The organism is Halobaculum rarum, from assembly GCF_040025155.1.
GTDB classification, from domain to species: domain Archaea; phylum Halobacteriota; class Halobacteria; order Halobacteriales; family Haloferacaceae; genus Halobaculum; species Halobaculum rarum.
Genome location: NZ_CP157275.1, coordinates 945,341 through 998,861 on the forward strand (window position 1 = coordinate 945,341; position 53,521 = coordinate 998,861).

Here is a 53,521-nt window from a genome sequence, read left to right on the forward strand (position 1 = left end):
ATGTGGTGACCGGGGACTGGACCAGATGCTGATCAGATGACCTAGAGATCCTGAATATGATGCGAAAACGTCGCGTCGCGGGCGTTACTTGCCGCCGCGGTCGCCGCGCGACACCGACGGGCGGGTCTTCTCGGTGCCCTTGCCGCGCTGGCTCAGGCCGCGGTTACGCTTGCCGGCGTTGGTGAGGCCGCGGAACGCGCGGCCCTTCTGGGAGTCGTCGCAGATCCAGTTGAGCTCGTCGTCGTTCCGGATCGCGGGGTGCTCGGGGTCGACGAGGATCACTTCGGTCCACTTCTGGGAGCCGTCCTGGCCCACCGGGTAGGAGGCGAGCACGCGGAGGTTCGGGAACTTCCGCGAGACCCGTTCCTCGCCGATGCGCTGGATCGACTTCCGGCGACCGATGCGGTTGACGCCCTGGCGCTTCGAGCGGCGGCCCGCCTTGTGGCGCTGCTTGCGTGCGCCGCCCTTGCGGACGGAGACGCGCGCCATCACGATGCCCTGTTTGGCCTTGTAGCCGAGTTCGCGCGCCTTGTCGAGGCGGGTCGGTCGGTCGATGCGGACGATGGCGCCCTCGTTGCGCCAGTCCTGTTTGCGCTGCCACTGCAGTTCCGCGAGCTTGCCCTCGTCCTGGTTCCGCCAGGCTTCCTTGATGTGGGAGTAGAAGCTTCGTGCCATTGGTGGTCTCCGCGGGCGCTTGCGATTCAACCGCGCCGGGGAACCCCCGAGCGGTCACATTTCGTCCCGGCGTACCGGGTGCCCACTGGCGGCCCACCTGCCAGCGAGTTGCCGATCGTTTCCCGCAAGCGCTGTTAAGGGCTGCGTTTCGAGTCGTCGGTCCCGTCCGCTCCACCGAAGTCGTCCCGACGGAGCCTCCGTCCGACCCCGAGCGCGGGGACGATGGCGACCCAACCGGCGATCACGAGCACGAAGCCCGCGAACCCGTAGTACAGGTGCGAGCAGCAGTAGTAGCCGCCGCCCATGCCGCGGAGGAACTCCCGGCCACCGTAGGCGACCGCGAGGGTGCCGATAGCCGCGACGAACGGCCGGGAGAGCGGTTCGGGGTATCGGTGGAGGAGGAGCGGGGACCAGACGGCGCCGACGAAAAGCGCCGCCATGACGAGTTCGTTCACGGCCCAGTGCTCACGACGATCCGTGAAAAATCCGCCGCAGGCGCCGCGAGTTCGGCGCCTACGCCTCGGAGCCCGCGAACGCCCGCACCGACTCGAACTCGCCGTCGGCGATCGCGTCGGCGACCGCGTCGGCGTCGACGTCGGGCGTCTCGCTCGGGTACTTCCGGACGAAGTAGCTCACGATGTTGTCAACGTCGCGCGCGAGCAGTTCGTCGGCGTTCTCGTGGTCCGTCTCGACCGACTGGGGCCAGTCGAAGATCACGATCCCGTCGTCGCTGACGGCGACGTTGTACTCGGAGATGTCCGCGTGGACGTAGCCCGCGCGGTAGGCCAGATCCATCTCGCGGAGGATCAGGTCGAGCACGCCCACCGCCTGCTCCGACCGGAGCTTCGCGTTCGCCAGCTCCGGGCCGGGGAGCTTCTCCATCACGATCGCGTGGCGGTTGTGGTCGATCGGCCGCGGCACCGACACCTGCGGGTACAGGTCCTCCAGCGCGCCGTACTCGCGCTCGGCGGCCTTGCGCGCGGTGTACTGCCAGGAGACGTGGTGGTTGTCGCTGGTGTAGTCGCGCTCCTTGTTCACCTCGCGGAAGTTGGTGTACCCCTCGCGGTGGAACTTCAGCGCCATCGGCCGGTACGTCTCCACCTCGTACACGTCGCTTTCCTTCCCGACGCCCAGCGACGACCCCATCCCGGTGACCGTCTCGCGCTCGGCGAACGTGTGCAGCGCCAGCGCGTCGTATCCCATGAAGGTGAGCTGATACCCCACGTACTGGATCGTCTTGCGCCGGATCAGGTCGCGGTCGGCGCACCGATCGATCCGGTACTCGGCGTTCTCCTCGGAGAGCCCGGCGTACCCCGGGATCTTCTCGACGTTCACCCACTCGGAGAAGCGCATGCCCTGCTCGACGCCCGAGAGGAGATAGAAGTCCTCGGGCTCGAGCTCGGCCATCGTTTCGGCGACGTTTCCGACCATTACCCGTGTTTCGTCGCCGCGAGGTGAAAAGGGGTTCGCGGCGATGATCGGGCTCGTAGCGCCGATCGAACTCGCGGCGCCGACCGAGCTCGCGGCGTCGATCGGCGACGCTCGAACGCCGACGCGTCGGCCCGCGACCGGCGGCTCTTTGGCCCGCGACGCCGGACACCCGGTATGAGCGATTCGGATGCCGAAGGCGACGCGGTCGGGCCGGGCGGCGGCTCCGCGGGCCCGCTGGCCGACCGCGAGTGGCGGCTGATCCGCGAGGAGTCCAGACCAGGCCCGCTGAACATGGCGCTCGACGAGGTCGCCGCCGAGACCGCCGCCGACGGCGGCCCCCGCACGGTCCGCGTGTACCGCTGGGAGCCCTCGTGTCTCTCGATGGGCTACGCGCAAGATCCCGAGACGGTCGACTGGGACCACTGCGCCGACGCCGGAGTCGACGTGACGCGCCGGCAGACCGGCGGCGGCGGCATCTATCACGACCACGACGGCGACATCTCCTACTCCATCACCGCGCCCGCGGAGGAGCTGCCGGGAAAGCTCCTCGACGCGTACCACCTGCTGTGCGAGCCAGTCCTCGACGCCTTCCGCTCGCTCGGCGTCGACGCCGACTACGCCGCCGAGGAGCGCCCGGCGATCTACCACCCCGCGTGCTATCTCCGCGCCCTCCATCCGGCCCACGACGTGTGCGCCGACGGGGGTGCGGGGCGGAAGCTCTCGGGCAACGCCCAGTACCGCCGCGATGAAAGCGTCATCCAGCATGGCTCTGTCACGTTCGACGCGAAGCCCGGCGACCACCTCGCGGTCTTCCGCGACCACGGCGTGAGCGAGGAGCGATTCGCCGAACGCGTCGGCGGGATCACCGACTACGCGGACGCGACCCGCGAGGAGGCCGTCGTCGCGTTCGAGGACGCGCTGGCGACCTGGGCCGACGCCGAGGAGGGCGACTGGACCGACGCGGAACTCGACCGCGCCGAGGAGATCGCCGACGAGAAGTACCGCAGCGACGGCTGGGTTCGCGAGCGGCCGGGTCCGCGATAGTCGCTTCGGGCCGTCAGAACCCGAACGTCTCCGGCTCATCGCCGATCTCGGCTCGGACCGCCTCGTGGAGTTCGTCGACCGGCGGCGTGTCGCGCGTCGGGTCGAGCCAGTGCTCGCCGAGCCAGCGGTAGCGGATCACGCCGTCCTCGTCGATCAGGAAACACGACCGCCGCGAGCGGCGAAAGACGCCGAACGTCCGATACGCGACGCCGAACGACTCCGAGATCGACAGGTCCGTGTCGGCGAACAGCGGGAAGCCCAGACCGAGCCGGTCGATGAACTGGCGGTGCAGACGGGGGCCGGACTTCGAGACGCCGACGACGTTCACCTCGTCGCCGGAAGCGAACCAGTCGAAGTCGCGGAAGGCGCACCACTCCTCGATGCAGTCGGGGCTGAAGTCGACCGTGTAGAAGCTGAGAAGGACCGGCTTGTCGAGCAGTTCCGAGAGCGACGCCTCGCGTGTGTCTCCCTCCGGCGTGACGAGCGTCGCGGCGAACTCGGGGGCGGGATCGCCCACATCGAGGGGGTCGCCCGGGGGGCGCGACGGATCGGACGATGGCATTCGACCGATCTGTGTGCGCTCGGGGAATAAGCGTGCGCATCCGCCCCTCCTGGTTGAGAACGGCCGTGACCGCCGAGGCGTCGACGAACTCCCGCGAGCGGCCGGTTCCGAAGGCGCTTTGGCCCCCGACTCGTCACCGGAGGGTATGAGCGCAGACAGCGACGCGACGCTCCGGATCGGAGCCCACGAGTCCATCGCCGGCGGCACGTACAACGCCGTCGACGCGCTGGTCGACGACGGCGGCAACTGCGGCCAGATCTTCACCCACTCCCCGCAGGTGTGGCAGAACCCGAACATCGACGACGAGGAGGCCGAACGCTTCCGCGACACCAGCAACGAGCACGGCGTCGGCCCGTGGGTCATCCACTCGTCCTACCTCGTGAACCTCTGTACGCCGAAGGACGACCTCCGCGAGAAGTCGGTCGACTCCATGCAGGAGGAAGTCGACGCCGCCGCGAAGCTCGATATCCCGTACGTGAACGTCCACTTGGGCGCCCACACCGGCGCCGGCGTCGAGCAGGGCCTCGACAACGCCGCCAGCGCGCTCGACGAGCTCGACATCCCCGACGGCGTGACCGTCCTCGTCGAGTCGGACGCCGGCTCCGGCACCAAGCTCGGCGGCGACTTCGAGCACCTCGCGGCCGTGCTGGAGCGCTCCGAGCAGGACCTGGACATCTGTCTCGACACCGCCCACGCGTTCGCCGCGGGCTACGACCTCTCCACGGCGGCGGGCGTCGAGGAGACGGTCGCCGAACTCGACGAGGTCGTCGGGCTGGAGCATCTGGAGTGCGTCCATCTCAACGACTCGAAACACGGGTGCGGGACGAACAAGGACGAGCACGCCCACGTCGGCGAGGGCCTCATCGGCGAGGAGGGCATGCGCGCGTTCATCAACCACGAGGACCTGCGCGACGTGCCGCTCGTGCTCGAAACGCCCACCGAGAACGGCAAGTCCTTCGCGTGGAACATCCAGCGCGTTCGCGAACTCCGCGAGTAACCGAACACCACAGAAGCGAACACCCGCGCTCGCGTACACGGTCTGTCGGGCCGTCGACGGCGTGTTCCGCCGGGGCGTCGTCGTCGAGGACGGCGCGGCGACGTTCGTCGGGGACCGGTAGCCGCCCGCGGCGCGGAAATCGGCCATCCGGGCGGGCCACCCGGAGCTTGATACCGCGGGACATGTACCCACCGCCATGGCAGCACCCGCCAGCGATCTGGAGTCGACAGTGACGGAGGACGCCCCCGAGGCGTATCGAGAGTTGATGGGGCAGTACGAACGGATCGCCAACCTCGAGAGCGGCAGCGGCGTCCTCTACTGGGATCAGCAGGTGATGATGCCGACCGGCGGCACGGCCGCCCGCGGGAAACAGCTCGCGGCGCTGTCGGCGACGACCCACGAGAAGCTGACGAGCGACGCGATGGCCGACGCCCTCGACGCCGCCGAGGCCGCGGACCTCGACGACGAGCGCGCGGCGAACGTCCGCGAGGTCCGGCGGCGCCACGAACGGAACCGCTCGGTCCCGGAATCGCTCGTCGAGGAGCTGACCGAGCACCGCTCACACAGCCAGCAGGTGTGGAAGGAGGCGAAGGCCGCCGACGACTTCGCGCAGTTCGCGCCGGCGCTGGAGACGCTGCGCGATCTTCAGGTGGAGCGCGCGGAAGCGATCGCATCCGACCGCCCCGCCTACGAGGTCATGTACGAGGACGGCGAGCCGTACCTTCCCCTGGAGCGGCTGGAGGAGATCTTCGAGGAGCTGAAGGCGGGGCTCGTCCCGCTCATCGAGGAGATCGAGGCCTCCGACGCCGACCTCGCATCCCCGTTCGTCGCGGCGGGTCCGTACGACGACGAGACCCAGCGCGGGCTCTCGGAGGCCGTACTGGATCTGCTGAACTACCCGGAGGACCGCGGCCGCCTCGACGTGTCCGCCCACCCGTTCACCTCCGGCAACCAGTTCGACGCGCGGATCACGACGCGCTTCAAGCCCGAGGACCCGATGGACGCGTTCACCGCGACCGTCCACGAGTTCGGCCACGCCAGCTACGAACTCGGTCTGCCGGACGGTCGCTTCGGCGAGCCGCTGGGCGCGTCGCTGTCGTCGGGCGTCCACGAGTCGCAGTCGCGGTTCTGGGAGAATCACGTGGCCCGCACCGAGCCGTTCTGGGAGGGGTTCGTCGACGAGGCCAACGACCACCTCGGCACCGACGCGACCGCGCGGGAGGCGTACGAGGCGGTGAACCAGATCTACCCGGACAACCTCATTCGGGTCGAGGCGGACGAACTCACCTACCACCTCCACATCATCCTCCGGTGTGAGATCGACCGCGCGATCGTCGAGGGCGACGTCTCGATCGAGGAGGTTCCGCGGGTCTGGAACGAGAAGATGGACGACTACCTCGGTGTCGTCCCTGGCACCGACGCCGAGGGCTGCCTGCAGGATATCCACTGGAGCAGCCGCTTCGCCGCGTTCCAGGGATACACCATCGGCTCGGTGCTGGCGGCGCAGTTGGACCACGCGATGCGCGAGGACCTCGGCGACGTGGACGCGCTGATCCGCGAGGGCGACCTCGGCCCCCTGTGGGAGTGGATGACCGAGCACGTCCACCGGCACGGCCGGCGGTACCCGACCGACGAGTTGGTCGAGGAGGCGACCGGCGAGCCGCTGACGGCCGAGTACTTCCTCGACTACGTCGAGGAGAAGTTCGGCGAGTTGTACGGGCTCTGATCGGCGGACGACGCCCGCGTCCGCCGCGCGGCTCGACGCCGCGCACAACGGGGTCCGTTCGCTCACGGTGAACCGCGATCCGACCGTCCCGCGCACCGTTTCGGGCGTTTCAGCCCCCCTTCCGGTGATTTCACGAACGAGAGACTCGCCAGAAGGTATATGCGTAGTCATGACATACCATAGCATGTATGGCGTCGGCACCGAGCCCGGATGGCGACCTGTTCGACGAGTTCCTGACCAGCCGCGGCCACGACGTGGAGACGGCCCGATGGGAGGAGTCCTATAACAAGAAGCAGTGCCCCGACTGCGGCGGGCTTCACGACGGCGACGCCGCGGAGTGCTCGGTGTGCGGCTGGCGACCCGAGACACCTCGCTGACCGCGCCGTGAACTAACGACACAGCACAGCAACGGAGCGACCGACAGACCCGCGCCCCGGCCGCCGACCCGGCGGCTCGAGGGCGTCGGGACCACTGTTGGGAGGCGTCGATTCCACGTTTCTGCGTTCCGCACACGTGCGTTCGCGAGCGTGAGCCACGGCGCTTATGAGTCGTGGACGAGAGGACATGGTAATGAGCGACCCGACGGTTACCCGCCTGTTCGGTGGTCCGGGCAGCGGGAAGACGACTGCGCTCCTCGACCGCGTCGAGGGGCTCATCGACGAGGGGACGGACGTCCGCGATATCCTCGTCGTTTCGTACACGCGCGCGGCGGCCGCCGAGGTCCGCGAGCGCCTCGCCGAACGCCTCGACACGACTCCGCGCCACCTGCAGGGGAACGTCTGCACTATGCACGCGAAGGCGTACGAACTGTTGAACCTCTCCCGGGGCGACGTGGTCGGCGAGGACGACAAAGAAGAGTTCTGTGACGACTACGGCGTCGACTACGAGGACGAGTACTCCGGCGGCGGCCGCCGCACCGCGCGGTCGACGACCCTCGGGAACAAGGTGATCGCCACCTCGCAGTGGCTCCAGCGCACCAAACGCGACGTGTCCGACTGGTACGACGTGCCGTTCCAGTGGGACGTGGAGGAGGTCCGGCTGCCCCCCGAAATCGACCCGAACGCCCAGGAGGGGAACAAGTACACCCCGACGTGGCCCGGCGACGACGACCGCCTCGACGTGCCCGAGGCGATCCGGGCGTGGCGCGCGTACAAGGGCGACGAGGGGCTGGTCGGCTTCGCCGACATGCTCGAACGGGTGGCGCAGCGCTCGCTGCTGCCCAGCGTCGACCACCTCGTGATCGACGAGTTCCAGGACATCACGACGCTGCAGTACGACGTGTATCAGGAGTGGAAGCCGCACATGGAGTCGTGCCTCATCGCCGGCGACGACGACCAGGTCGTGTACGCCTGGCAGGGCGCCGACCCGGCGCTCCTGTTGGACACCGAGGTCGACAACGACGAGGTACTGCCGAACTCCTACCGGCTGCCCTCGAACATCCTCAACGTCGTCAACACGGAGATCCGCCACATCGACAAGCGCCAGGAGAAGGATCTCAAACCCCGCAAGGAGGGCGGCGCAGTCGAGGCCATCGACTCCCCGTCGATGCTCGATCTCGTGCGGAACGTCCGCCACACCGTCCGCAGCGGGGACGACGAGACGGTGATGGTGCTGTTCCGCGCGCGCTATCAGATGTTCGACTTCATCGACGAGTTCATCACCGAGGGGATCCCGTTCTCGTGTCTCACCGACCAGCGGATGTGGACCGACCGCCTCACCGACTACGTGCGCGCGGTCGAGGCCGTCGAGCGCGACGAGGTGCTGACCGCGCTTCAGGCGCGCCGCCTCGCCGACATCCTGCAGGACTCGGCGTTCGGCAGCAACGAGCGCGACGAACTGTACGACTTCCTCGACGACGTGGAGGAGACCGCCGACGAGGACGACCTCGCCGAGATCCCGCTGTCGCCGGAGGACGTGAGCGAGTTCGTCCCGTTCATGCCCGACGGGCCGTCGGCCGCCGACATGGCCCGCAAGATCACCAGCTTCCAGCGGAAGTCGGTGAAGGCGTACTTCGCGGGCAACTACGAGGGCGAGGACCCCAGCCGGGTCCGCCTCGGAACGATCCACTCCGCGAAGGGTCGCGAGGCCGACCACGTGTTCGTCAACACCGATCTCACCGAGAAGGTCGTCGAGCAGATGGCCGCCCAGGCGGAGCAGCAGGGCCTCGACGTGACCGGCGTCGACGGCGAGGAGTTCACCAAGTCCACCAACCCGGTACCGGTGCTCACGAACAACGAGCGCCGGGTGTTCTACGTCGGCATGTCGCGGGCCCGTGAACGGCTCGTCCTCATGCAGAACCTCGTCAACGGCGCACCGACGCTGCCGATCTCGGTCGTGCTCCACAACGAGATCCGCGAGGAGGACCCCCAGGCGATCGTCGACGAGATCGTCGAGGAGGTCGAGGCGCCCGACCCCGAAGTCGAAGCGTAGATGCCCGCACAGCGAGACGATTCCGCGCCAGCGACGGACGACGACGCGCTCGACACCGACTACGCGCCGCTCGCGACTGAACTCGCCGACCGCGACGCCGTCGGATTCGTCGCCGTCGGCGATCGCTTCGACGACGATCTCCGGTGGCTGACCCGGTTTTCCGGTCCGGACCGCGACTACGCGTTCGTGGCGATTCCCGCGAGCCACGGCGACGCCGGCGGCGACCGCTCCGACGACAGCGACGAGCCCGACGGCAACACGGACGCCGGTGCGAACGGCGTCCACACCGCCCTGTGTGCGCCCGCGCTGTTCGACGAGCAGGCACGCCGGGAGTTCCCCGGCGACGCGGTTCGAGTCGACGACCAGGGCGATCCGGCGGGCGTCCGCGCCGCCGCCGCGCTCGCCGAACGCGGCGCGGAGTCGGGAACCGTGCTCGTCCCACAGGGGATCCCTCACGACGCCGCCGTCTACCTCGAACGGGCGGGCTATGAGGTCGCCTCGACCGACGCCGTCGCACGCGCCCGCGAGACGAAGGCCGATGCAGAGATCGACCGACTGCGGCGCGTCCAGCGCGCGGCGATCCGCGGAATCGACCGCGCCGAGGCGATCCTCGCCGAGGCGACCGTCGACCCCGACGCGGACGACGGCGCCGGCGCGGTGCGCTGGAACGGCGGCGTGCTCTCGACCGAGCGCCTCCGACGGCAGGTGAACGAGGTGCTCGCGGCCCACGGGGTCCGCGACGCCGGAAACACGGTGATCGGCGCGGGCGCGACCGCGGCGGACCTCCACTACACCGGCACGGACGTGATCCGCCCGGGCGAGACGGTGTTGCTCGACGTGTCGCCGCGCGGCCCGGACGGCTACTACGGCGACGTGACGCGGACGTTCGCGGTCGACCCCGACGGCGGCTGGGAGCGCCGAGCGTACCTCGCCGTCGAGGCGGCTCGGAAGGCCGCACTGGAGGAGGTCGCCGCGGGCGTCCCGGCCTCGACCGTCCACGGGGAGGCCGCCGCCGAACTCGCGGCTCACGGTTTCCGCGTCGACTCCCCCGAAGTGGGGTTCACCCACTCGACGGGCCACGGCGTCGGCGTCTCGCTCCACGAGGGGCCGTCGATGGGGGGCGACGAGGAACTGAACGCGGGCAACGTGGTCACGATCGAGCCGGGCGTGTACGACCCGGAGGAGGGGGGCGTACGTCTCGAAGACCTGATCGTCGTCACCGACGACGGCTTCGAGTTCCTCGGCGAGTACCCGCTCTCGCTGGTGCCGAATCGGCGCGAGTAGCCGGGTTATCGGCTCTATCGCTCGTCGGCGTCGTCGGGCTCGTCGACCACGGCGCCGACGGCCGTCTCGGCCGCCTTCGCCGGCACGTCGTCGGGACTCGTGAGTCGACGAGGCAACACCACCATCAGGACCGCGATCACCAGCGCCAGCGTGCCGAACACGGTGCCGCCGTTGAGGATAGTCTGGATCCCGTAGACGGCGACCGGGAGCGCGAAGATCAGCGTCGCCGCGAGTCCGACCTGTTCGAGGATACCGAGCGCCACGCGAGTCGGTACAGCGGCGGGCGTTGAAACCCTGTCGCCCGGGTACGGATGCCGGATGTCCCCGCTGGGATCACTCCCCCGAGGAGACCGCCGCGGGGAACCGGTTCGGATCGTCGACCGACAGTCCCGTCGTGACGAGCAGCCGGAGGCCGCGCGAGACGCTCATGTCGATCTCCGCGTAGTCGTCGGGGTGTATCATCACGAGCTTCCCCGCGGTCGGGTTGGGGCTGTGCGGGAAGAAGACGGTCATCAGCTCCTCGCCGGCCGCCCGGCGGACACTCCGCGGGGCGGGGTTCGTGACGAACCCGATCGACCACGTGCCGTCCCGGGGGAACTCCGCGATGACGACCCGGTCGAAGCCGTCGCCGGGAGTCGCCAACGACTCGCTTACCTGCCGGACGCCGAAGTACACCGCCCGGACCACCGGAAGGAGTCGAACGCCCCGCTCGAACCCGCCGAACAGCCGTCGCCCCGCCTCGTGGGAGGCGACGAAGCCGACGAGGGTGATCCCCAGCGCGATGAGAGCGATCGCCAGCGCCGTCGCGAGCACCTCGTTGCCCGCCACCTCGGCGAGGCCCGTGCCGCTCACGACCGGCGCGAGCGTGACGGTAAGCCGGTCGACCGCCCAGTCGAGAACGAACAGCGTCACCGTCAACGGGAGCACGACGAACAGCCCCGCGATGAAGCTCGAACGCAGCCGCGCGATCGTGTCCATATCCATCGACGCGGGCGGACCCCAGATAAGTTCACACGCCGCCGCTGCCGTCTCAGTATCGGAACGCTTTCCGCTCGCGAGATACTCCGGTCGGGCATGTTCACCGGAATCGTGGAAACCGCCGGCGAGGTCATCGGGCGCGAGGAAACGCCCGACGGGCTCCGCCTGCGCGTCGCCGCCGACGGGCTCGACGACCTCCACCACGGCCAGTCGATCGCCGTCAGCGGCGTCTGTCTCACCGTCGAGGAGTTCGGCGCGATCGACGCGAGCAGCGCGGAGAGCGCGGACGACGCGGACGCCGGCGACGATCGCTCGTGGTTCTCCGTGTTCCTCGCCGCCGAAACGGTCGCGAAGACGTATCTCGACGACCTCCGCGAGGGTGACGCGGTCAACATCGAGCGCGCGCTCGCCGCGGACGGCCGCTTCGACGGCCACGTCGTGCAGGGCCACGTCGACACGACCGCCGAGATCGCCGGGATCGAGCGCGTGGGCGAGGACTGGCGCTTCACGTTCTCGATCCCCGAAGGCTTCGGCCGCTACGTCGTCGACAAGGGGTCGGTCGCGCTCGACGGGATCTCGCTCACGGTCGCCGAGAAGCGCGACGACGGGTTCGACGTGGCGATCATCCCGACGACGTACGAGTTGACGAACCTCTCAGGGAAGGCGGTCGGCGATTCGGTACACGTCGAGGTGGACGTGGTCGCGAAGTACGTCGAGGAGATGCTGGAGGGGTACGCGGAGTCGCTGCTGGACGCGCCGGAGTCGGCGCCCTCGGCGGACGACTAGTTCTCCGCGGTCGTTCACGAGAGCACAGCTCTCGTGAGCTCACGAGACGCGTTGCGTCTCGTGAACGACGCGTGCCGGCCGACCTCCGGTCACGCGAGCGCGGCGAGTGTGAGCACAGCAGTGCAAACGCTGCTGCAGGGATGGTGAGTCGTGAGCGACGAGCGAATCGGCCGGGGAGGGAGAGGCGGCGGTCAGGTGGGACTTTCGCAGCCATCTCGTCGATGTCAGTCCTTCCGTCCGAATTACCGCGAGCGTCGTCGGAATCGGTCAGCCGGCTCCGTTCGATCCTCGGCCGGCGATAGATTTGGGGCCCTCGGTAGGTACAGTGAACACACCACGGTCTCGATCTTGGTGTGGATTACAGCCAGCCGTCGGGAAGTTCGTCCTCGTGGGCAGCGAACATCTCGGGCAGCGGGCGGATCTCCTCGAAGTTCGGGCCCTTCGATACCTCGTCGGTGTCCCGGTTCCACGTGATGAACCCGTACTCCTCCAGTTTCGGGAGGTGGACGTGCTTCATTCCGGTGAGCCGCTCAAATTCTTCCTCGTTCCATTCGTCCGAATCGATCTTCACCGAATCATCGTCCTGCGGGTTGTGGACCAATAACGCACGTAGCAACTTCCGGCGCTGAATGTGCCCGAGGGCATCGAGACACTCATTGAGGGTCCGCTTTGTTTGCGCACCTTCCATACCGTCAGGACACGCTACAAGCGGAAGTAATCGCCCAGTATTCACTCAAAACTGTTTTTTGAGGAAGTGGGTAACACCGGACCGAGTTCGCTGAACAACGGTACCGGTTCCGAACGATCGGGGGAATGAACATCCCAACAAAGGCTCTTGTGACAGCGGTTGTTGATAGCCTCAAGACCGTTGTGGGAGTTGTTTGGAGTCGATGTGTGGCTCCTGAGACCGAGTACCCCCGGGAGTTGAGAGTCTGATGTGGCGGTCTGCGCATATGTACGCGGCGGGGTTCGCGAGACGCGCCGTCAGGACTCGCGCCACTTGTGGCCGCACTCGACGCAGGTGAACAGCCGAACCTCGTAGGAGCCACCCGGCTTCGGTATCATCTCGTAGTGGGCCCGGTCGCCCTCGCAGTCGTCCGCCTGACAAGGCTCCTGCATCGTCTCGGTGGAGCCCTGGGTCGCGTCGGCCACAGCGGGTGCTCCGTCGTCCTGCTGTTCATCCTGGGTCGCCATCGCCGATTCTGCGTGCGAGTCCCGCGGCTCCTCGTTCTCACAGGAGCGACACACCCACGTGTCGCCCTCCGTGTGCATCATCGAACCACACTCGCCACAGAATTGCATATAAAGAAGGAATGCACGGTTGTCGGATATCTGTGTTAACTTCCGATCCGTCGTGGATCTCAGGCAACTGCTCATGCTGACTGTCCGAGTTATCGAAGGCAAATGGTGTCTGATACAGGAGAGTTCAACAGAGCCGATCAGTCGGGTGGGAAGACGTCGGGACAGGGATTCACGGAGCCACAGCTCGCTCCGCTCGTTCGCGTTGTCGACCCGAGAAGTACGCCAGGACAGGGATTTGAACCCTGGATCCCATAGGGGAACACGCTTTCCAGGCGTGCGCCTTACCACTCGGCCATCCTGGCTCGCATCGATCCTACCCCGCTGTGAGTTTTAAGCCTGTCCCTTCCGCGTCAGCCGATACTCGAACCGATAGGCGGCGACGGCCACCATCACACCTACGACCGCCGCGAGCGCGAACAGCGCGGCGAACCCGAACGGGAGCCCCGGCCCGACCAGCACCAGCGCCTGTCCGCTGACGAGTACGACCAACAGCCCGATCGCGCCCCACAGCAGCGCCGACTTCTCGCGGGACACCGCCTACGACACGTCGACGACCGCCTCGATCTCGACGCCGACGCCCTTCGGGAGCGCGCCCGCCTGCACCGCCGAGCGCGCCGGCGGCTCCTCCGCGAAGTAGGTGGCGTACGTCTCGTTCATCTCCTCGAAGTCGTCGATGTCCGCGAGGAACACCGTCGTCTTGAGCACGTCCGAGGCGTCGCCCCCGGCCTCGTCGACGATCGCGAGGAGGTTGTCCAGCGCGAGTTCGGTCTGCTCGGCGATCGGGGCGTCGTCCCGCAACTCGCCGTCGGGCGTGAGGGGGATCTGCCCCGCCGTGAACAGGAGGTCGCCGTTCGTCGTCGCCTGGCTGTACGCGCCGACCGCGGCCGGCGCCTCGTCGGTGGAGACCACGCGCTTCATACGCGGGAGTGCGACCGGCCGGCGCATAAATCGCGGGGGAGTCGGTCGGCCGGGTATGGCGTCCGCTCGTCGCCGCAACGACGGCGTCGCGTCACGCCTCGACGTCCACCTCGTAGCCCGCCTCCTCCAGCGCGGCGACGACCTCCGCGGCGTGATCGTGGCCGTGGGTCTCCAACTCGATCTCCAGGTCGGCGGCGTCGACGGCGATGTCGCGGGAGGTGCGGTCGTGAGTCAGTGCGTACACGTTCGCGTCCTCACGGGCGATGATGCTCGCGACGCGCTCCAACTCGCCGGGGCGGTCCTTCAACTCCAGCGAGACCTTGAGGTACCGGCCCATCCGCACGAGCCCGCGGAGGATCACCGTGATCAACGTGTTCATGTCGATGTTCCCGCCACACAGCGCCGGGACGATCACCTCCCCGTCCTCGTAGTCGAACCGCTCCTCCAGTACCGCCGCCAGCGCCACCGCGCCCGCACCCTCGACGACGGTCTTCGAGCGCTCCAGAAGGAGGGTGAGCGCCTCGGCGATCGCCTCGTCGTCGACGGTGACGACCTCGTCGACGCGCTCGCGGATGTACGGGAACGTGTGCTCGCCGACCTCCCGCACCGCGATGCCGTCGGCGACGGTGTCGACGCCGCCCAACTCGACGCGGTGGCCCTCCCGAACCGATCGAGCGGCCGAGTCGGCACCGGCCGCCTGCACGCCGACGACGCGCACGTCGTCGAGCGCGCCCTTCAGCGCCGTCGCGACGCCCGAAATCAGGCCGCCGCCGCCGATCGGAACGACCACCGTGTCCACCTCGGGGCACTGCTCGGCGATCTCCAAGCCGATCGTTCCCTGGCCGGCCATCACACGCTCGTCCTCGAACGCGTGGACGTACACCTTGTCCTTCTCGCGCTCGATCTCGTGGGCGTGCGCCTGTGCCTCGTCGTAGTCGATGCCGTGAAGGACGACGTCGCCGCCGTAGCGTTTGGTCGCTTCGACCTTCGAGACCGGCGCGTACTTCGGCATCACGATGGTCGAATCCACGCCCGCCCGCGTCGCCGCCAGCGCGACCCCCTGCGCGTGGTTGCCGGCGCTGGCGGTGACGACGCCCCGCTCGCGTTCCGCCTCGGAGAGGGCCGCGATGCGGTTCATCGCGCCGCGGATCTTGAACGCGCCGGTTCGCTGGGTGTTCTCCAGTTTCAGGTTGATCTCCGCCCCCGTCAGCTCCGAGAAACTGTGTGAGTAGTTCAGAGGCGTCTTTACCGCGGCTTGTTCGACGTGCTCGCGGGCGGCGAGCACGTCCTCGTAGTCGAGCATACTCCGGCTTCGCCGGTCGCCGGTGTATCGGTTGTGGTCACCGCAGCCGTTCGATCGGGGATCGAACTGAGTCGGTGCCCGCAGCCGAACGGCCCAATGAGCGAGCCGACGGCTCGGGGGCGTGAAGTGGGGAAAGAGGGGGAATGCACGCGTGTGACGTGCGATCGCAGACAGACGCCCCGAGTATATAAAAGTAATTCACGCGGAGTGAAAGTAAAACCGCAAGACGGCGAGACTCTTTCGACGGCGTCAGACGCTTGTCCGCCCACCGTCGCGCGCTTCAACCTTGTGGCTGCACCCGCACGGTAACGCCGTAGTCACGGACCGCGCGCACGACCCGCGACTCGAAGGAGCCGTCCCCCGGCCACGCCGCCGGTGCGTCGAGCCGCCCGGGGTCGCCCACGTACACCGCGACCTCGCCCCGTGGCTCGCCGTCGGGACCGACCAGCGGCACCGACACCCGCACGTACAGGCCGTCGTCGACCCGCTCGTACGCGTCGAGCGCCGCGATCTCGTCGGTGCGCAGCAGCCGACCGCCGACCGCCGCGTCGTCGCCGATGCCGTCGTCACCGATGCCGTCGGCGGCGCCGGATTCGACCGGCGGTGCGAGCGTCGGGTAGCGACCCTCGACGACGCGCAGCCCCTCCAGCCTCGCGGCGCCGACGAACGCGAACGAGTCGAGCACCTCGCGCACTCGGTCAGGCTCCGTCAGCGTGCCGTACACGAACACGTCCATGGGAGCCACAGCCCGCCCGCAGGCTTGGCTGTTGGGGCGTGCCGCACCCGCGCCCGCGACCTCGGTCGGTCCGGGACGTGCCGCTTTCGGAACCACCAAACCACGACCGTCCGACGGGCCGATATGAATCGCGAGCGACTGCTCGGCGTCTGGCGGCGCGTGCTCTCGCTCGCGTGGCCGGTGATGGCCGAGCAGACGTTCCGCACGGCGATGCGGACGACCGACATCATCGTCACCGCGCAGTTCTCCCCCGCCGCGGTCGTCGCCATCGGCCTCGCGGACCTGTACGCCCGGTTCCCGCTCCGCATCGGCCTCGGCCTCGGGGGCGGCGCGATCGCGCTCTCCAGCCAGGACACCGGCGCCGCCGCGGACGCCAACCGCGACGAGGCCGTGACGCAGGCGCTCGTGATGGGCCTGCTCGCGGGCGTGCCGTTCGTGTTCGTCGGGCTGTTCCTCGGCGAGCCGATCATCGCGCTCCTCGGGGCGGACGCCGACACCGCGGCGCTGGGGGGAACGTACCTCGCCATCGTCTTCGCGACTGCGCCCGCCCGCCACGTCGCGCTCATCGGCGCACGGTCACTACAGGGCACCGGCGACACCCGCACGCCGATGTACGTGAACGTGGTCGCGAACGCGCTCAACATCGCGGGGTCGGTCGTCCTCGGGCTCGGCCTGCTTGGCGCACCACGCCTCGACATCGTCGGCGTCGGTATCGCGACCGCCGCCGCGAACGTGCTCACCGCCGTACTCCTGCTCGCGGCGATGGCGACCTCATGGGCCGACGCGAGCCTCGTCCGCCCGCGCGACTCGGTGATCGCGAAACAGCTCCTTCGGGTGTCGACGCCGCGGGTGCTGGAGGGCTTCTCCGCGACGATCGCGGAGTTCCCGTTCAACGCGCTGCTGCTCGGGTTCGGCACGGAGGTCAACGCCGGCTTCCAGATCGGTCGCCGGATGTACCAGCAGGTGACCGGGCCGCTCTCGCGCGGCTACAACGTCGCCGCCAGCGTCGTCGTCGGGCAGGCGCTGGGCGACGGCGACGCGGCGGGCGCCCGCTACAACGGCTACGCGGTGACGGCGCTCGGGCTCGCGACCGTCGGCGTCATCGGCGTCATCCTCGTCGCGCTCGCGCCGGCGTTCGTCTCGGTGTTCACCGACGACGCCGGAACCGTCCCGCACGCGGTCGCGTTCGCCCGCGTGTACGGCGCGACCGCCGCGTTCCTCGTCGCCTTCACCGTGCTCTCGGGGGCGCTCCAGGGCGCGAGCGAGACGCGCGTTCCCCTCGTGGGCCGACTCGTCGGGACCTTCGGCTTCCTGCTGGGGACGACGTATCTCGTCGGCGAGGTGCTCGACTTCGGTGCGCAGGGCGCGTATCTCGCGGTCGGACTCCAGTACGTCTGCATGGCCGCGATCGTCCTCTGGGGGTTCCGCTACACGAACTGGGCGTCGCGGGCGGCCGAGATGATGGCCGAACGCGGGAGCGCCGAGGCCGGCGACGGAGGCGACGACGACGGCGGCGACGTGGAGGGCACGAAAGACGTGGACGGCGCGTGACGGCCGCGTTGCTCGGGAAGCGAGCGTAGAGCGTACGAAAAGACGGGCCGTCCGCGAACGAACCGGCCCGGGAGCGGTGTTGCCGGGGAGCAGTGTGTCGTCGCCTCAGCGGCGCGCGTAGCGGACGAGTTCGCGTCCGAGGAAGCCGAGCACGAGGCCGGCGCCGAACGCGCGGCCGAGTTCGCTGCGGCGGCGGGCCGCGTACTCCTCGGGGAAGTAGTCGGTCATGAGATCGAACATGCGCTCGCCGACCTCGTGGCGGACGAGCTGTCCGCTCTCGCCGGCTCGATCTCGCGCCTCGCTGCGGACCTTCTCGGCGTACTCGCTATAGTCGTCGCTTCGGGGGCTTTTGATCTTTAGATCCATACACATGATACTCTCTCTGTAGGGATAACTGTTTCTCGGACGTATGTGAGCACTAGTCTCGAACCAATCTGCGGCAAAAACCGAACGAACGTGAACCACCTCCGATCTACCGCTCGTCGATCGGCACCCACTCGGCATCCTTCTCGCCCACGTAACGGGCGAGCGGGCGGATCAGCCGATCACACACCCCCCTTTTGCGCTGTGCTCGTTCCCTTCGGTCACTCGCTCGGCAAAACGTGGATCAAAAGCACTCCTCCCTCGCTGTGGGGCGGCTCCGCCGCCCGCCGCTCGGTCGTCGGCCGGCCGCTCGCTCCGCTCGCGGCCGACGGTGTCCCGCTCGCGTTACCGCTCGTCGATCGGGATCCACTCTGCGTCCTTTTCGCCGACGTAGCGGGCCCGCGGGCGGATCAGCCGGTTGTCCTCGAACTGCTCCATCACGTGCGCGGCCCAGCCGCCGGCGCGCGAGACGGCGAAGATGGGCGTGTAGATGTCGATCGGGATACCCATCTGGTAGTACGTCGTCGCCGAGTAGAAGTCGACGTTCGGCGCGAGGCCCTTCTCCTCGGCCATGTACTCCTCGATGGCGACGCTCATCTCGTACCACTTCCGGTCGCCCGACGCCTCGCCGAGTTCCTCCGAGCGGTCGCCGAGGATCGTCGCGCGCGGGTCCTTCACGTTGTACACGCGGTGCCCGAAGCCGGCGACGCGGCGGCCGTCCTCGAGCGCTCGCTTCACCCACTCGACGGGGTCCTCGTCGGCCTCGTCGACCTCCTGGAGCATCCGCATCACGTTGGCGTTGGCGCCGCCGTGGAGGCTCCCCGAGAGCGTGCCGACCGCGGAGGTGATCGCCGAGTGCATGTCCGCGAGCGTGGACGCCGTCACCGTCGCCGAGAAGGTGGAGGCGTTGAGTCCGTGGTCCGCGTGGAGCACGAGCGCCTGATCGAACACGTCGGCGGTGACCTCGTCGGGCACCTCGTCGTTGAGCATGTACAGGAAGTTCTCGGCGTGGCCCAGATCCTCTCGCGGGTCGACGGGCTCCTCGCCGTCGCGGACGCGCGCGAACGCCGCCAGCGCCGTCGGCAGTTTCGCCGTGATCCGGCGCGCCTTGCGGACGTTCGCCTCGGGGTCGGTCGGGTCGGCGTCGGTGTCGGGGTCGGCCGCCGACAGCGCCGAGGCCGCGGTGCGAAGCGCCGCCATCGGCTCCTCGTCGGCCTCCGCGAGGCGCGTGACCGTCTCAAGCGTGTCGTCGTCGAGGTCGCGCTCGGCGCTCATCGCGTCCGTGAACGCGGACAGCTCCGACTCCGTCGGGAGTTCGCCGTTCCACAGGAGATACAGCGTCTCCTCGTAGGAGGCGTGCTCGGCGAGGTCCTCGATAGTGTAGCCGCGGTAGACGAGTTTCCCCTCGTCACCGTCGATGAAGCTGAGGTCGGACTCGGCGACGAGGACACCCTCTAGTCCCCGCTTGAGTTCGTCGGACATACCTCGGAGTTCCGAGGGGCGGCCGAAAAGCGTTATCTTTCGGGAAGAACCCACACACCCCGCCAGGCCCGACGCCGATGCGTCAGCTCGGGTCGCGACGCCGTCGCGCCGATCCGGCCGCAACGCGGCTCCATCGATCCGGCCGCGCCAGGCTACTCCACCAGCGAATCGTCGCCGGGGGTGACGCCCCACGCGCCGCCGTCGCCGCCGCCGCCCGTCTTGAACGTACCCCGCGCGTCGGCGACGTGCGTGCCGTCGACGTCCTCGATCGTCACCTCCGCGCTCGCGACGCTGGCGCCGTCGCGCACGACAGTCGCCTCCGCCCGGAGGTCGGTTGTCGCCGGCGCGAGGTAGTCCATCCGCATGTCGACGGTCGGCGTCGGCTTGTGGTGCAGCGAGATGACCGCCGCCCCTGCGGCCGTGTCCGCCAGCGCGTACGTGACGCCGCCGTGGGCGATCTGTCGCCCCGGCACCGACGACAGCTCCTCGTGCATGGGGAGTTCGACGACCGCGCGCCCGTCCGCGGCCTCCACCACCTCCATCCCGAGGTGGTCGGCGAACGGCATCCCGTTGAGCAGGTCGGCGACGCTCATCGCTCCCCCCGCTCGGCGTGCGCTGCGAAGTCGTGCATACGCTCGCGGTCGACACCGGGGAGGAAAAACGGACCGAACCGACGCCGCGCGGGTCGACTCTCGATGCTCGCCGCTTCCGCCATCCCTGACCGCTCCCGGCGCCCCTCGCTCAGTCGGCAGTGACGCCGCAGCCGTGCTCGTAGTCTATCCCCTCGATGGAGTCGATGGCGTCGTCGCCGCACACCGGGCAGTCCGGGTTGCGCCGGTAGGGCACCGTCTCGAAGGTCATGTCCATCGCGTCGTAAAAGAGGAGCCGGCCGTCCAGCACCTCGCCCGCATCGAGCAGGAGCTTCACGGCCTCGGTCGCCTGAACGCAGCCGACGGTCCCGGGGAGCACGCCCAGCACGCCCGTGCTCGCGCAGTCGGGGATCTCGCCCGGTTCGGGCGCCTCAGGGAACAGACAGCGGTAGCAGGGACCCTCGGGTACCAGCGTGGTCGCCTGCCCCTCGAACTTGTAGATGGAGCCGTGGGCGACCGGCGTCTCGGTCAACCGCGCCACGTCGTTGACGAGATAGCGCGTGCCGAAGTTGTCCGAGGCGTCGACGACGACGTCGTAGTCGGCGATCAGCTCCTCGGCGTTGCCGGCGTCCAGCCACGTCTCGTGGGGCTCCACATCCACGTCGGGATTGAGCCGGCGGACGTACTCCGCAGCCGACTCGGCCTTCGGCCTGCCCACGTCGGCGTCCGCGTGGACGATCTGTCGCTGGAGGTTCGACCGCTCCACCTCGTCGTCGTCGACGATCCCGACGCGACCGACCCCGGCGGCCGCGAGATACTGGATGACCGGCGAGCCGAGCCCGCCGGCGCCGACGACGAGCGCCGAGCCCTCGAGCAGCGCCTGCTGGCCCGCCGGGCCGACCTCGTCGAGGATGATGTGCCGCGAGTAGCGGTCGATCTGGGTGGAGTCGAGCGCGAGTCCGGTCATACGCGACCGTCGTGTCCGTGAGGCCATAAGCACCCTGCCGACGACGGCGCGACAGCCCGTCGATGGCCCCGGCTCGTGCCATCGGTTCGAGTCCGACCGGAAACCGCCGGCGCGTCGTCTCCCGTTCCCGAAAGGTTACGCGCCGGGGGCCCGTCACACTGTCCATGTCCGACAACAGACGCTTCCACCTCGCGAAGCGACCCGAGGGCGTGCCGAGCACCGACACCTTCGACCTCCGCGAGGTCGAGCGACCCGAACCGGCCCCGGGAGAGGCGCTCGTGCGCGTGCTGTTCCTCTCGGTCGACCCGTACATGCGCGACCGGATGCGCGCCGGCGAGTCGTACGCCGAGCCGTGGGGAGTCGGCGATCCGCTCCGCGGCGGCGCCGTCTGCGAGGTCGTCGAGTCCAACGGCGCCGGGGTCGAGCCGGGGCAGACCGTCATCGGCGAGCTTCCGTGGGCCGAGTACGCGACCGCGAGCGGGGCGGATCTCACGCCCGTCGACACCGGCGGCCTCCCCGTCTCCACCGCCCTCGGAGTGCTCGGGATGCCCGGCCGCACCGCCTACTTCGGCACTCGCGAAGTCGCCGAGCCGAAGGCCGACGACTGGCTGGTCGTCTCCGGCGCCGCGGGCGCGGTCGGCTCCGTCGTCGGCCAACTCGGCGAGTTGCAGGGCGCGAACGTCGTCGGTATCGCCGGCTCCGACGAGAAGTGTGACTGGCTCACCGACGAACTGGGCTTCACCGCCGCGATCAACTACGAGGAGGAGAACGTTGGCGACCGCCTGGACGAGGTCGCCGACGGCGTCGACGTGTACTACGACAACGTCGGCGGGCCGGTCACGGACGCCGTCTGGGGTCGGCTGAACGTCGACGCGCGCGTCGCGATCTGCGGGCAGATCGCCCTGTACAACGACGAGGAACTCCCCACCGGGCCGCGGAAGCTCGGCAAACTCATCGAGACGCGCGCCCGCGTCGAGGGGCTGCTCGTGGGCGACTTCGCCCCGCGCTTCCGCGAGGCGACCGAGCACCTCGCCGAACTCGTCGCCGCCGGTGACCTGCAGTACCGCGAGACCGTAACCGAGGGGCTGGAGAACGCTCCTGACGCGTTCCTCGGGCTGTTCGAGGGCGAGAACGTCGGCAAGCAGGTGGTGAAGGTCGCGGACGCGGACGGCGAGTAGCTCGGGAGCGAGCGCTCGGCCCGAAGCGATTTCGATCCCGCGCCCGAATGTGCCGATAATGGTCTCCCGCGAGAACGTCGTCATCCTCGTGTTCATCGCCGCAGCGGTGGTGCTCCTGTACGCGACGACTCTGCTGGGCGAACAGCCGGTGTGGGTCGGCGGAGCGGTTGTGATCGGCGTCGGCGTCGTCGCCCCGTTGCTCGTCAACAGCTATCTCGACCGGCGAGCCGAGTAGCTGAGTCGGACGACCACCGAGCGCGTGCTCGGCGGAGGGAGCGCGACAGCCGCCGCGGAGCGTCAGTCGAACCGGACGCCCAGGTCGTGCAGGTCGTCGTTGTTCGTCGCGACGTTGATGAGCAGCGGCGTCAGCGACTCCACCTCCGCGGCGTTCGAGAGCCCGCCGGCCGACAGCGCGCGCAGCCCCTCGATCTCCTCGGCCAGCCGCGAGACGGTGTCGGCGGCCTCGTCGTCGTCCGCGAGGACGAGCGTGTCGATGCCGAGGTCCTGCGACAGATCCGAGAGCCGCCCGGCCGCGAGGTTGTGGAACGCGCCGACGACCGGCACCGCATCGGGGACGGCGTCGCGCACGAGCGCGGTCACGCTGCCCGCGCTCGGCGGGTGATAGTGGAAGCCGTCGTCCTCCCGTTTCATTCCCGCGGCGGGCGTGACGACCACGTCGTCGGCGTCCAGGTTGTCCGCGACCGCATCGACCGTGTCGGCGACGTGGTACGGCGGCACCGCGAGCACGACCACGTCGGCGCGGTCGGCCGCCATCGCGTTGTCGAAGCCCTTGACCGTCGCGTCGCCGCCGGCGTCGGCGACCGTCTCGACGTAGTCGTCGGCGGCGGCGCGGGCCTTCTCGGGGTCCCGGGAGCCGACGAGCAGTTCGTGGTCCGTGTCGCGGCCCCAGCGCACGGCGAGCCCCTCGCCGATGTCGCCGGTGCCGCCGAGTAGCGCGATTCGCATGGACGAACGTGGGTGCGGGCCCGCGGTAAGCGTTGCGTGACCGGACAGCGCTGACGGTACCGCGCGAGCCGATCCGATCGCCGCGCCCGCTACACTTCGTCTGCTCCGCCTGCCCCATCCGCTCCCCGTGCCACCCGCGCGACCGACTCGGTCGCGGCGACGCGTTGATACGACCGGACCCGAATCCGAACGCATGCCCGGTCTCGACGCCGTCGACGTCCTCCTCCGTCCGACCCCCGACGAGCGCGCTCACCCGGGGCGCGCGTTCCTCGGCGACGACGAACTCCTGCTGGCGCCGACGCGCCACGGCCGCCTCACACGGCTGCTTGCCGGCGCGGCGAACGGCCTCCTCGGCGACCTCCCGGAGTCGCTGGGGTGGTATGATCCGCACGCGGTCTCGCGAACCGAGGCGATCCACGACCCGGAGGCGGTCCGGATCCGCTACGGCGACCTCACGGGGCTCGCGCCGTTCGCGCGACCGACCGGCTTCTCGCTGCATCTCCGCGTCGACGGCCGGAACGAGGACGTCCGGCTGGCGTTCCGTTCCGACGACGAGCGCGCCGAGGCCGTGTCGCTCGCGCGGGCACTCCGCGACCGGGCGCGCGCCGCCGGGGGCGACCCGTCGGTGTTCGACCCGGGCGGTCGGACGCGGGTGCTGTCGCTCGATGAGTGATCGTGGACGGCCCCGAGACCTCGGCGGCGGTCGCGGCCGGCGGCTGTCACTCGGCCCCGCCGCTGCGCTCGTACACGAACCAGTACGCGAGTACGGGGGACACCACCAGCATCGGCCCGACCGTGAGCGCCAGCGTCAGGCGGTCCGGCGGGACGAACTGCGTCGAAAGCGCCAACGCCAACAGATCGAGCATCGCCACGAAGGTGAGAAACTGAACGAGCCGCGCGATCCGCGTCCGCCGGTCGTCCCCCCGCCCGTCGTCCCCTCGCCCGTCGACGTCCCCTCCGTCGTCGCCGCGCTCGCTCACGGGGCGGTCACTCCAGCAGGTCCGGCAGGTCGTTCACGCTCTCGATGACGGCGCTGGCGCCGGCGTCGGCATACTTCGCGCGGCCGTCGTCGCCGGTGAGCCCGCCCGTGAGGACGCCGATGCCGTAGTAGGCGGTCGAGCCGTCCTCGCGGTCGGCGTTGACCGCGGTGCGCACGTCGTCGAGGGTGTCGCCGACGAACGCGACGGTGCCGGCGTCCGTTCGCTCGGCCAACGTCACGAGCGCTCGGGGGTGCGGCTTGCCCTCCTCCCAGTCGTCCATCGTGAAGCGGCGGTCCTCGGCCACGTCGAGGCCGACGCGGTCGAGGGCGATGGCCGCCTCCGCCGCCGGACGGCCCGTGAGGACGCACACCGGATAGCGTTCGGTGAGCGCTTCGACGGTCGCCTCCGTCAGGATCACCGGTTCGTCGTGGATGAACCCCGGCGCCTCGAACGGCGGCTCGCCGCCCTCGATATCGCGGTACAGTTCGCCCCCGAGATACAGCGCCTGGAACGTCTCGCGCAGCGCATCGGGGTCCCACTCGGATTCGATCTCGTCGGCGGCGGCGTCGCCGAGGGCCTCGCGGATCGTCGCTCGGGCGCCCGCGAGACCGGTGCCGTTCGCGGCGATCGCGTCGGTGAACGCCTCGATATCGGCGTCGAGCCCACGCTCGCGGGCGAGCACGTACAGCGCGACGGCGTCGCTCAACTCCCAGTCGTTGTTGAAGCCGCCGGCGTCTTTGAACGCCTGGAGGTCCTCGCGGGCGAGCGTGTCGCCGTACAGCCGCTCGACGCTCTCGACGACCGCCCGGCGGTACGAATCCGCCACGTCGACGAGCACGCCGTCCACGTCCAACACGACCGTGTCGACTCGCATACGAACGGGAGGGAGTGGGCGGCGTATGGGCGTTGCGACTCCGTACGGCGCGGCGTCTCCGCCACGGCAGCACTCTCCTCACTCGACGAGCATGTCGTCAGGATCGCGAGCGACGTACAGCGTGTCGCCGCCGGGCAGCGCCAGCGGCGTCGCGTCGACCGCGGGCGGGTCGCCGCCGAGCGTCGTGAAACAGCAGGCCGCGTCGACCGCGTCGGCGACGCGGACGAGCGGGCGGTGGAGCTCCGGCGGGGAGTTGAGCGCGTACACGCAGTCGACGCGGTAGTGTGCACCCGGCTCTCTACAGTCCGCGGCGGCGACGACGTCGTCGCGGACGAACGCGACGCCCTCGGGGGGATCGCGATCGACCACGTCCGTCGCGGCCACCGCGCGGCCGTCGCTCGCGAGCCCCGCGGCTACCTCGTGGCGGGTGCCGACTCCGACCTCGCATAGTCGATCGAACCGACCGAGTTTCCGGCGTACCGCGGCGCGACGATCGTCTGACACGGTCGGGTAACTTATGTTCGCACCCATCATAAGCACGTTCATGCTTGTCGACATCGTGCCCATCGGGGACGTCTCCGCGCAGGTGAAGCGGGAGGCGTCGGCGGGTCTCCGCTCGGTGTACGACTGCGACGTGACGGTTCACGACGAGCAGTCGATCCCGGAGGGCGCGTACGACCGCAGCCGCAACCAGTACCGCGCCGAGCAGTTCATCGAGCTCGTCTCGCGGACCGGCAGCGGCGAGAAGAACATCGGGATCACCCCACAGGACCTGTACTACCGCCGACGCAACTACGTCTTCGGGCTCGCGTACCTCAACGGCAACGGCTCGGTCGTCTCCACCTACCGCCTCCAGACCTCCTCGGACGGCGGCGTCACCTCCAAACCCTCCAGCGAGGTGTTCTCCGATCGCGTCCGCAAGGAGATCGTCCACGAGATCGGCCACACGCTCGGTCTGGAACACTGTGACAACAGCAAGTGCGTGATGTCGTTCTCCCCGACGGTGCGCGAGGTCGACGTGAAAGAGGAGCATCTCTGTGGCACCTGCGCCCGCGAATACCTGTAGCGCTCCGCGCCGACGGCCCTCCCCTCTCTTCGCTCCTTCCTCCTCCCGGCTCCCGGCGTCGTTCTTCGATCTCCCGTTCCAACGCTTCCGCACCGGCGGACAGCTATATTGCCGCGGGGCGACGACATCGAGTCGTCATGTCCGAGGAAGTCATCGACCTGCTGCGCGAGGCGTACGGCGACGAGATGGAGACTGTGATGAACTACCAGACGAACGCGATCGTCCTCGACGGCGTGCGCGCCGAGGAGATCAAGGATAGCCTCCAGACGGACATCCAGGAGGAGCTGACCCACGCCGAACAGCTCGGCAACCGACTGAAGCAGCTCGACGCGCGGCCGCCGGGATCGGCGGAGTTCACCGCGAGTCAGGACTCGCTGCAGCCGCCGGAGGACTCGACGAACGTGCTGTCGGTTATCGAGGGCGTCATCGACGCCGAGGAGGGCGCCATCTCGTTGTACCGCGACCTCATCGACGCGGCGGAGGCGGCAGACGACCCCGTCACCGAGGACCTCGCGGTGACGATCCTCTCGGAGGAGGAGGCCCACCGCTCGGAGTTCAAGGGGTACCGCAAGGAGTACAAGCGCGACTAGATCGGGTCGTCTCAGCGGAAGCGGTTCGTTCCGGAGAGCTCGCGTTCGTCGTTAAAAACAGCGAGATACACGCGGAGAGATAGCTCTCGCCCTCGAACGTCCCGCCCGCCGCATGCCTCTCCCTCCCCAGCCGACTCGGCTCGCTCCACTCCGTTCCGCTCGCCTCGCCCCTCGCGCGCGTCGACCGCGCACGAGTCGCGGTCGGTCGCGCGCCGACAGCCTACCCGCCGCAGTACGTGCACACCGTGCGAACAGCCGTGTCGCTCGGTCCGTCCAAGCGACGGGTGGGACTGAAAGGGGCCGCGGCTATCGCGGTTGTCGTCACTGACCGGGCAGCGGTTCCGGACGCGTGAACAGCGACGAACCGAGCGAGAGGATCGAACCGGTCTACCGGGAGTAGTAGTACTCGCCGTCGCTCTTCTGCTGGCGGTCGAGCTGCGAATCGGGCTTGTTGATCCGCGGGCGCCCCGTCCGCTCGTCGCGGCGGAACGTGATGTCCAGGTCGCCGAGGAAGTCGTTCATCCCCGAGCGCATCCCCTGAGGCTGGGTCGCGTGTCCGTGCACGGCGGGCTCGCCGTCGAACACCATCAGCCGGTCGGCCAGCAGGTCGATCATGTAGATGTCGTGGTCGATGACCATCACCGTCGCGTCGTGGTTCTCGGCGTACCGACGGATCGCGGTCGTCGCCTGCACGCGCTGTTCCACGTCGAGGTGCGCCGACGGCTCGTCGAGCAGGTACAGGTCGGCGTCCTCGGAGAGACACGCCGCGATGGCGACGCGCTGGCGCTCCCCGCCCGAGAGGTCGGTGAGGTTCTGCTCCATGATCGGGTTGAGCTGGAGCGGGCGGGCGATCTCGGTGTCCCAGTAGGAGGAGCCGAAGTCGTCGGCGATCGACGAGAGGAACGCGTCGACGCGCATCGGCTGGTCGATGTCGATGTACTGCGGCTTGTAGGCGATGTCGAGCCTGAAGTCCAACTCACCCTCGTCGGGCTCCAACTCCCCGGCGAACAGCTTCGCCATCGTCGACTTCCCGATCCCGTTGGGACCGACGATGCCCAGCACCTCCGACTCGTGGACTGCGCCGCCGTCGACCTCCAGCGAGAACTCCCCGTCGCCGTAGGACTTCGCGAGGTCGGGGTACTCGAACAGCACCTGCGAGCGCGTGATCTCGCGGGGCGCGTGCTCGTCGAAGGTGATCGAGTCCGGCCGGATCCGCATGTTCTCGTTGTTGAGATACCCCTTCAGGTACTCGTTGATGCCGTTTCGGGTGGACTTCGGATCCGTGACGACACCGTACGCGCCCGGCTCGCCGTAGGTGACGTGCAGCGTGTCCGCCAGCAGGTCGAGGATGGCGAGGTCGTGCTCGACGACCATCATCGAGCGGTCGCCCTCGTCGGCGAGTTCGCGGATGAGCCGGGCGGCGGTCATCCGCTGGCCGATGTCCAGATACGGCGTGATCTCGTCGAGGAAGTAGAAGTCCGCGTCGCGCGCGAGCGTCGCCGCCAGCGCGACGCGCTGAAGCTCGCCGCCGGAGATGGAGTCGATGTTCTGGTCCATCACCGGTCCGATGGAGAGCCGCTCGACGAGGGAGTCGAGCACGTCGCGCTCGTCGGTCCGTTCGAGCAGCTCGCGGGTGTTGCCGTCGAACTGCTTGGGGATCTGATCGACGTACTGCGGCTTGCGGGCCACGCTGACCTCCCCGTCGATGACGCGCTCGATGTAGTTCTGGAGCTCGGTTCCCTTGAAGCGCTCCAAGACCGCGTCCCAGGTCGCCTCGTCCGCGTGGGCGCCGAGGTTCGGGATCAGCTCCCCGGAGAGCATCTTCACCGCCGTCGACTTCCCGATCCCGTTCGGACCGAGAATACCCGTCACGGAGCCGGGCTCGGGCACGGGAAGGCCGTACAGCCCGAACGCGTTGTCGCCGTAGCGGTGAACCGGGTCGTTCTCCAGCTCCGAGGGGAGGTTGATGATCTCGATGGCGTCGAACGGGCACTTCTCGACGCAGATCCCGCACGTCTCGCCCAGACAGATGTCCTCGGAGATCCACACCTGATCGGGGCCGCCGTCGTACGGTTCGTCCTCCGCGTAGTGGTCGCCGCGCTCGACGATGCAGTCCTTCCCGGTGCGGTTGGGCGGACAGAAGTTCGCGCACTCGTAGTTACACCGGTCGGGCTGACATCGATCGAGGTCGACGACCGCGATGCTGTCGTCGGCCATCTATTGGAGGTTCGCCGAGAGGATGACGCCGTAGGAGATGAACCACAGCGTGAAGGTCATGAACGCCACGTACAGGTTGTCCTTGATGCCGAAGTCCTCGACTTCCACCCCGAGGAGCCTCAGCAGCGGTATCTGCACGAAGACCGCGGCCGCGACCACCAGAAGGGCGAGCCGGTTCGTCGCGGCGTCGACGCCGACCCCGAGAAACGGAAGGGAGGCGGAGACGAGCGCCGCGGCGATTCCCGCCAGACACGCGACGGTGGTGACGGTCACCCCGCGCAGGTGGTCGGAGAGCCCCGAAGCTGTTTCCGTAGCCATGGCCGTAGGTCCGCCAGCCGGCGACAAAAGGGGTTCGCTTGGCCGATGCCCGAGTACGGACACCGAATAATGTTCGGTGTACCTTTATCAGCACCCGGTGTTTCGATTCGTAATGATGGCCGGAACCGACGAGGAGTCCCTCGACGATCTCCCTCCCAGCGCGAAGCTGGTGTTCAAAGTACTGGAGTACAACGGACCGTTGACGCAGAAAGGCATCGTCGAGGAGTCGATGCTGTCTGCGCGGACCGTCCGCTACGCGCTCGAACGACTCGAAAACATCGGTATCGTCGACGAAGACGTCTACTTCGCCGACGCCCGACAGAACCTCTATCAGCTCGATGCGCCCCAGAAGGCGGAAGCCGACGGCGGTCGCGAAGCCTGCTGCGCGGAGTAACGCCGACCGTCGATTCGATTCCGTTTCTCACAGCGAGACCGCTCCGCCAGATACCGCCACACCGTCCGGTCCCTCGCGAACGTTGAAACCGGATGACGGGGTCACTCCGTCGTATGCGGTGACAGCGACCGCGCGCCGTCACGCGAAACGCCGAGCCCGGACGGCGCGCGACGGAGCGGGCCCGGTGTCAGCCACACTCCCGTCGAGCGACCGCGTTCACGCCTGCACGACGGTGATCGTCTGCTTGCGGTCGATGGCGTCCTCCAGTTCCTCGGCGATGGCGCTCCCGCGCGAGACCTGAATGTCGCCGCCGCGACCGACGGTCGCGGTGAACAGGTACTCGTCGTCGGCGCGGACCTCGACCGTCTCGCCGACGTGCTCGTCCATCCGGATCACGACGTGGCGGCTGGTGATCTCCGGCTGGACAACTTCCCCCTGCGGCTTCGGCGTCGACGCGGGGTCGCCTGCGCCCGAGGCGCCGCCGGAGCCACCCGAGCTACCCGGCCGGTCGGCGTGGGTTCGAACGTCGATGTCGATGCCGAGACGATTCTCGATGTCGGTGATGCGGCCGCCGCCCTTGCCGATCACGTAGCTGATGTCGTCCTCCTCGACGTAGACGACGGCGTTGTTCTGGCCTTGGAGCTCCACGTCGACGTGACCGCGCGCGACCGAGCGGATCTCACGTTCGATCTCCTGTTTGGCGATGCGGCCGACGCCCGTCTCGCCGCCTCCGCCGTCGGCGCCGTCGAGCGGCACGGTGACGACCTGGTTGTTGAACGTGTAGATCTCGTACTCGGGCGTCCCGGTCTCGAAGTCGACGACCTGGATCACCGGCCGCGAGAGGTCCTCGGCGGTCAGCCCCTCGGGGACCTTCACTTGCGTCGTCACGTCGTAGACGGTATCGACGGCGCCGGCCTCGATGAACACGACGGTGTCGACGACCTGCGGGATCATCCCGAGTTCCACGCGGCCCACGAGCCGCTGGAGCGCGTCGATGGCGCGCGTCGCGTGGGTGACGCCGACCATCCCGACGCCGGCGAGGCGCATGTCCGCGAACACCTCGAAGTCGTGGGTCTTGCGCACCTCGTCGTAGATGGTGTAGTCCGGCCGGACGAGCAGCAGCGAGTCGGCCGTCTTGGCCATGTCGCCGCCGAGGGCGGTGTACTGGGTGATCTCCTCGGAGACCTGCAGGTCGCGGGGCTTCTCCATCGTCTTCACCGCGTAGTCGTTGTCGTTGAGGAACTCCGCGACCGCCTGCGCGAACGTCGACTTCCCGGCGCCGGGCGCGCCCGCGATGAGGACGCCGCGCTGGCGCTCGGTGAACCGGTCGCGCAGTTCGTCCGCGAACTCGTAGTCGTCGAGCGTCGTCTTCGCGATGGGCCGGACCGCCGTGATCTCGATGGCGTCCGAGAACGGCGGCCGGGCGACCGCGATCCGGTAGTTGCGGTACTGGACGATCGTCATCCCCGGCTCCGACAGCTCGATGAACCCCTGGTTCGACGCGCGGGCGGTCGCCTCGATCTCGTCGGCCCAAGCGGCCATCTGCTCATCGTCGGTGGGTCCGTCGACCTCGTCGATGTGGACGTAGCGGAGGTCGGTGATGTCGCCGCGCTTCGCCTTCGGGTGGGTTCCCGTCTTGAGGTGGACGGACATCGTGTCGTCGGTGAAGAACCGCTCGATGTCGAGCCCGTCGTCCTCGGTGACGCCGCGGGGCACCGCCTCGACGTAGTCCACGTCGAGTCCGGTCGCCTTCCCCGCTTCCGACTGGACGAAGTCCGAGGTGAGGAGCACGGCGTCGTGTTCGACCGCCAGATCGCGGATCAGGGCGTCGATGTCGCCTTCCCCGGCGCCCTCCTGTTCGGCGACAGTCGGGCGACGGCCGACGAACTCGGCGGTGATCGCCCCCTCGTCGGCGAGCTCCGCGATCCGCTGGAGCTCGGCGAGTCCGTCCCAGCCGGTGTCGCGACCGGCGTTAGCCTGCGCTTCCAGTTCGCTGACCACGGCTTCCGGGACGAAGACGGTCGCCCCGTGATAGTCCCCGTCCGCGACGCGCTCCGACACGCGGCCGTCGATGACCGCGCTCGTATCCGGCACGACGTTCATACCGGTGGTGCGGCCGCGAGCCGTTTAAGACTGCTTGCACGAAGTCGGCCGGCCCGACGGCGACGCTCGGGCGTCGGATCACCCGCCGCCCCGTGGGGCCGGTCGCCGACGCCGGAGTTATGCTCGCGCCGACCGCCCGGACGGGTATGAGCGACCGCGACGCCGCTGCCGACCGCGACACGAGCGCCGAACCCGACGGCGGTACGGATCCCGCGAGCCCCGACGGCCTCCGCCGACTCACGCGAGAACTGGTGTCGATCCCCAGCCACGAGGACCCGACCGCCGTCGGCGACGCGATCGAGTCGTGGCTGCGCGCGGAGACCGACGGCGCCGTGGAGCGCGACGAGCATGGCAACGTCTTCGCCCGCACGGGGGATCCGGACACGCCGACCGTCGCGCTCGTCGGCCACCACGACGTGGTGCCGCCGGCGGACTCGCAGACGACCGTCGGCGACGACGGCGAGGAGCGGTACGTGCTCGACGAACGCGACGGCCGGCTGTACGGCCGCGGCAGCGCCGACATGAAGGGCGCCGTCGCCGCCGCGATGTGCGCCTTCCGCGACGCCGAGCCCGAGGACTGTGAGCTGTGTTTCGCCTCGTTCGTCGGGGAGGAGCTGGGCGGCGTCGGCGCCCGCGCGGCCATCGAGGACGGCTTCGCCCCGGAGTTCGCGGTCGTCGGCGAGGGGTCGACGAACTACTCCGGCGAGGGCGTCACCGACGTGGTCGTCGCACACAAGGGACGGCGCGCGAGCACGCTCGTCGCCTCGGGCGAGAGCACGCACGCGAGCATCCCGGAGAAGGGCGTCAACGCCGTCTACCGCGCCTGCGACGCCGTCGACGTGGTCCGCGAACTGGACTTCCCCGAGACGACCGTCATGGGCGAGCGTGTACGCGGGAGCGTCGCCGTCACCGAGATCGACGGCGGGACGGCGTGGAACGTGGTGCCGGATCGGTGTGCGGTGACCGTCGACGAGCGGACGGTTCCGGGCGAGCGCGCACCGCTTGAACGCGCCGAGTCGATCGAGGGCGTCGAGTGGACGGTCGACCAGGACCTCCCGCCGATGGCCTGTTCGGACGACGCGTTCGCGGACGCGGTGCTGGCGGCCGCGCGCGAGGCCCAGTCTGGCGTGCCCGAGCACGTCGTGAAGCCGCACGCGACCGACGCCGGGTGGCTCGCCGAGGCGGGCACCGCCTGCGTGATCTGCGGCGCCGCCGAATCCGGCGAGGCACACACCGACACCGAGAGCGTGTCCTACGAGGTGCTCGACCGCTGTTACCGGATCTACCGCGGCGTCGCCGAGGACGCGGAAGCGTTCGCGTGAGTCGTGACGCTCGCCTGCGCGAGCGTGAGCGCGTTCGCGTAACGGTTGGTTGAAGGCGGGCCGACGGCAAGGTTTGCGCGATGGCTACCGACGCACACGGAAGCGAGGCCGAGACGGCCGACGCGTATGCGGAACTGGTGGAGCGATTCGAACGCATCAACGGCGTGCAGGGTGCCGCCGGCGTCCTCGGGTGGGACCAGCAGGTGATGATGCCCGAGGGCGGCACGCCCGCCCGCTCACAGCAGCTGTCGGTGCTCTCGTCGCTTGGCCACGAGCTGCTCACCGACGACCGCACCGCGGAGCTGCTCGAGGAGGTCGAGTCGATGGATCTGGACGCCGACCAAGCGGCGCTCCTGCGCGAGGCCCGCCGCGAGTTCGAGCGCGCCGACGCGGTGCCGACCGAACTGGTCGAGGAGATCTCCGAGACCTCCACTGAGGCGCTGGGCGCGTGGGAGCAGGCCCGGGCCGAGGACGACTTCGAGCAGTTCGCGCCGTATCTCGAGACGCTCGTCGACCTGAAGCGACAGTACGCCGAGCACATCGATCCCGACCGCGACGCCTACGAGGTGCTGTTCGAGGACTACGAGCCGTGCCTCCCGCTCTCGCAGGCCGAGGACATCCTCGAGACGCTGAAGGAGACGCTGGTCCCGATGATCGACGAGATCCGCGAGTCCAACGCGGACGTGACCACCGACGCCTTCGACGGCGAGTTCCCCGCCGACGCACAGGAGGACCTCTCGCGGGACGTGCTCTCGACGCTCGGGTACGACTGGGACCGCGGCCGCCTCGACGTGTCCTCGCATCCGTTCACCTCCGGGAACGTGTACGACTGCCGCGTTACGACCCGCTACGACGAGTCCGACCCGCTCGGCGGCCTGATGGCCACCGTCCACGAGTTCGGCCACGCGTTCTACAACCTCGGGCTGCCCGAGGAGCACTTCGGCACGCCGCTGGGCGAGTCGCGCGACCTCTCGGTCCACGAGAGCCAGTCGCGGCTGTGGGAGAACCACGTCGGTCGCTCGCCGGCGTTCTGGGAGCTTGTGACGCCGAAGTTCGAGGAGCGCTTCGACACCGACGCGACGGCGCGGGAGGCGTACGAGTCGGCCAACCAGGTGTACGAGGACAACCTCATCCGCGTCGAGGCCGACGAGCTCACCTACCACCTCCACATCGTCATCCGCTTCGAGATCGAGAAGGCCCTCATCTCGGGCGAGTTGGACGTCGAGGACGTGCCGGAGGTCTGGAACGACAAGTACGAGGAGTACCTCGGGCTCCGCCCCGAGACGGACGCGAACGGCTGCCTGCAGGACATCCACTGGAGCCACGGCAACTTCGGCTACTTCCCGACGTACTCGCTGGGGTCGGTGCTGGCGAGCCAGCTGTTCAACGCCGCCGAGGACGACATCGGGAACATCTACGGGACGGTCCGCGAGGGCGACTTCGAGACGCTTCAGGAGTGGCTCCGCGAGAACATCCACGAGCACGGCTCCCGCTACGAGACGAACGACCTGGTCCGCGAGGCCACCGGCGAGGACTTCACTGCCGACTACTTCGTCGACTACGTGACGACGAAGTACGGCGACCTGTACGACCTCGAGGAGTCCGTCTGATCGGCTCCCGCTCCCTTCACTGACGCACGACCGTCCTCGCAACTTCCTCCGGCGGTCGCGTGTTCACGCCTCCCGCTCGGCGGCGGCCGCCTCCAACATCGCCTTCAGATCGTCGTACGGAATACCGCCGGCCATCGACTCGTAGGTCCCCTCGTCGCGGAGTTCGCCGGCGATCTCGCCGAGCAGTCCGAGCGTCGCGCGCATCGGACCGGAGCCGACCGACACCCGCGCGACCCCCGCCTCCGCCAGCGCATCGATCGGCGGCGCCCCCGGTCCGCCGAGAACGTTCAGCGGGGCGTCGAGGCGGTCGACGAGCGCCCGGATCGTCTCGATATCGGAGACGCCCGGGACGAACAGACAGTCGCTTCCGGCGTCGGCGTAGGCGTTCGCGCGGTCGACCGCACGGCCGAGGCGGTCGCCCTCGTCGCCGACGCCGAGCCAGAACACGTCCGTGCGGCCGTTGACGACGATCGGGATACCCGCGTCCTCGGCGGCGTCGCGGGCGGCCCGGATCGCCGCGACGTGGTCGTCGACGGGGGCCAGCGGGTCGTCGGGATCGCCGGTACCGTCCTCGAGGTTGACGCCGACCGCGCCGGCGTCGATGGCGGCCGAGACGGTGTCGAACACCTCGTCGGGCGTGCCGCCGTAGCCGGCCTCGATGTCGGCGGAGACCGGACACGCGACGGCGTCGGCGATCTGCTCGATGACCGCGAGCATCTCGTCACGCGAGAGGACTTCGCCGTCCGGCACGCCCCGCGAGGCGGCGATACCGGCGCTCGTGGTTCCGATCGCGTCGAAGCCGGCGTCCGCGAAGACGATCGCGCTGGCGGCGTCCCACGCGTTGGGGAGAACGAACGGTCCGTCGTCGGCATGATGGAGCGCGCGAAACGCCTCGCCGCGCTCGCGCTGTGTCTCGTGGTCCATTGGTGTCGATACGCGCGCACCGGTGATGAATCCCGCCGGCGACCGCGGTATCGATCCCCCGACTTATCACCGCCGGCCCGTCAGCAACGGACGAACAGCCGATGCGTCGCTTCACCGCGGACTACCTCGAACGCACGCGCCGCGGGATGTGGGAGTCGCGCGAGGCGCTCGCGCCACTCGATCTCGACGATCGATGCCGGATCCTCGACGTGGGGTGTGGGACGGGCGAACTCACCCGCGTGCTGGCCGAGGAAGCCCCCGACGCGACGGTCGTCGGCGTCGACGCCGACACGGACCTGCTCGCGGCCGCACAGGACGCCGACCCGGTCGCGGACCGCGACGATCGGATCGCATACTGCGCCGGCGACGCGACCCGCCTCCCGTTTCCGGACGACGCGTTCGACCTCGTCGTCTGTCAGGCCCTCCTGATCAACCTCCCCGAGCCCGCGGCGGCGGTGCGGGAGTTCGCGCGCGTCTCCTCGGAGTTGGTCGCGGCCGTCGAGCCCGAAAACGCCGACGTCGAGGTTACCTCGACCGTCGACGCCGAGGCGTCGCTGGAGGCGCGCGTCCGCGAGGCGTACATCGCGGGCGTCGAGACGGACGTGGCGATGGGCGACCGCGTGCGCGCGGTGTTCAACGAGGCCGGCCTCTCCGCCGTCGAGTCGCGACGCTACCGCCACGAGAAGCGCGTCGATCCGCCGTACTCCGAGGCGGACCTCACGGATATCACCAGGAAAGCAAGCGGCGCCGGCCTCGCCGACCACGAGACGGAGCTCCGCCGAGCGCTCGACGGTGACGGCGAGAGCGGGAACGGAGACAAGGGCGGGAACGGAGACGGCTACGACGAACTCAGGCGCGAGTGGCGCGAGATGGGGCGGGAGGCCGCACGGCAGGCGCAAGCGCGCGAGTACGAGCGCGTCGAGACGGTGCCGTTCGACGTGACGGTGGGACGTGTCTGAGGCGCCGCGTCGCGGCGGCGATGTCCGTCTTACACCACGTCGCCGCGGACCGTCGCGCCCTCCTGCCGCTCGCGGTACGACGCCATCGCCTCGGCGATATCCGTCGCCTCATCCTCGTCGACGCCGAGCATCTCCAGCGCGCCCGACAATGTCGGGAACGGGAGCTCGCCGTTCCGGAGTTTCGCCATCGTCTCCGCGGCGCGCTGGCCCTCGCCGTACAACTGCACGCCGCGGGGGTCGAGCACCTGCTCGTGGGCGCCGCGGTCGAGCGCGCTCTGCAGGCGCTGTCTGACGTTCCGGTCGAACGGCGCGTTACACACCTCCAGGTGGATCGGCTCGTCGTCGGGCAGGAGGTGCGCCGCGAGGCACTTCTCGGGCGCGGCGTAGCCGTTGTCGTTGGCACGGAGAAGCTCGGGGTACTCGCGTGCCCACTCGGCGGAGACCGATTTCCCGACGCCGTTCACGCCGTGGGATCGCTCGAACTCCGCGGCGGCGTCAGGGTCGTCGCTCCGCATGAGCAGGTCCTTTGTCACGTACACGTCCAGCCGTTCGATCGGGTCGAGCCCGAGCGCCACGTCGCCGTACACCCACACCTCGCGGACGGGCACCGGCATCGGGCCCTCGTCGACGGCGTCGATGATCGCCTCCACCCGGTCGAGGGCCGCCTCGCGCTCCATGTCATCGGGTCGGCGCGCGCCGGTGAAGCGTCTTACGCGTCGCGTCGGGACGGGGACGGGGATGGGGACGGTCGACGCTCGCCCCACGACCGTCGCGACCGCCGCCCGTGCGAAACGGGTATGCCCGCGCCGCCGCAACTCGCCGGTAATGGACTGCGACAGGTGCGGCGCCGACGCGGTGATGCACGCCGCCTACTCGGGAGCACACCTCTGTGAGTCGCACTTTCTGGAGTCGGTCGAGCGGCGCGTCCGCCGTCGCGTCCGCGAGGACGACCTGCTCCCCGACGACGCGACGCCCGAGGACCCCGAACGCTGGGTCATCGGCCTCTCCGGCGGGAAAGACAGCGTCGTCCTCGCGACGATCCTCGACGAGACCTTCGCCGAGGACCCGCGGATCGAGCTGATCGCCCTCTCGATCCACGAGGGGATCGAGGGGTATCGCGACGAGTCGCTCGTCGCCTGCGAGGAGCTGACGGCCGATCTGGAGATGCCGCACGAGGTGGTGAGCTACGAGGAGGAACTCGGCGTCCGCATGGACGACGTGGTCGAGGACGACCCGGAGAACATGGCCGCCTGCGCCTACTGCGGCGTGTTCCGCCGCGACCTGCTGGAGACGTACGCCGAGGACTTGGGCGCCGACAAGCTCCTCACGGGCCACAACCTCGACGACGAGGCGCAGACGGCGCTGATGAACTTCCTCGAGGGCGACGTGGCCCAGATGGCGAAGCACTTCGACGCCTCCATCGGCCCGTTCCCCGAGCGCCGCGAGAGCGACCACTTCGTTCCGCGGGCGAAGCCCCTGCGCGACGTGCCCGAAAAGGAGGTCGCGCTGTACTGTCACCTCCGGGACCTTCCCTCGCACATGGCCGAGTGCCCGCACGCCAGCGAGGCGTACCGCGGGGAGATCCAGCAGCTCCTGCTCGACATGGAGGAGCGCCACCCGGGCGTCCGCCACTCGATCATGGCCGGCTACGAGGAACTGTCCGGCGTGCTCGCCGACGAGTACCGCGACGACGACGGCGACGGCCCGGACCTGTCGCCGTGCGAGCGCTGCGGATCGAAGACCGCCCGCGACGTGTGTCGCAAGTGCGAGCTGGTCGACGCGATCGAGGCGGCGTGATCGATACCTCCGCGTAAACGCCGTTATACGGCCAAAAACGGAGAGCCGTCTCTCATCTCTGCCGGAAGCGACTGAAACGGCGTGAAAACGGAGAGTCTGCGGTGTCGGTCCGGTAACCGGGTGTTCCGAGTCGGTCCTGTTGCCGTCCCGTCGATCGGGTCGCGCTGCCGCCGGCCGCACCTCGGACGCGTCGACGTCGCCGTCAGCGGATGACGTCGAGACCGTTGCTCCGCTCGGTCGACTCCTCACGGCCGCCGTCGGACTGCCAAGCGGCCTCCTGGCCGTTACCGCCCTCCGCGTTGGCCTTCGCGTCGAAGTCGAGTTCCGAGGCTTCCCCGCCCTCGATGCTCTGACGCGACTTGTCGGCCTGCTTCTGCGTGCTCGGGCCGAGCACCTGCGCGCTCTGGACGCCGGTCATGATGGCCATGACGCGGACTTTCCCCTTGTACTCTTCCTGGATGCGGGCGCCCCAGATCACGTTCGCGCTCGCCTCGAGGCGCTCGGTGATGTTGTCGGCGATACCCTCGGCCTCCTTCAGCGTGAGGTCCGGGCCGCCGGTGATGTGGACGAGGCCGCCCGACGCGCCGCGGTAGTCCACGTCCAGCAGCGGGTGGTTCATCGCGTCGTTGACAACCTCCTGGGTCTTGTTCTTGTCCTGGGTCTCGCCGACGAGCATCACCGCGACGCCGCCCTGATTCATGATCGTGGACATGTCCGCGTAGTCCAGATTGATCAGGGACGGCTGGGTGATCGTCTCCGAGATGCCCTTCACGGTCTCGGCGATGATCTGGTCCATCACCGAGAACGCCTTCCCGATCGGCAGGTTGGGGACGTAATCGAGGAGGCGGTTGTTGTCGAGGACGATGATCGAGTCGGCCTCGTTACGGAGCTCCTCGAGCCCCTCCTCGGCCTTCACCGTACGGGCGCGCTCGACGTTGAACGGCGTCGACACCATGCCGACGACGATGGCGCCCTGCTCTTTGGCGATCTTCGAGACGACCGGCGCCGCGCCGGTACCCGTCCCGCCGCCCATGCCGGCGGTGACGAACACGAGGTCCGCGTCGCCGAGCACCTCCTTGATCGTGCCCTGGGCCATCTCGGTGGCGCGCTCGCCCATCGAGGGGTCGCCGCCCGCGCCGAGCCCGTTGGTCAGGGACTTGCCGACGAGGATCTTCGTGTCGGCCTCGATCATCTTGAGGTGCTGCTTGTCGGTGTTGATCGCGACCGTCTCGGCGCCGTCGACGCCGATGTTGTACAGCCGGTTGATCGTGTTGTTGCCCGCGCCGCCCGCGCCGACGATGACGATCCGGGGCTCCCCGAACTCGTCGTCGTCGTCGGCGACCGCCGACATGTCGCGCTGTTCGGCTTCCGCGTTCGCAAGCGCGTCCTGAACGATATCCTGCATGTTTACACCTTGGCCCAGCTGCGCTTACTGCGCTCGCCGCGCGTGCGCTCGCCGGACGTGTCGGTTTGCTCGTTGAGCATGTCGCGGACGGCGGACCGAATCGCCTCGCTGCGATTCGGGAACTCCCCCGTTTCGACCATCTGTTCGACCTCCTCGATCTGCTGTTTCGGGATTCGTAGTGTCACACGCTCCATTGTTGTATTCCCCCGGTAAGACGACGACACGCACATGCGTGGCCTCACGTCGGCAGTCGGAGTTTCCCCGCTCCGACGCCGTGTAAGACAGGTCGTCTTACGCAGCACTACCAACATACCGTTTGTATATAAATATATCGGCGGTTGTATGACCGATACCGTCAACTTGTCTTACGCCGGCCGGTGAAGGCGGCCGAGCCGACGGTCCGTCTTACGGCGCGTCGAGCACGTCGGCGGCCGGCGTCCGACGGCCGCATCCCGGGCAGAATCCCCAGTCGGAGCGGACCTCGTCGCCGCACTCACAGAACAGGCGTCGCGTCGCCTTCTCGCCGCAGTTGGGGCAGAAAACGTGATCGTCGGACACGTCCTCGCCGCACTGCGCGCAGCTTCGTTCGCCCGCGTCCGACGCGGCGGAGGCGGCGTCCGCCGAGCGCGATCCCGCGGTCGCGGGCTCCTCCTCGGTCGCCGTGGGTTCTGCGTCCGCGGGTGCGGGTTGTGACGCGTCCGCGGACGGGTCGACCGCGGCGCCCGCGCCATCGACGTTTACCGTGAGGTTCACCGACGGAACGCGATCGCCGGCTGCGCCCGGAACGCCAAACGGACACGCTCTGCCGGCGGCTGCGTCGTCGCCGCGACGGCGCTCCCCGAACTCCTCGTCGAGCCGGGCCGTCACCAGTTCGTCGACGCGAGCCGCGAGCGCGTCGTCGATGGACCCGGCGGTGTCGGCGGCCGCCCCCGTCAAACCGTGCGTATCCGCGTCGGAGGCATCGGCGGCGTCGGCGTGGGTCCGCCCCTCCGCGGCGTCGAGGTACTCGCGGAGCGCCTCCCGCATGACCTCGCTTTTCGACCCCTCGAGCTCCTCGAGGCGGTCGACGAGGTCCGCGTCCGCGCGGAAGGTTATCTTGCTCATGCGCACCGTGTTTTCACAGGATACATATCAATCTATCCCACGGATCCGTCCGGATTCCTCGGCACGTGTGAGAACCCTTCCACACGCGTAAGACGGTCGCGTGCCCGTCGCGTGTGGCGTTCTCGCGATGCGGGGACGACCATCAGGTCGGGTGTCGTCGGTGGCGCGATCCCAGCCGTCTTACACGTCGCCGCCGCGGATCTCGATCCGCTCCCCCACCGGCTCCACGGCGCCGTCCGCGACGTGTACGAGGAGTACGTGGCGGAGGACGTCCACGCCCGGCGGTAAATTAGACTGGTCTAATCTTTTCTTTTGGTCGCAACAACTATACAGTTCGGTCGCCCCTGTACGAGTGAGTATGACCGACACACGCGACCCGGCGGGTTCGCCGGGAACAACCAGACGGCGGTTCCTCGCGGGGGGCGGCGGCCTCGCCGCGGCGGGGCTCGCCGGCTGTCTGGGCGACGCGGCGGGAAGCGGCGACACCGGCGGTCGCGACGGCGGCGACGGCGACGACGGCCCGACGGTCGTCGCCTCCTTCTTCAGCTTCTACGACTTCGCGCGGAAGGTGGCGGCGAACACGCCGATCACGGTTCGGAACCTCGTTCCCACCGGGCTGCACGGCCACGGCTGGGATCCGGACGCGAGCGTCACCCGCGACATCGTCGACGCCGACGCGTTCATCCACGTCGGCGAGGACTTCCAGCCGTGGGCCGATCGCGCCATTCAGACGCTGCGAGACGACGACGTGGACACACAGCTCATCAACGCTCGCGAGGGGATCGAGCTCGTCCCGCTGGCCGACAGCCTCGACCGAGACGAGGAGGGCGTCGGCGAGGGGCGCGGGAACGACCCCCACTTCTGGCTCGACCCGCGGCGCGCGAAGGCCGCCGTCGACAATATCGCCGAGGGGCTCGTCGAGCTTGCGCCCGACCACGAGGACAGCCTCCGCGACAACGCCGAGACGTACAAGACGGAGGTTCTGGACCGGATCGACGCCGACTACGAGGCGATCTTCGACGCCGCCGACCGCGACGTGGTCCAACTGGCCGCCCACAACGCCTTCCAGTACATCGCCGACCGCTACGGGGTGCAGATGCGCCCGCTCGTCGTCAACCTCGCCGCCAGCGGCGACGTGAAGCCGTCCGACATCACCGAGGCCAAGCGCGTCATCGACGAGAACGACATCCGCTACATCGGCGCGGGCGTCTTCGAGACGCGCCGCCCCGCGAAGCAGCTGCTCGCGGAGACCTCGGTGGAGGCGTACTACCCGGTGACTCCGTACGCCGGCGTGCGTGAGGACTGGGTCGAGAACGAGTGGGGCTACGAGCAGATCGCGGACAACATCAACATGCCCACCTTCGAGGTCGTCCTCGGGAACACACCGCCCGAGGAGGCCGGCTACGACGGGTGGAACGAGGAGTGGAGGAACTTCGAATGAGCCGTGCAGACATCGACAGCGTCGCCGCCGAGCGCAACGGGCAGGGGATATCGGATGCTGACGCCGAGGGTTACACGGTGATCGAGGTATCCGACGTGACGTTCGGATACACCGCCGCGCCGGTGGTCACGGATATCGACGTAACCATCGACGCCGGGGAGTACGTCGCCGTCGTCGGCCCGAACGGGTCGGGGAAGTCGACGCTCATGAAGCTCATGCTCGGCCTCCTCCGTCCGGACGAGGGCGAGGCCCGACTGTTCGGCGAGCCGGCCCACGCCTTCGACGACGGCGAACGCATCGGCTACGTCTCCCAGCACGCCAGCGCCGCCAAGGAGATGCCGATCACCGTCCGCGAGGTGGTGAAGATGGGCCGGTTCGCGCACGTCGGCTTCGGGCGGCTCTCGGCCGACGACTGGGCCGTCGTCGACGAGGCGCTGGCGACGGTCGGCATGAGCGCGTTCGCGGACCGCCGGATCACGAAGCTCTCGGGCGGGCAGCGCCAACGGGCGTTCATCGCCCGGGCGTTGGCGGGCGAGGCCGACCTACTCGTGCTCGACGAGCCGACCGTCGGCGTCGACGCCGAGTCGGTGGAGGCGTTCTACGACCTGCTCGAAGCGCTCAACGACGACGGCATCACCGTCCTGCTCATCGAGCACGACCTCGGCGCCGTCGTCGACCACGCCGACCGCGTCGTCTGTCTCAACCGTGAGGTGTACTTCGACGGGCCGACCGACGAGTTCGTCACGAGCGACGCCCTCACACGGGCGTTCGGTGCCGCCGCCGGCGTCCTTGGCGGTGATCCATGACGCTCCCGACCGGGGCTGCCGGGGTACTCGCCACGGACGTCGTGGACTCCTCAGCCGCGTCGCCGGCGGCGGCCCTCCTGCAGTCCGACGGGAGCGCGCTCGATCCGGTTCTCGCGCCGATCTACTACCTGCTCGACCTGTGGTCGGTGTTGCTGGGCGCGTTCGGCGAGGCCACCGGGCTGGAATTGCTCCAGTACGGCTTCATGCACCGCGCGATCCTTGTCGGACTGTGTATCGGTGTGATGGCGCCGCTCATCGGGACGTTTCTCGTTCACCGACAGCTGGCGCTCATCGGCGACGCGCTCGCGCACACCGCGTTCGCGGGCGTCGCCGTCGGCCTGTTCCTCAACGGCGTGTTGAACCTCGGCGTCTCACCGTACCTCACCGCCGTCGTGGTCGCGGTACTTGCGGCGCTCCTGATCGAGGTGATCTCGGAGGTGACCGACGCCTACAACGACGTGTCGATGGCGATCGTGCTCTCGACCGGGTTCGCGCTCGGGACCGTGCTTATCAGCCTCAACGCCGGCGGGCTCGCGGTCGGGATCAATCAGTACCTGTTCGGCAACCTCTCGACGGTGTCGGCGGAGAACGCCGCCATCCTCCTCGTGCTGTTCGCGATCATCGTCGCCACGGTCGGGCTCACGCGAAACCAACTGCTGTACGTCACCTTCGACGAGACGGCCGCCGAGGTCTCGGGTATCCCCGTGAACTGGTACAACCGCGTGATGGTGATGCTCACGGCGCTGGTGGTCGTCGGCGCGATGCAGATCATGGGCGTCATCCTCGTCGCCGCGATGCTCGTCGTTCCCGTCGCGGGCGCGACGCAGGTGTCGCGCAGCTTCACGGAGTCGCTGCTGGTCTCGGTCGTCCTCGCCGAGCTGGCCGTCCTGCTCGGCATCGGGTTCTCCTACTACGGCGAAGCCACGGCCGGCGGCGTCATCGTCCTCGTTGCCGTCGCGATCTACGTCGTCGCCGTCGCGGTCGGCAAACTCCGTGAGGCCCGCGGCGACGACGACGCGCCCGAACTCGGCGGCATCGACGCCGACGACGGGGTCGCGTAACTCACGGCGAGACGGTGATTTCGTATAGCAGTAGCTAGTTTATCTCCGAGATCGAACGACACAGCACCACCCGGCGCCGCTTCCCCGAGGCTTATCCCGCGAGCGGCGAACTCCGCTGCTATGGCGACGAAACTCCCCGAATCGGAGTTCGACGCGCGACTCGCGGAGGTGCGCGGGCGGCTCGCGGACACCGACGCGGACGCGGCGACGTTCTTCGACGCGACGAGCATCGAGTACCTCTCGGGTTTCCATCACATCCAGACCGAGCGGCCGGTCGTCCTCGCGGTGACAGCGGACGGGATGGAGATCACGGTCCCGCGCCTGGAGGTCGAACGCGTGGAGCCGTACCCCCGGATCGACGCCGTCCATCACTACTTCGACTACCCGCAGGGGAAGCCGATCGAGACAGCCGCCGCGATGCTGGAGGGGATGGGCGTCGACTCGGTCGTCTCCGACGCCGACGGCGCGCCCGGCGTGATGGGCTACGAGGGCCCCGCGCTCTCGGAGTTCGTCGAGGTGGAGACGCAGTCGTGGGTCGACCGCATGCGCTGGGAGAAGACGGACGCGGAGGTCGACCTCGTGCGCGAATCCGCCAAGTGGGCGAACCTCGCGCATCGGTACCTCGCGGACTACACCGAGGTCGGCGCACATCCGGTGACGGTGAGCCAGAAGGCCACGACCGACGCCTCGCGCGCGATGCTCGACACGCTCGGGGATCGCTACGCGGTGCGCACACGGGGGAGCGGTCCCGTCCATGCGGGCTACATCTCCGGCTCGGAGACCGCCCTCCCGCACGGCCATACTCCGAACGAACGGCTCTCGGAGGGGGACGTGTTGATCACGGGTGCGTCGGCGAACGTCGACGGCTACCACTCGGAGCTGGAGCGCACGATGTTCGTCGGCGAGCCGAGCGACGAGCAGGTCCACTACTTCGAGTTGATGCTGGAGGCGCAGGACATCGCCATCGACGCGCTCGGCCCCGGCCAGTCGATCGCCGGTGTCGACGAGGCCGTCCACGACTACTTCCTCGAACAGGGGATCGAGGACACCGCCCAGCACCACGTCGGGCACAACATCGGTCTCGGGGGCCACGAGCCGCCGTACATCGACCGCGGATGGGACGAGTACGAGCACGTGGACGACGGCGACGAGGTGATGGCTCCGGGCCAGATCTACACCATCGAACCGGGGATCTACACCGACGAGTACGGCTACCGTCACTCCGACACCATCGCGATCACCGAGAGCGGCACCGAGTGGCTCACCTACTTCCCCCGCGACCTCGAATCGAACGTCATCCGCTAGCGACCGGCTCGAGCGGCACGGAACCGCCGGTTTTCGGCTCCGTCACGACGATATCGAACCCCACTGGGCCGGGGCTCGCGATCGCGCATATACCGAGAACCGCGATATCGAATCGCCGATCCGGCCTCGATGGATTCATATCGACGCCGCAGGCAGCGATATGCGTGAGCGCCGTCTCGTTCGCCCTCTTCGGTACACTCGTCGACGCAGACCTCCCCAATGACCCGGCCAAAGCCGTCGGCGATGAACTCCGAGACCGCGGCGTCGACGTGCCCGACGACTGGGCGAACGCCTATCGCGAGACGCACGTCGATGCGCCTGCTGGTGCGGAGGTACCGCTGCCGGCACACGTGAGCCGGGCGCTCGCATCTCGCGGCGTCGACGCGCCCGGCAACGCCGCCCGCCGGGCCGTCGTCGCCGCGTTCGACCCGGCAGTTCGCACCCACGACGGGGCGGAGGACGCGGTCGCCCGCGCACGTGATACCGGGCCGGTCGGACTCCTCGCGAACTGTGCGGTGCCCGAACTGGTCGGCCGCGTTCTCGTGCGCTCGGCCCTGTCGCGCGATGACTTCGACGCGGTCGTGACGAGCGTCGCCTGCGGGTGGCGCAAGCCGGACCGACGGGCGTTCGAGCGCGTCGCCGACGCGCTGGGGATCGATCCTGTGGATCTCACGCACGTCGGCTGCGACGGCGCAGTCGTGGACGCCGGAGGGCGGTGCCTCGACGCGGCCGATGGCTTCCCACCCGATCGTATCCCCTGACGGCTGCCGAGTGAGCTATTCGGGAACGAGAGTGCCCGTGAATCGAGAAAAGCACGAGCGGTAGTGATTATAGATAATAGTAATTTCACGCGGAATATTATTTGCCTCCGAGCTGGCACACCAGTATGGCAACCACCGAACCCGACGACGTGGACGACATCGACGTCGATCTCGGCGACGAGATCGATGCGGATGCCGAGGAGATGAACGAGGACGCCGCCGACGCGCTCACGGGGCTGCAAGCGGCGTCCCAGCAGGTCGCGGTGTCGACGAGCGAGATCGCCGGCCTGGCCGACGAGCAGTCCGACGACATGCGGACCGTCAGCGACGAGATGACGAACCTCTCGGCGGCGATCGAGGAGGTGGCCTCCTCGGCCGAACAGGTCGCCGCGGCGGCCGACGACGCCGAGACGGCCGCCGAACGAGGTGAGGACTCCGCCGAGGAGGCGATGAACGCGATCCGGGCGGTCGCCGACGCGGCCGAATCGATGACCGACGGGATCGAGCGGATCGGCAGGCGGATCGAGGACATCGACGAGTTCGTCGACGTGATCGACGACATCGCCGAGCAGACGAACCTGCTCGCGCTCAACGCCAATATCGAGGCCGCTCGCGCAGGCGCGGAGGGCGACGGCTTCGCCGTCGTCGCGGACGAGGTGAAAAGCCTCGCCGAGGACTCCCAAGAGGAGGCCGAGGCCGTCGAGGAGACCGTCGACGAGATCAAATCCGAGATGAGCGAGGTCGTCGACGAGATCGAGGGGAGCAACGAGCGCATCGACGAGGGCGTCTCACGAACCGCGGAAGCGATGGACCATCTCGGGGATATCGCCGATACCGTCTCGGAGGCGTCCGCGGGCGTCAGCGAGGTCGCCCGCGCGACCGACGAGCAGGCCGCCTCCGCCGAGGAGGTGTCCGCGATGGTCGAGGGTGCCGCCGAGGACGCGGACGTGATCGCCGACGAGGCCGACGAGATCGCCGCCGCCGTCGAGGAGCAGACGAACGAGATCGGATCCGTCGTCGAGACGCTGCAGGAGTGACGCGCGAGGCGTGAGTTCGGGGCCGAATCGGTACCGAACGGATGACCCTCACGCGCCGGTAACGAAGAACAGCAGCATCGAGATGGCCAGCGACGCGAGGATGACTGCCGCCGCCAGCGCGCCGCCCATCGAGACGGCGGCGTTGGCGTGGCTCGCGAGCGACTCGGTCCGGTCGTTGCCGAATATCGTCACCTCGGCGTGCTCGGTGGCCATTCCCGCCTCGACCGGTTCGATGTCCGCGGCGGCCCGGGTGACTACGTCCACGACCACGTCTGTGAGCGCGTCCCGATCGATAGCGGCGCCGACCTGGTTGTCGGCCTCCACGGTGTTGACGATGTGTGTGTCGGTCGTCATCACCTCCGCTTCATCGGCGTCGACCGCGTCGACGACCGCGTCGACCACGTGACCGCGGAGGCCGGGCTCCATGTTGTTGCCGTCGACGAGCACGTAGGCGGTGGTCTGCGCGTCGTCGTCTCCGTCGCCGTCCGCGTCGACGTCGGCCACCATCGCGCGGACCCCGAGCGGGCCGATCCCCTCCTCGGGAGTCCACTCGGTTCGCTCCCAGGCGACGCCCACCGAGAGGTCGCCCCGCGGTGCGACCGCGAGCTGCTCGCCGGCACGGCGCGCCGCCTGCATCATGTCGAACGACCGCGTCGACCCCGGCGTCACGTGGCCCAGATCCGGGCCCTCGAGGCCGTCATTGGAGTTGTGAGCGTCCACGAGCAGCACGTCGTCGAGCCCTTCTGTGCGCGCTTCCGCGGCCGTCGAGAGCCCGACGGCGTACTCCACGTCGTCCGCGAAGCCGGGCGCGAACGTCGAGACGAGCAGGGCGTCGTCGTCGAAGGCCTGTCCCAACAGCGACGCCTCGCCGGACGTCGTGCGGATGCTTTCGGTCGCCTCGGGCGAGTAGGTGAGCCGCTCGTGAGCGCGGCCGGCCGCCTCGACGACGGTGTCGACCTCGCGCTCGGTGACGAGGTTGAAGTCGTGTCCGGCGGTCGCGTGCGGCGGGAACGCGAGCCCGTCGGTCGCGGCGGCGACACGGGCCGGGAGGTTGCCGCCGCCGATCTCCCCCATCGGGCCGGGGTGGATCATCGGCAGCACCCAGCGCGCCTTCTCCTCGCCGTCGGGCGTGCGGAACGCGAGGACGGTGACGGGGACGACCGCCTCCTCGCCCAACTGCTCGAAGAAGTCCTCCAACTCGCGGGTCCCCTCGGCGACGTGACCGATGAATCCCTGAAGGAAATCGAGCACCGAGACGCCGAGCGTGTTGCGCCACGGACGGTCCACGACGTAGAGGAACGTCCACACCGCGCCCGCGTACAGGGCGCACGTCAGCCCGAGCACGAGGAAGTGGTCCGGACTGATGGCGGACAGCTCCGGCGGCGCCTCCTCCGGTCGGGCGAGGTACGGCATGAGGAACGTATCGAGCAGGGGGCCACCTACTTCGAGCAGGCGGAGCGTGCCGCTGTAGACGAACAGCAGCACCGCCGCGACGGCGGTCTGGATACTCGCCGGCACCGCCGCCACGGGGAGCGACGACCGCGAGACGGCCATGATCACGAGCAGGCGGACGGCGAACACCGACGCCAGCGCGACGACGAGGACGTCGAAGACGAACCGCTGGCCCAGCGGGGTCAGGTACGCGACGAGCGCTCCCACCGCGAGGAAGGCGACGATGACGACCTCACACACCAGCGCCAGCAACGACGAACGGTTCGGCGTGAGTTTCCCCCCGACGAGCCGGTCGACCCAGGCGGTGGCGAGCCCGGCGACGATCGTCGGGATCCCGATGAAGAACACTCCTTCCCAGGCGTCGCGCCCGACGAACAGCACGCCGCGCCACACGACCGACGTCTCCGGGCGCTCGAACGCGCCGACGCCGGCGACGGCCGCCAGCAGGAGGGCGAACGCGACCGACGTGTACCACGACGGCGCGCGGAAGATGAACCGCGAGAGGCCGGCGAGGTTACTTTGGGTCGCAGTCATACACGTTGACGGTGGCGGACGCGTGGGGGACGTAAAAATGAGGCGTACTCGGCGCGCGGGACGGTAGCGCGTGACAGGAGCTGTGGAGCCCGCCCGAAGACCGGGACGATTACCGACAGATCTCGACGAAGTTCTCGAAGACCTCCTGCCCGCGCTCGGTGTGGCTCACCTCGGGATGCCACTGGACGCCGTAGCGGTCGCGGTCGGTGTCGGACATCGCCTCGACGCCGCAGACGTCGCTGTCGGCGGTGACGGTGAACCCCTCGGGCGCCTCGACGACCTCGTCGGCGTGGCTGGCCCAAGTGCGTGTCTCCGGCGCGAGTGACCCCACGAGCGGGTCGTCGTCGTCGAGGATCCGCACGTCGACGTCGGCGTAGCCGCCGTACTCGCCCGACTCGACGCGGCCGCCGAACTCCTCGGCGATGAACTGCAGCCCCAGGCAGATGCCCAACACGGGCACGTCCAGATCGAGGTAGTCGGCGCAGCGGCCGACGCGGTCCATGCTCGGTCCTCCCGAGAGGACGAGTCCGTCGGCGTCGATATCAGCGGGGTCGGTGTCGTTGTCGAGGATCTCCGTGTCGACCCCCGCGTCGCGAAGCGCCCGGCCTTCCAGGTGCGTGAACTGTCCGTGGTTGTCGATGACCACGATGCGCGGCTCGCTCATACAGAGGGTTGCGCGGACGTGGTGAAAAACGGCCCGCTTCTCGCCGAGGGATGCACGGATGTGCGTATTCGTTACCCGTCGTCGCCGTAGCGTTCGCTGGCGGCCGAGAACCCCAGTTCGCCGAGCTCGTCGCTCCGGCGGCTCTCACGTTCGGCGACCGCCTCGGGGTCGGGGCTCGCGTCGTCGTCAACGCGGGCGAACGACCGGTGGACCTTCGTGTGACACCACCGACACAGGCCAACCGTGATCTCGTGAGACGTGCTCCGGTCCGTGTCGCCGGCTTCCGGTTCTCGGGCGCCGCCCGCGTCGCCCGTTCCCTCGCCGTACGAGAGGTGGTGCTCCTCCACGAGCGGCCGGCGGTCGTCGTGGGCGATGCGGACCTCCTCCAACCCACACCGCGCGCACTCCTTGGCGTCGGTCGTCGACCGGTAGTGGGGGCAGTCACGCCAGTCCGCGTCCTCGTCGGCGGCGACGCAGGCGTAGTCAGCGCGGCGACGACTCGCGGCGAACTCGGGGGCGTCGCCCGCGCGGTCGAGCGCGAACCGGCAGCGCCCGTCGCCGGTGAGGTGATCGCAGCGGCCGGCGAACTCGTACGGGTCGTCGACGCCGACCGGCGTCCCGTCTGGCGTCCGCTCCATGGGACTCCTCGCGTCGGGTCCGACAAAAAACGCTCACTCCCGCGGGACGCTGATGTCCTGCAGGTCGCCGCCGCATTCGGGACAGGTTCCCGGACTGTGCTCCGCCTCGGTACGCGCCGAGCACTCCCGGCACTCGAAGACGCGCACCGTTCCGGTGTGGTAGGGGTCTGGGCGCATCGGTGTATGGTAACGTACCACATAGCAATAAGTGGCGCGGTGAGTTCCCTCTCGAACGCACCGTTTCACCGCGCAGTCGTTCGATCTCGTCGCGTAGCGGTACCTGCCAACGGACGGCCATAGGCGAACCGGTTGGTCGAGACCAACGGCCGCCGACCGAGTCCCGGGTGCGGCCACGGAACGGGCGACCACCGCCGGATCGGGATCGGTGAAACGGATACGTTCATACCGACGGGCCGTCCACCACGCCCCGTGCGAGTGATTCACCGGGCCGGGGCCATCGACCCCGAGGACGAGTCGCCGTCGGCGCCGCACGAGCACGTCCTCGCGACGGACGTCGACCTGGCCGACTCGCTCCGGTCGCAAGCGCGGGGGCTGATGTTCCGTCGGTCGGTTCCCGACGACTACGCGCTCGTGTTTCGGTTCGACGAGGTGGACTCACGGAGCCTCCACATGCTGTTCGTCCCGTTCGCCATCGACGCAGTCTGGCTCGTCGAGGGCGAGGTGTCGAAGGTGAAACGGCTCCGGCCGTGGATCGGGCTCGGCTGGGGCACCGCCGACACGATCATCGAGCTGCCGGCCGGCGCCGCCGATGACGTGGACCCCGGCGACACCGTCGAGGTCGTCGAGTAGCGGCCGCGCCGGACCCGAGAACTGCGGCGGCACGTGGGCCGCACCCCGGTCGGATAGCGTTATGTCGGGTCACCACATCGTCCCGGCCATGCGTCGAGCAACACTGGCTGGGGCGCTGCTCGTCGGGAAGGGGCTCGACGCCGTCTCGACGGTGGTCGTGCTTCGACTCTCCGACTCCGTGCGCGAGTCAGTGCCGCTGTCGCGGGCGCTGATGGCGTGGCTCGGTCCAGTCGGCGGAATGGCGGTACTCACCTTGATCACGATGGTCGCGGTCGGGTTGCTTGCGGAGTCCGGGGTCCTCATCGACCGTCTCGTCGACGGCGAGACGCCGGAGTGGTACGTACCGGGGCTGCGCGCGACGGTGTATCTCGGCTGTGCGACGTGGTTCGGATCGGTCGGCCTGTGGAACTTCTCGCATCTGCTGTGATCGCGGGCGAGGAGGTCGGCGGCGCTGACGCCGGCGTCGGCGATGCGTCGGATCTCCGGGAGTATTTATCGGATGCGGCCTAACCGCCCCGCGTGAGCTACGTCGTGGAGGTGAAGCCGTCCGCACGCAAGGCGAACGCGGCCGTCGGCCACGCCGTGCTGTACGGGGGCGCCCGCCGGGAGTTCGGCGACCGTAACGCCGCGGAGGCGTGGGCCGAGGGGCTCTCGACGGGCGCCGACCGCCCGGTGTGGATCCACGCGGCCCACCCTGCCGACCGCAGCGACGTGGACGCGTATCTCGTCTCGCGCCAGCGCCAACTGCTCGACCTCGACGGCGCGTACGACAAGCGACGGCGACGCCTCCGCGGCGACGACGGCGGCGATCCGGGGACGCTCGACGCGTACGCCGACGGCGGGGAGTGACGGTCCGAACGGGAGCCGGGCCGTGCACAACCGGAGAGGATTTAGTAGCCGGGAAAACGGTACGTTCTGTTGACATGGTATCCGAAGGCGACGCCGCGCCGACGTTCACCGCGACGTACAAGGGCAGCGACCACGAGACGTTCGACCTCGCGGACCACCTCGGCGACGGGCCGGTCGTGCTCGCGTTCTTCCCCGGCGCGTTCACGCCGCCGTGCTCCAACGAGATGGTGGCGCTCCAGGAGCACCACGACGACTTCGCCGCCGCCGGCGCGACGCTGTTCGGCGTCAGCGCCGACTCGGCGTTCTCCCTGGGCGCGTTCGCCGACGAGTACGACCTCGAGTTCGGCCTCGTCAGCGACACGGCCGGCGACGCCATCGAGGCGTACGACCTCTCGATCGACATCCCGGACCTCGGCCTGTACGGCGTCGCCAACCGCGCGGTGTTCGTCATCGACGACGCCGGCGACGTGACGTACGTCTGGGAGACGGACGACCCGACGAACGAACCCGACTACGAGGAGCTGCTGGCGGCTGTCGAAGACGCCTGAGCGCGGTCTCCGGAGGGTTCCCACGTTCGTGAGTTCTCGTTTTTCGAAGTGTTTCGCACGACGGGGAGCCACTTCGCTCGCGATGTCGGTTTGCTCACGGGTGCGAGCGCCACAGCGGGCGCTCGCAGAGACATTCGCGCGAGAAGCGCCGAGGGGGAGATTTGAACTCCCGAGTCCGAATGGACAGCAGATTTCGAATCTGCCGCCTTGGCCAGGCTAGGCTACCTCGGCTCACCTTCACGTCCGGTGGTCAGCCTGTAAACCGTTTCGGTTCGATCGACGGTGTGTCACGCCTCCCCGAAGCCCGAGGCTTCTTGCCGGTCGAACGCCCCAACCGGGTATGGACGTTCCCGACGCGAGCGCGGCCTGTACGGACGTGCTCGACACCCTCCGCGCCGCCATCGTCGCCGAGGACGCCTTCTTCGAGGACATCCTCCTCGGCCTGCTCTCCCGCGGGCACGTGCTCATCGAGGACGTGCCCGGCACGGGCAAGACGCTCACCGCGCGGTCGATGGCGACCGCGCTGGGGCTGTCGTTCTCGCGCGTGCAGTTCACCCCCGACCTCCTTCCGTCGGATGTGACCGGCACCACCGTCTACGACGAGGGGACCGGCGAGTTCGAGTTCAGCGAGGGACCGATCTTCGCGAACGTCGTCCTCGCCGACGAGATCAACCGCGCGCCGC

General features: G+C 69.0%; 61 protein-coding genes and 2 tRNA genes (1 of these 63 only partly in view). 29 read left to right on the forward strand and 34 right to left on the reverse strand.

Going from position 1 to position 53,521, the window contains the following annotated elements:
- Nucleotides 1-84: 84 nt before the first annotated feature.
- The 3 genes from ABJD39_RS04970 to ABJD39_RS04980 all read right to left on the reverse strand — a co-directional run bounded on the left by ABJD39_RS04970 (nt 85) and on the right by ABJD39_RS04980 (nt 2,106).
- On the reverse strand, nt 85-675 hold the full coding sequence (locus ABJD39_RS04970) for a 50S ribosomal protein L15e (RefSeq protein WP_348612697.1): 591 nt from the start codon (nt 673-675) through the stop codon (nt 85-87).
- Between the two features lie 134 nt (nt 676-809).
- Nucleotides 810-1,130 carry a hypothetical protein gene (locus ABJD39_RS04975; RefSeq protein ID WP_348612698.1) on the reverse strand — a complete coding sequence of 107 codons (321 nt, stop codon included), beginning with the start codon at nt 1,128-1,130 and terminating at the stop codon, nt 810-812.
- Between the two features lie 58 nt (nt 1,131-1,188).
- Nucleotides 1,189-2,106 (reverse strand): serine/threonine-protein kinase RIO2, encoded by a 918-nt coding sequence (locus tag ABJD39_RS04980; RefSeq protein ID WP_348612699.1) that lies wholly within the window; start codon nt 2,104-2,106, stop codon nt 1,189-1,191.
- A gap of 174 nt (nt 2,107-2,280) precedes the next feature.
- Between ABJD39_RS04980 and ABJD39_RS04985 the strand changes: the two genes are divergently transcribed.
- On the forward strand, nt 2,281-3,150 hold the full coding sequence (locus ABJD39_RS04985; RefSeq protein WP_348612701.1) for a lipoate--protein ligase family protein: 870 nt from the start codon (nt 2,281-2,283) through the stop codon (nt 3,148-3,150).
- A 13-nt stretch (nt 3,151-3,163) separates the two neighbouring features.
- On the opposite strand, the gene ABJD39_RS04990 is transcribed toward ABJD39_RS04985, so the two are convergent.
- Complete coding sequence (locus tag ABJD39_RS04990) at nt 3,164-3,712, reverse strand: peroxiredoxin family protein (protein WP_348612703.1); 549 nt, start codon at nt 3,710-3,712, stop codon at nt 3,164-3,166.
- Between the two features lie 145 nt (nt 3,713-3,857).
- On the opposite strand from ABJD39_RS04990, the gene ABJD39_RS04995 reads away from it, so the two are divergent.
- The 5 genes from ABJD39_RS04995 (at nt 3,858) to ABJD39_RS05015 (ending at nt 10,149) form a co-directional block, all read left to right on the forward strand.
- Complete coding sequence (locus ABJD39_RS04995) at nt 3,858-4,709, forward strand: deoxyribonuclease IV (RefSeq protein WP_348612705.1); 852 nt, start codon at nt 3,858-3,860, stop codon at nt 4,707-4,709.
- Between the two features lie 196 nt (nt 4,710-4,905).
- On the forward strand, nt 4,906-6,435 hold the full coding sequence (locus ABJD39_RS05000) for a carboxypeptidase M32 (RefSeq protein WP_348612707.1): 1,530 nt from the start codon (nt 4,906-4,908) through the stop codon (nt 6,433-6,435).
- Nucleotides 6,436-6,623: 188 nt separating this feature from the next.
- The gene (locus ABJD39_RS05005; RefSeq protein ID WP_348612709.1) at nt 6,624-6,812 is read left to right on the forward strand and encodes an HVO_0416 family zinc finger protein; all 189 of its coding nucleotides are present in this window, start codon (nt 6,624-6,626) and stop codon (nt 6,810-6,812) included.
- 187 nt (nt 6,813-6,999) lie between these two features.
- A complete protein-coding gene (locus ABJD39_RS05010) occupies nt 7,000-8,865 on the forward strand; it encodes an ATP-dependent helicase (RefSeq protein ID WP_348612711.1) in 1,866 nt (621 codons plus the stop codon).
- Nucleotides 8,866-10,149 carry a M24 family metallopeptidase gene (locus ABJD39_RS05015; RefSeq protein WP_348612713.1) on the forward strand — a complete coding sequence of 428 codons (1,284 nt, stop codon included), beginning with the start codon at nt 8,866-8,868 and terminating at the stop codon, nt 10,147-10,149.
- Between the two features lie 14 nt (nt 10,150-10,163).
- On the opposite strand, the gene ABJD39_RS05020 is transcribed toward ABJD39_RS05015, so the two are convergent.
- Both ABJD39_RS05020 and ABJD39_RS05025 read right to left on the reverse strand, forming a co-directional pair.
- On the reverse strand, nt 10,164-10,412 hold the full coding sequence (locus ABJD39_RS05020; RefSeq protein ID WP_321168133.1) for a DUF7533 family protein: 249 nt from the start codon (nt 10,410-10,412) through the stop codon (nt 10,164-10,166).
- 70 nt (nt 10,413-10,482) lie between these two features.
- Nucleotides 10,483-11,127 (reverse strand): DUF502 domain-containing protein, encoded by a 645-nt coding sequence (locus ABJD39_RS05025; protein WP_348612715.1) that lies wholly within the window; start codon nt 11,125-11,127, stop codon nt 10,483-10,485.
- 96 nt (nt 11,128-11,223) lie between these two features.
- Here ABJD39_RS05025 and ABJD39_RS05030 point away from each other — a divergent pair, with 96 nt between their 5' ends.
- On the forward strand, nt 11,224-11,913 hold the full coding sequence (locus ABJD39_RS05030; protein WP_348612717.1) for a riboflavin synthase: 690 nt from the start codon (nt 11,224-11,226) through the stop codon (nt 11,911-11,913).
- Nucleotides 11,914-12,271: 358 nt separating this feature from the next.
- On the opposite strand, the gene ABJD39_RS05035 is transcribed toward ABJD39_RS05030, so the two are convergent.
- From ABJD39_RS05035 to ABJD39_RS05065, 7 genes are all read right to left on the reverse strand, one after another.
- Nucleotides 12,272-12,484 (reverse strand): transcriptional regulator, encoded by a 213-nt coding sequence (locus tag ABJD39_RS05035; RefSeq protein WP_348612718.1) that lies wholly within the window; start codon nt 12,482-12,484, stop codon nt 12,272-12,274.
- A 413-nt stretch (nt 12,485-12,897) separates the two neighbouring features.
- Nucleotides 12,898-13,215, reverse strand: coding sequence for an RPA12/RPB9/RPC11 RNA polymerase family protein (locus ABJD39_RS05040; protein WP_348612719.1), 318 nt, complete (start codon nt 13,213-13,215; stop codon nt 12,898-12,900).
- 220 nt (nt 13,216-13,435) lie between these two features.
- Nucleotides 13,436-13,517, reverse strand: a tRNA-Ser gene (locus tag ABJD39_RS05045).
- A gap of 28 nt (nt 13,518-13,545) precedes the next feature.
- Entirely contained in the window at nt 13,546-13,749 is a 204-nt protein-coding gene (locus tag ABJD39_RS05050; RefSeq protein ID WP_348612720.1) for a hypothetical protein, read from the reverse strand.
- A 3-nt stretch (nt 13,750-13,752) separates the two neighbouring features.
- Nucleotides 13,753-14,133 (reverse strand): Rid family detoxifying hydrolase, encoded by a 381-nt coding sequence (locus ABJD39_RS05055; RefSeq protein WP_348612722.1) that lies wholly within the window; start codon nt 14,131-14,133, stop codon nt 13,753-13,755.
- Between the two features lie 91 nt (nt 14,134-14,224).
- Nucleotides 14,225-15,436, reverse strand: a complete 1,212-nt coding sequence (gene ilvA, locus ABJD39_RS05060) for a threonine ammonia-lyase (protein WP_348612724.1) — start codon at nt 15,434-15,436, stop codon at nt 14,225-14,227.
- 280 nt (nt 15,437-15,716) lie between these two features.
- Nucleotides 15,717-16,172, reverse strand: coding sequence for a gamma-glutamylcyclotransferase family protein (locus tag ABJD39_RS05065; RefSeq protein ID WP_348612726.1), 456 nt, complete (start codon nt 16,170-16,172; stop codon nt 15,717-15,719).
- Nucleotides 16,173-16,295: 123 nt separating this feature from the next.
- Between ABJD39_RS05065 and ABJD39_RS05070 the strand changes: the two genes are divergently transcribed.
- Entirely contained in the window at nt 16,296-17,723 is a 1,428-nt protein-coding gene (locus tag ABJD39_RS05070; protein WP_348612728.1) for an MATE family efflux transporter, read from the forward strand.
- 105 nt (nt 17,724-17,828) lie between these two features.
- On the opposite strand, the gene ABJD39_RS05075 is transcribed toward ABJD39_RS05070, so the two are convergent.
- From ABJD39_RS05075 to ubaA, 4 genes are all read right to left on the reverse strand, one after another.
- The gene (locus tag ABJD39_RS05075) at nt 17,829-18,089 is read right to left on the reverse strand and encodes a hypothetical protein (RefSeq protein ID WP_348612730.1); all 261 of its coding nucleotides are present in this window, start codon (nt 18,087-18,089) and stop codon (nt 17,829-17,831) included.
- Between the two features lie 342 nt (nt 18,090-18,431).
- Nucleotides 18,432-19,568 carry a citrate synthase gene (gene citZ / locus ABJD39_RS05080; RefSeq protein ID WP_348612732.1) on the reverse strand — a complete coding sequence of 379 codons (1,137 nt, stop codon included), beginning with the start codon at nt 19,566-19,568 and terminating at the stop codon, nt 18,432-18,434.
- 152 nt (nt 19,569-19,720) lie between these two features.
- Entirely contained in the window at nt 19,721-20,161 is a 441-nt protein-coding gene (locus ABJD39_RS05085) for a PaaI family thioesterase (protein ID WP_348612734.1), read from the reverse strand.
- Between the two features lie 148 nt (nt 20,162-20,309).
- Nucleotides 20,310-21,125, reverse strand: a complete 816-nt coding sequence (gene ubaA, locus ABJD39_RS05090; protein ID WP_348612736.1) for an SAMP-activating enzyme E1 — start codon at nt 21,123-21,125, stop codon at nt 20,310-20,312.
- A 164-nt stretch (nt 21,126-21,289) separates the two neighbouring features.
- Here ubaA and ABJD39_RS05095 point away from each other — a divergent pair, with 164 nt between their 5' ends.
- A complete protein-coding gene (locus ABJD39_RS05095; protein ID WP_348612738.1) occupies nt 21,290-22,303 on the forward strand; it encodes an NADP-dependent oxidoreductase in 1,014 nt (337 codons plus the stop codon).
- A gap of 58 nt (nt 22,304-22,361) precedes the next feature.
- On the forward strand, nt 22,362-22,538 hold the full coding sequence (locus ABJD39_RS05100) for a hypothetical protein (RefSeq protein WP_348612739.1): 177 nt from the start codon (nt 22,362-22,364) through the stop codon (nt 22,536-22,538).
- Nucleotides 22,539-22,600: 62 nt separating this feature from the next.
- Here the strand turns inward: ABJD39_RS05100 and npdG are convergent, their stop codons facing one another.
- Entirely contained in the window at nt 22,601-23,269 is a 669-nt protein-coding gene (gene npdG / locus ABJD39_RS05105) for an NADPH-dependent F420 reductase (protein ID WP_348612741.1), read from the reverse strand.
- Nucleotides 23,270-23,462: 193 nt separating this feature from the next.
- Between npdG and ABJD39_RS05110 the strand changes: the two genes are divergently transcribed.
- Nucleotides 23,463-23,942 (forward strand): hypothetical protein, encoded by a 480-nt coding sequence (locus ABJD39_RS05110; RefSeq protein WP_348612743.1) that lies wholly within the window; start codon nt 23,463-23,465, stop codon nt 23,940-23,942.
- A 46-nt stretch (nt 23,943-23,988) separates the two neighbouring features.
- On the opposite strand, the gene ABJD39_RS05115 is transcribed toward ABJD39_RS05110, so the two are convergent.
- From ABJD39_RS05115 to ABJD39_RS05125, 3 genes are all read right to left on the reverse strand, one after another.
- Nucleotides 23,989-24,249 carry a DUF7534 family protein gene (locus ABJD39_RS05115; protein WP_348612745.1) on the reverse strand — a complete coding sequence of 87 codons (261 nt, stop codon included), beginning with the start codon at nt 24,247-24,249 and terminating at the stop codon, nt 23,989-23,991.
- A 7-nt stretch (nt 24,250-24,256) separates the two neighbouring features.
- Entirely contained in the window at nt 24,257-25,123 is an 867-nt protein-coding gene (locus ABJD39_RS05120) for a TIGR01548 family HAD-type hydrolase (RefSeq protein ID WP_348612747.1), read from the reverse strand.
- Between the two features lie 78 nt (nt 25,124-25,201).
- On the reverse strand, nt 25,202-25,627 hold the full coding sequence (locus tag ABJD39_RS05125) for a UPF0146 family protein (protein WP_348612749.1): 426 nt from the start codon (nt 25,625-25,627) through the stop codon (nt 25,202-25,204).
- A 40-nt stretch (nt 25,628-25,667) separates the two neighbouring features.
- Here ABJD39_RS05125 and ABJD39_RS05130 point away from each other — a divergent pair, with 40 nt between their 5' ends.
- A complete protein-coding gene (locus tag ABJD39_RS05130; protein WP_348612751.1) occupies nt 25,668-26,189 on the forward strand; it encodes an archaemetzincin family Zn-dependent metalloprotease in 522 nt (173 codons plus the stop codon).
- 137 nt (nt 26,190-26,326) lie between these two features.
- Nucleotides 26,327-26,779, forward strand: a complete 453-nt coding sequence (locus tag ABJD39_RS05135) for a ferritin-like domain-containing protein (RefSeq protein WP_348612753.1) — start codon at nt 26,327-26,329, stop codon at nt 26,777-26,779.
- A 387-nt stretch (nt 26,780-27,166) separates the two neighbouring features.
- Here ABJD39_RS05135 and ABJD39_RS05140 read toward each other — a convergent pair whose 3' ends face one another.
- Nucleotides 27,167-28,996: a ribosome biogenesis/translation initiation ATPase RLI gene (locus ABJD39_RS05140; protein WP_348612755.1), complete on the reverse strand. Its 1,830-nt coding sequence runs from the start codon at nt 28,994-28,996 to the stop codon at nt 27,167-27,169.
- Nucleotides 28,997-29,314, reverse strand: coding sequence for a hypothetical protein (locus ABJD39_RS05145; RefSeq protein ID WP_348612757.1), 318 nt, complete (start codon nt 29,312-29,314; stop codon nt 28,997-28,999).
- Between the two features lie 115 nt (nt 29,315-29,429).
- Between ABJD39_RS05145 and ABJD39_RS05150 the strand changes: the two genes are divergently transcribed.
- Nucleotides 29,430-29,708: a MarR family transcriptional regulator gene (locus tag ABJD39_RS05150; protein ID WP_348613704.1), complete on the forward strand. Its 279-nt coding sequence runs from the start codon at nt 29,430-29,432 to the stop codon at nt 29,706-29,708.
- A 216-nt stretch (nt 29,709-29,924) separates the two neighbouring features.
- Here ABJD39_RS05150 and ABJD39_RS05155 read toward each other — a convergent pair whose 3' ends face one another.
- The gene (locus tag ABJD39_RS05155) at nt 29,925-31,811 is read right to left on the reverse strand and encodes a PINc/VapC family ATPase (protein ID WP_348612759.1); all 1,887 of its coding nucleotides are present in this window, start codon (nt 31,809-31,811) and stop codon (nt 29,925-29,927) included.
- A 146-nt stretch (nt 31,812-31,957) separates the two neighbouring features.
- On the opposite strand from ABJD39_RS05155, the gene ABJD39_RS05160 reads away from it, so the two are divergent.
- Nucleotides 31,958-33,133: a M20 family metallopeptidase gene (locus ABJD39_RS05160; protein ID WP_348612761.1), complete on the forward strand. Its 1,176-nt coding sequence runs from the start codon at nt 31,958-31,960 to the stop codon at nt 33,131-33,133.
- 80 nt (nt 33,134-33,213) lie between these two features.
- The gene (locus ABJD39_RS05165) at nt 33,214-34,743 is read left to right on the forward strand and encodes a carboxypeptidase M32 (protein ID WP_348612763.1); all 1,530 of its coding nucleotides are present in this window, start codon (nt 33,214-33,216) and stop codon (nt 34,741-34,743) included.
- A 63-nt stretch (nt 34,744-34,806) separates the two neighbouring features.
- Here the strand turns inward: ABJD39_RS05165 and ABJD39_RS05170 are convergent, their stop codons facing one another.
- Nucleotides 34,807-35,667 (reverse strand): isocitrate lyase/PEP mutase family protein, encoded by an 861-nt coding sequence (locus tag ABJD39_RS05170; RefSeq protein WP_348612764.1) that lies wholly within the window; start codon nt 35,665-35,667, stop codon nt 34,807-34,809.
- A gap of 101 nt (nt 35,668-35,768) precedes the next feature.
- Between ABJD39_RS05170 and ABJD39_RS05175 the strand changes: the two genes are divergently transcribed.
- Nucleotides 35,769-36,626: a class I SAM-dependent methyltransferase gene (locus ABJD39_RS05175; protein WP_348612766.1), complete on the forward strand. Its 858-nt coding sequence runs from the start codon at nt 35,769-35,771 to the stop codon at nt 36,624-36,626.
- Between the two features lie 29 nt (nt 36,627-36,655).
- On the opposite strand, the gene ABJD39_RS05180 is transcribed toward ABJD39_RS05175, so the two are convergent.
- Nucleotides 36,656-37,303 (reverse strand): DUF7095 family protein, encoded by a 648-nt coding sequence (locus tag ABJD39_RS05180; RefSeq protein ID WP_348612768.1) that lies wholly within the window; start codon nt 37,301-37,303, stop codon nt 36,656-36,658.
- A gap of 148 nt (nt 37,304-37,451) precedes the next feature.
- Here ABJD39_RS05180 and ncsA point away from each other — a divergent pair, with 148 nt between their 5' ends.
- Nucleotides 37,452-38,423, forward strand: a complete 972-nt coding sequence (ncsA, locus tag ABJD39_RS05185; protein WP_348612770.1) for a tRNA 2-thiolation protein NcsA — start codon at nt 37,452-37,454, stop codon at nt 38,421-38,423.
- A gap of 202 nt (nt 38,424-38,625) precedes the next feature.
- On the opposite strand, the gene ftsZ is transcribed toward ncsA, so the two are convergent.
- The 3 genes from ftsZ to ABJD39_RS05200 form a co-directional block, all read right to left on the reverse strand.
- Nucleotides 38,626-39,828, reverse strand: coding sequence for a cell division protein FtsZ (gene ftsZ / locus ABJD39_RS05190; RefSeq protein ID WP_348612772.1), 1,203 nt, complete (start codon nt 39,826-39,828; stop codon nt 38,626-38,628).
- 2 nt (nt 39,829-39,830) lie between these two features.
- On the reverse strand, nt 39,831-40,022 hold the full coding sequence (locus ABJD39_RS05195) for a ribbon-helix-helix domain-containing protein (RefSeq protein ID WP_348612774.1): 192 nt from the start codon (nt 40,020-40,022) through the stop codon (nt 39,831-39,833).
- A 211-nt stretch (nt 40,023-40,233) separates the two neighbouring features.
- The gene (locus ABJD39_RS05200) at nt 40,234-40,932 is read right to left on the reverse strand and encodes a double zinc ribbon domain-containing protein (RefSeq protein WP_348612776.1); all 699 of its coding nucleotides are present in this window, start codon (nt 40,930-40,932) and stop codon (nt 40,234-40,236) included.
- A gap of 358 nt (nt 40,933-41,290) precedes the next feature.
- On the opposite strand from ABJD39_RS05200, the gene ABJD39_RS05205 reads away from it, so the two are divergent.
- The 6 genes from ABJD39_RS05205 (at nt 41,291) to ABJD39_RS05230 (ending at nt 47,343) form a co-directional block, all read left to right on the forward strand.
- Nucleotides 41,291-42,373, forward strand: a complete 1,083-nt coding sequence (locus ABJD39_RS05205) for a metal ABC transporter substrate-binding protein (RefSeq protein WP_348612778.1) — start codon at nt 41,291-41,293, stop codon at nt 42,371-42,373.
- Entirely contained in the window at nt 42,370-43,179 is an 810-nt protein-coding gene (locus tag ABJD39_RS05210; RefSeq protein ID WP_348612780.1) for a metal ABC transporter ATP-binding protein, read from the forward strand. Before ABJD39_RS05205 ends, ABJD39_RS05210 begins: the two co-directional genes overlap by 4 nt.
- A complete protein-coding gene (locus ABJD39_RS05215; RefSeq protein ID WP_348612782.1) occupies nt 43,176-44,240 on the forward strand; it encodes a metal ABC transporter permease in 1,065 nt (354 codons plus the stop codon). Before ABJD39_RS05210 ends, ABJD39_RS05215 begins: the two co-directional genes overlap by 4 nt.
- Before the next feature lie 120 nt (nt 44,241-44,360).
- Complete coding sequence (locus ABJD39_RS05220; RefSeq protein WP_348612784.1) at nt 44,361-45,545, forward strand: M24 family metallopeptidase; 1,185 nt, start codon at nt 44,361-44,363, stop codon at nt 45,543-45,545.
- Nucleotides 45,546-45,709: 164 nt separating this feature from the next.
- Complete coding sequence (locus tag ABJD39_RS05225; RefSeq protein WP_348612786.1) at nt 45,710-46,306, forward strand: HAD family hydrolase; 597 nt, start codon at nt 45,710-45,712, stop codon at nt 46,304-46,306.
- A 125-nt stretch (nt 46,307-46,431) separates the two neighbouring features.
- A complete protein-coding gene (locus ABJD39_RS05230) occupies nt 46,432-47,343 on the forward strand; it encodes a methyl-accepting chemotaxis protein (RefSeq protein WP_348612788.1) in 912 nt (303 codons plus the stop codon).
- A 48-nt stretch (nt 47,344-47,391) separates the two neighbouring features.
- Here the strand turns inward: ABJD39_RS05230 and ABJD39_RS05235 are convergent, their stop codons facing one another.
- The 4 genes from ABJD39_RS05235 to ABJD39_RS05250 form a co-directional block, all read right to left on the reverse strand.
- Nucleotides 47,392-49,329 (reverse strand): DUF2070 family protein, encoded by a 1,938-nt coding sequence (locus ABJD39_RS05235; RefSeq protein ID WP_348612790.1) that lies wholly within the window; start codon nt 49,327-49,329, stop codon nt 47,392-47,394.
- Between the two features lie 109 nt (nt 49,330-49,438).
- Nucleotides 49,439-49,993 carry a GMP synthase subunit A gene (locus tag ABJD39_RS05240; RefSeq protein ID WP_348612792.1) on the reverse strand — a complete coding sequence of 185 codons (555 nt, stop codon included), beginning with the start codon at nt 49,991-49,993 and terminating at the stop codon, nt 49,439-49,441.
- A 71-nt stretch (nt 49,994-50,064) separates the two neighbouring features.
- Nucleotides 50,065-50,631, reverse strand: a complete 567-nt coding sequence (locus ABJD39_RS05245) for a DUF7097 family protein (protein ID WP_348612794.1) — start codon at nt 50,629-50,631, stop codon at nt 50,065-50,067.
- Nucleotides 50,632-50,664: 33 nt separating this feature from the next.
- The gene (locus ABJD39_RS05250; protein ID WP_348612796.1) at nt 50,665-50,808 is read right to left on the reverse strand and encodes a rubrerythrin-like domain-containing protein; all 144 of its coding nucleotides are present in this window, start codon (nt 50,806-50,808) and stop codon (nt 50,665-50,667) included.
- A 252-nt stretch (nt 50,809-51,060) separates the two neighbouring features.
- On the opposite strand from ABJD39_RS05250, the gene ABJD39_RS05255 reads away from it, so the two are divergent.
- The 4 genes from ABJD39_RS05255 to ABJD39_RS05270 all read left to right on the forward strand — a co-directional run bounded on the left by ABJD39_RS05255 (nt 51,061) and on the right by ABJD39_RS05270 (nt 52,838).
- The gene (locus ABJD39_RS05255; RefSeq protein ID WP_431357869.1) at nt 51,061-51,441 is read left to right on the forward strand and encodes a DUF192 domain-containing protein; all 381 of its coding nucleotides are present in this window, start codon (nt 51,061-51,063) and stop codon (nt 51,439-51,441) included.
- 88 nt (nt 51,442-51,529) lie between these two features.
- A complete protein-coding gene (locus ABJD39_RS05260) occupies nt 51,530-51,868 on the forward strand; it encodes a hypothetical protein (protein WP_348612798.1) in 339 nt (112 codons plus the stop codon).
- 92 nt (nt 51,869-51,960) lie between these two features.
- A complete protein-coding gene (locus tag ABJD39_RS05265) occupies nt 51,961-52,290 on the forward strand; it encodes a hypothetical protein (RefSeq protein WP_348612800.1) in 330 nt (109 codons plus the stop codon).
- A gap of 74 nt (nt 52,291-52,364) precedes the next feature.
- Nucleotides 52,365-52,838 carry a redoxin domain-containing protein gene (locus ABJD39_RS05270; RefSeq protein ID WP_348612802.1) on the forward strand — a complete coding sequence of 158 codons (474 nt, stop codon included), beginning with the start codon at nt 52,365-52,367 and terminating at the stop codon, nt 52,836-52,838.
- Nucleotides 52,839-52,984: 146 nt separating this feature from the next.
- Here the strand turns inward: ABJD39_RS05270 and ABJD39_RS05275 are convergent.
- Nucleotides 52,985-53,069: transfer RNA gene (locus tag ABJD39_RS05275), tRNA-Ser, on the reverse strand.
- A gap of 109 nt (nt 53,070-53,178) precedes the next feature.
- Between ABJD39_RS05275 and ABJD39_RS05280 the strand changes: the two genes are divergently transcribed.
- Nucleotides 53,179-53,521, forward strand: the start of a protein-coding gene (locus tag ABJD39_RS05280) for an AAA family ATPase (protein ID WP_348612804.1). The gene runs 626 nt beyond the window's last position; only the first 343 of its 969 coding nucleotides appear in the window; it begins with the start codon at nt 53,179-53,181; its stop codon lies beyond the right edge, outside the window.

Excerpts from the sequence above, each read along its gene's own strand:
- ABJD39_RS04970 (WP_348612697.1), bottom strand. The coding sequence starts at position 675 with ATGGCACGAAGCTTCTACTCCCACATCAAGGAAGCCTGGCGGAACCAG.
- ABJD39_RS04980 (WP_348612699.1), bottom strand. The coding sequence starts at position 2,106 with ATGGTCGGAAACGTCGCCGAAACGATGGCCGAGCTCGAGCCCGAGGAC.
- ABJD39_RS04985 (WP_348612701.1), top strand. The coding sequence starts at position 2,281 with ATGAGCGATTCGGATGCCGAAGGCGACGCGGTCGGGCCGGGCGGCGGC.
- ABJD39_RS04990 (WP_348612703.1), bottom strand. The coding sequence starts at position 3,712 with ATGCCATCGTCCGATCCGTCGCGCCCCCCGGGCGACCCCCTCGATGTG.
- ABJD39_RS04995 (WP_348612705.1), top strand. The coding sequence starts at position 3,858 with ATGAGCGCAGACAGCGACGCGACGCTCCGGATCGGAGCCCACGAGTCC.
- ABJD39_RS05000 (WP_348612707.1), top strand. The coding sequence starts at position 4,906 with ATGGCAGCACCCGCCAGCGATCTGGAGTCGACAGTGACGGAGGACGCC.
- ABJD39_RS05005 (WP_348612709.1), top strand. The coding sequence starts at position 6,624 with ATGGCGTCGGCACCGAGCCCGGATGGCGACCTGTTCGACGAGTTCCTG.
- ABJD39_RS05010 (WP_348612711.1), top strand. The coding sequence starts at position 7,000 with ATGGTAATGAGCGACCCGACGGTTACCCGCCTGTTCGGTGGTCCGGGC.
- ABJD39_RS05015 (WP_348612713.1), top strand. The coding sequence starts at position 8,866 with ATGCCCGCACAGCGAGACGATTCCGCGCCAGCGACGGACGACGACGCG.
- ABJD39_RS05025 (WP_348612715.1), bottom strand. The coding sequence starts at position 11,127 with ATGGACACGATCGCGCGGCTGCGTTCGAGCTTCATCGCGGGGCTGTTC.
- ABJD39_RS05030 (WP_348612717.1), top strand. The coding sequence starts at position 11,224 with ATGTTCACCGGAATCGTGGAAACCGCCGGCGAGGTCATCGGGCGCGAG.
- ABJD39_RS05040 (WP_348612719.1), bottom strand. The coding sequence starts at position 13,215 with ATGCAATTCTGTGGCGAGTGTGGTTCGATGATGCACACGGAGGGCGAC.
- ABJD39_RS05055 (WP_348612722.1), bottom strand. The coding sequence starts at position 14,133 with ATGAAGCGCGTGGTCTCCACCGACGAGGCGCCGGCCGCGGTCGGCGCG.
- ilvA (WP_348612724.1), bottom strand. The coding sequence starts at position 15,436 with ATGCTCGACTACGAGGACGTGCTCGCCGCCCGCGAGCACGTCGAACAA.
- ABJD39_RS05065 (WP_348612726.1), bottom strand. The coding sequence starts at position 16,172 with ATGGACGTGTTCGTGTACGGCACGCTGACGGAGCCTGACCGAGTGCGC.
- ABJD39_RS05070 (WP_348612728.1), top strand. The coding sequence starts at position 16,296 with ATGAATCGCGAGCGACTGCTCGGCGTCTGGCGGCGCGTGCTCTCGCTC.
- ABJD39_RS05075 (WP_348612730.1), bottom strand. The coding sequence starts at position 18,089 with ATGGATCTAAAGATCAAAAGCCCCCGAAGCGACGACTATAGCGAGTAC.
- citZ (WP_348612732.1), bottom strand. The coding sequence starts at position 19,568 with ATGTCCGACGAACTCAAGCGGGGACTAGAGGGTGTCCTCGTCGCCGAG.
- ABJD39_RS05085 (WP_348612734.1), bottom strand. The coding sequence starts at position 20,161 with ATGAGCGTCGCCGACCTGCTCAACGGGATGCCGTTCGCCGACCACCTC.
- ubaA (WP_348612736.1), bottom strand. The coding sequence starts at position 21,125 with ATGACCGGACTCGCGCTCGACTCCACCCAGATCGACCGCTACTCGCGG.
- ABJD39_RS05095 (WP_348612738.1), top strand. The coding sequence starts at position 21,290 with ATGTCCGACAACAGACGCTTCCACCTCGCGAAGCGACCCGAGGGCGTG.
- ABJD39_RS05100 (WP_348612739.1), top strand. The coding sequence starts at position 22,362 with ATGGTCTCCCGCGAGAACGTCGTCATCCTCGTGTTCATCGCCGCAGCG.
- npdG (WP_348612741.1), bottom strand. The coding sequence starts at position 23,269 with ATGCGAATCGCGCTACTCGGCGGCACCGGCGACATCGGCGAGGGGCTC.
- ABJD39_RS05110 (WP_348612743.1), top strand. The coding sequence starts at position 23,463 with ATGCCCGGTCTCGACGCCGTCGACGTCCTCCTCCGTCCGACCCCCGAC.
- ABJD39_RS05120 (WP_348612747.1), bottom strand. The coding sequence starts at position 25,123 with ATGCGAGTCGACACGGTCGTGTTGGACGTGGACGGCGTGCTCGTCGAC.
- ABJD39_RS05130 (WP_348612751.1), top strand. The coding sequence starts at position 25,668 with ATGCTTGTCGACATCGTGCCCATCGGGGACGTCTCCGCGCAGGTGAAG.
- ABJD39_RS05135 (WP_348612753.1), top strand. The coding sequence starts at position 26,327 with ATGTCCGAGGAAGTCATCGACCTGCTGCGCGAGGCGTACGGCGACGAG.
- ABJD39_RS05140 (WP_348612755.1), bottom strand. The coding sequence starts at position 28,996 with ATGGCCGACGACAGCATCGCGGTCGTCGACCTCGATCGATGTCAGCCC.
- ABJD39_RS05145 (WP_348612757.1), bottom strand. The coding sequence starts at position 29,314 with ATGGCTACGGAAACAGCTTCGGGGCTCTCCGACCACCTGCGCGGGGTG.
- ABJD39_RS05150 (WP_348613704.1), top strand. The coding sequence starts at position 29,430 with ATGGCCGGAACCGACGAGGAGTCCCTCGACGATCTCCCTCCCAGCGCG.
- ABJD39_RS05155 (WP_348612759.1), bottom strand. The coding sequence starts at position 31,811 with ATGAACGTCGTGCCGGATACGAGCGCGGTCATCGACGGCCGCGTGTCG.
- ABJD39_RS05160 (WP_348612761.1), top strand. The coding sequence starts at position 31,958 with ATGAGCGACCGCGACGCCGCTGCCGACCGCGACACGAGCGCCGAACCC.
- ABJD39_RS05165 (WP_348612763.1), top strand. The coding sequence starts at position 33,214 with ATGGCTACCGACGCACACGGAAGCGAGGCCGAGACGGCCGACGCGTAT.
- ABJD39_RS05170 (WP_348612764.1), bottom strand. The coding sequence starts at position 35,667 with ATGGACCACGAGACACAGCGCGAGCGCGGCGAGGCGTTTCGCGCGCTC.
- ABJD39_RS05175 (WP_348612766.1), top strand. The coding sequence starts at position 35,769 with ATGCGTCGCTTCACCGCGGACTACCTCGAACGCACGCGCCGCGGGATG.
- ABJD39_RS05180 (WP_348612768.1), bottom strand. The coding sequence starts at position 37,303 with ATGGAGCGCGAGGCGGCCCTCGACCGGGTGGAGGCGATCATCGACGCC.
- ncsA (WP_348612770.1), top strand. The coding sequence starts at position 37,452 with ATGGACTGCGACAGGTGCGGCGCCGACGCGGTGATGCACGCCGCCTAC.
- ftsZ (WP_348612772.1), bottom strand. The coding sequence starts at position 39,828 with ATGCAGGATATCGTTCAGGACGCGCTTGCGAACGCGGAAGCCGAACAG.
- ABJD39_RS05195 (WP_348612774.1), bottom strand. The coding sequence starts at position 40,022 with ATGGAGCGTGTGACACTACGAATCCCGAAACAGCAGATCGAGGAGGTC.
- ABJD39_RS05200 (WP_348612776.1), bottom strand. The coding sequence starts at position 40,932 with ATGAGCAAGATAACCTTCCGCGCGGACGCGGACCTCGTCGACCGCCTC.
- ABJD39_RS05205 (WP_348612778.1), top strand. The coding sequence starts at position 41,291 with ATGACCGACACACGCGACCCGGCGGGTTCGCCGGGAACAACCAGACGG.
- ABJD39_RS05210 (WP_348612780.1), top strand. The coding sequence starts at position 42,370 with ATGAGCCGTGCAGACATCGACAGCGTCGCCGCCGAGCGCAACGGGCAG.
- ABJD39_RS05215 (WP_348612782.1), top strand. The coding sequence starts at position 43,176 with ATGACGCTCCCGACCGGGGCTGCCGGGGTACTCGCCACGGACGTCGTG.
- ABJD39_RS05220 (WP_348612784.1), top strand. The coding sequence starts at position 44,361 with ATGGCGACGAAACTCCCCGAATCGGAGTTCGACGCGCGACTCGCGGAG.
- ABJD39_RS05230 (WP_348612788.1), top strand. The coding sequence starts at position 46,432 with ATGGCAACCACCGAACCCGACGACGTGGACGACATCGACGTCGATCTC.
- ABJD39_RS05235 (WP_348612790.1), bottom strand. The coding sequence starts at position 49,329 with ATGACTGCGACCCAAAGTAACCTCGCCGGCCTCTCGCGGTTCATCTTC.
- ABJD39_RS05240 (WP_348612792.1), bottom strand. The coding sequence starts at position 49,993 with ATGAGCGAGCCGCGCATCGTGGTCATCGACAACCACGGACAGTTCACG.
- ABJD39_RS05245 (WP_348612794.1), bottom strand. The coding sequence starts at position 50,631 with ATGGAGCGGACGCCAGACGGGACGCCGGTCGGCGTCGACGACCCGTAC.
- ABJD39_RS05250 (WP_348612796.1), bottom strand. The coding sequence starts at position 50,808 with ATGCGCCCAGACCCCTACCACACCGGAACGGTGCGCGTCTTCGAGTGC.
- ABJD39_RS05260 (WP_348612798.1), top strand. The coding sequence starts at position 51,530 with ATGCGTCGAGCAACACTGGCTGGGGCGCTGCTCGTCGGGAAGGGGCTC.
- ABJD39_RS05270 (WP_348612802.1), top strand. The coding sequence starts at position 52,365 with ATGGTATCCGAAGGCGACGCCGCGCCGACGTTCACCGCGACGTACAAG.